The following is a 57,671-nucleotide window of genomic DNA, read 5'->3' as shown; positions in this document are numbered from 1 at the left end:
GTATTTGCTAAAAGCATCCATAGGATTAGGTTCAATAGGATCTGATCCAATATCGTTCGTATTGCTATCACTAATCTCAGTATCACTGTAGCTATCACTAGAATTTATCGATTTGCTACTGGTGGCTTTATTACTACTATCAGGCACAGTCACTTCATCTTCGTGAAGAATAGTATGATTAGTGAAGTTTTGTAAATCTTGCACATTCGCTAGTCCGTTATTAACATCTCCATGAATATCTCCATCTTTAGGATCGCCTTTAGAACGAGCTGCCTCACGATTCATATTATTCAAAGCATTAATTGTTTGATTTAGGATTTTACTCATAGCATCATCTTGAGCAGCAACCATTTCTTCTAAGCCTATTGAATCTAATCTTATAGATACATTCTGTACTTCTTCACTTGCTCCAAATGCAAGGGTTGCCATGATTATTCCAAGTCGAAGATTGTAATCAGTTGTCATACGAGACTTATCTGCATTAGTTAAAGTAATCCATTTTTGGTTAGCAGAATCAAATCTTCTAGTCGGCATCATCGAACTGCCAGTTGCCATAAATGCTAATGCAACATTACCGTCTTCTAGATTAGAGCGAAAATCAGTATCAAACCTAAATGGTAAATAAAGACTTCTAATTAATCCAGATAATCTTTGTCTATAAGACCATTCGCAATTAGAAGATCCATCTGACTTGTAAATATAAAGGTCGTTAGATTTTTTTGCAGTATTCCACAAGTGCATTAATGGGCGAATATTGTCGTCTTGTAAAGGATTACCAAAACTATTCATATCCAATTCGCCGTTAGCACAAAACGCTGGATCTTCTATAAACGATAAATCTATTTCAGATATTTGACCAAAGTTTACAGAATTTTCCGTTAAATTACCGCCATTAGCGCAATTTTCTTCTAAACAACTACTAATGGACTGGAAACGGTTAATAGCACCTTCTATTCGCAATACTTTCAACGCAGCTTTTGCTTCTAAAGAATCATCCCATACTAGGAAATTAGCGTCTGAAACTTGCGACTTTTGCAAATGTAAGCGTTCTGCTCCATGAACAGCTTCAAGCGGACCACTATGTTCTAAAGCGCCAGAATCTAACATAAGATAAGCAAAATATTTTTCCATTGACGAAACACGCAAACCTGCTTTTTCCGCCACTTTTGAATCCATAATGCTTCTTCTAATAGCTCCAAGAGGGGCTTCCTTTGTAAGACGCCTAAAAATATTGCCAGATCCGAAACCGCTAAACGCTCTAGTTATATCTGGAATAAAGAACGATGCAAAGAAAGATGTTGAAATAGCATCGCAGTATGAAAGATTGCAACGGAGTCTGTCAGGAAGCAAAACTCTAGTTTCTTCAAGAGTATATGCTTCTTTTTTGTCATTAACTTTACGAATCCAAGATGATACCCATTGCATGCCTTCATCTTGTGATAGCTGAACAACTACATCTCCTCTTATAACAACTAAATCAGATTCACGATTATTTTTATTGATTGAATTTACTTTTTTACGCGCATGACTCGCATGAGTAATTTTCCTATCATCAACACCATAGAAACGTAACGAATCTTTAAGAGTCATAGAATTTTGTTCTACAAAAGATAACTCTGGTATTCTTTCCATCGTATCTTCAATAGAAATGTCATGTCCTGTATAAACACGACCTTCAAAATCTGCAACAGCAAGCTGACGAAAACGTTTGCAATCATCATTGAATAATCCAATAGCTATACCATGTTTTTTCCCAGAAAGTTTAATCCAACCTAACTTTACGTTTTTTGGCATCATTGGAAAATCTTTAAAAATATGCTTTTTAGAAAATATCCTAACTGGAATAGATTCTCTATTTTCCCACAATGTTTTAATGGTTTCCTGCACAATCTGCATACTATCATCTGCAATATCTGAGCGATTTTTTTCACTACTTTCGGCAGAATCTATTTTCTTGCTAGATTGCACTTCGTCTTGCATATTCCTCGTTCTTTCGTTTTAAAGCCAACTACTATTTTCGTAAAACCCGTAAAACTAAATATTTAAGTGATTTCCATACGTGTTGCATTTATTCTTACTCAAACATTTTAAGTATAGCTGATTATCGGTTCGAAAAACACAATTAGAAGTAGAATATGTTTTAACTCTTTTAGAACAAAATCAAATTATATTTCATTTCAATCTTGTTTTAATCTAACATGTGAATGCTTTAATTGCTTTTAAAGTTTAAAAATATAAATTTTATTAACTTCACTTATGCAAATTCACGCATGCACCAGAAATAATCTTAGCTAAACCGTCCATAATTTGATCCACTGGAGAAGCTGCTCTCCAGTTTAAATACAGCGAACGATATGGTTTTGGATCTTTAAACTCGCGAATTGTTAATCCTGATGGCTGAACAATTGGAGGAAGAATAGAAAGACGCGGAAGCAAAGTCACATCTTTACTTCCAACAACCATGTATCGTAAGGTTTCCAAAGACGTAGCATAAAATTCAGACTGTTTTGCACCAACTTTTTGACATACATCTATCATGCTTCTACGCATGCAATGACCATCTTCTAAAAGTAGCACTTTTTGGCTAGACAATTGCGAAACATCAATCGGAGTTTTTTCATGACCAAACTGCGAATTTGTAGAAGCAGCCAATAAAAAGTCCTCGTCAAAAATATGTTTTACTTTCAAAGAAGATTCATTTAATTGCTCGCTTAATATTGCACCATCAATCTGACCACTATGCAACATTTCTACAAGGCTAGCAGACTTTTCTTCAACAAATCGAATATTAAAATTCGGCTTAACTTTATGCAAAACTGGCATTATTCTTGGCAAAAGATAAGGGCATAATGTTGGAAAAACGCCTAAAACTATAGTAGATGACCATGGGTCTTCTAATCGCCTTGCTGCTTGATAAATACTTGAAACGTCTGCATGAATACGCTTTGCATAATACACGACTTCTCTGCCTGCTGGAGTTAGAATTTGCTTTCCAGGAGTTCTTTCAATAAGACAAACGCCAAGCAAATCTTCTAACTTTTTAATTTGCGTAGACAACGTTGGTTGAGAAACGTGCATACGTTCAGCTGCTTTTGTAAAACTTTCCTCTTTTGCAAAAGCAATTAAGTATTCAAGTGATTTAATGTTCACGTAATCATCTTTCTTATTAAAAGTAGTAAGAATATAATATATATAAATTTTAAGTATTAAAAGCTTATGCGTTAAAAGTTAATCTAGTTTTACACATTTCTAATTAGATAGTCAAATGCACTAAGAGCCGCGTTTGCTCCAGATCCATATGCTGTAACAATTTGCTTATAAGGCTCATCTGTGCAATCGCCAGCAGCAAAAATGCCACGAACACTCGTGCATCCTTTTCTATCTGTTACGATTTCCGAACGATTATTTAAGCTTAGTTTGTCTGAAATCCACTTAGTATTTGGCATTAAACCAATTTGAACAAACACGCCGTCTGTGTGCAAAATTTTCTCACTGTTTTCACCATTAGCATTGCGATCTTTATAACGTACTGCAATAACCTTTGTTCCGTCTCCTTCTATAGAACTAAGAGCAGCACCTGTTATTACAGTAGTATTAGAAAGATTATTTAGAGCATTAACTAATATTTGATCTGCTTTAAGCGTGTTCATATACTCGATTAGCGTAACGTGATTTGCAACACCTGCTAAGTCTATTGCAGCTTCTACTCCAGAATTTCCTCCGCCAACAACTACAACATTCTTATTTTTAAACAATGGACCATCACAATGCGGGCAGAACGACACTCCCTTGTTTCTATATTCGTCTTCCCCAGGAATGCCAAGTGTTCTCCATGTAGCGCCTGTTGCAATAATTACTGCTTTGGCTTTTAAGCTTCCGCCAGATTTAGTGTTAATCGTGTGCAATCCGTATGATTCTTCAGCAATATCTAAAGATGTAGCCCAATCGGGAGTAAATACGTCAATGTCATATTGAGCAATGTGGTTTGTTAAATCGTTAGCAAGCTTTGCGCCTGTTGTGTGCGTTTGCGAAATATGATTTTCTATGCTTTCAGTTTCAACAACTTGACCGCCTCTGTGGTCCATAATCATTGCTGTTTTAAGGCCTTTTCTAGCTGTGTAAATCGCGGCTGCACTTGCAGCAGGACCCCCACCTACAAGAATAACGTCGTACGGATTTTTGGCGTTCATTTTTTGCGCTAATGAATAATCGCCAGAAACCTTAGAATTGCTTGAATCGCTATTTTCCTCTTGACTTAAAAGAATCGCAACTAATTCGTCTATAGATGATCTTCCAGAAGAAATCATCTTTCCGTTTTCAAAAACTGCAGGAACACTCATTACGCCAAGAGCATCTACCTCGTCTTTAAAAGCGCTTCCTTCTACAGCAATATGTTTTACTTTAGGATTAATAATCGAAATTGTATTAAGCGATTGAACAACCTCTGGGCAATTAATGCAAGTAACAGACATGTATGTTGTAACTTCATGACTTCCAATGCTCAAAATTGCTTTGCGCTGATCGTCGTTTATTTTTGGAGCGTAACCGCTTACTTGTAAAATAGCCAAAACTAGAGAGCTAAACTCGTGTCCAAGAGGTAAACCAGCAAAGCTTACAGACACATTAGTTTGTGGATTAAGTACTGCGAAACTTGGTTTGCGATTTACGCGACTTTTATCACCTTCTATAACAGTGATTTTGCTGCTTTGATCTGCTACTTCATTTAAAAGCTCAATAACTTTTTGAGAATTTTTACTACTATCAACATATGCAACAAGATTAATAGGATTAACCATTTTTGTTAGTAATCCAGCAAGTTGAGTAGTTAAGTTTGAATCCAATAAAGACATTATTTTCACTTTCTATTCTTAAGTAGCAGATCTTTAGCAGTAAATTAATTATTAGAAAATCAGACTTTTAAAAAATCAGATTTTCCCAACCAAGTCAATAGATGGAGCAAGTGTTTCTTCTCCCTGCTCCCACTTTGCTGGACATACTTCTCCTGGATGGGCTGCAATAAATTGAGCAGCTTTAACTTTGCGAAGCATCTCATCTGCATTTCTGCCGATTCCATCTGCTGTCATCTCGTAGAATTGAATATTTCCTTGAGGATCAACCAAGAATGTTGCACGGTGAGCTAAACCAGATTCCTCATTCAAAGCATTAAAGTTTTTAGAGAGCGCGCCGTTTGGATCTCCAAGCATTGTGTATTTTACTTTTGCAATAGCTTTAGAGTCATCGTGCCAAGCTTTGTGAACAAAATGAGTGTCTGTTGAAACAGAATAAACTTCTACGCCTAATTTTTGAAGATCTTCGTAGTGATTTGCAAGATCTTCAAGCTCTGTTGGGCACACAAACGAAAAGTCTGCTGGATAGAAGAAGAATATAGCCCACTTTCCAAGAACATCATTATCGCTTACTTCTACAAATTCCCCATTCTTATATCCGTTTACTTTAAACGGAAGAATATGCGTACCAATAAGGCTCATAACAACTCCAATCTTTAATTGTTTATTTAAAAAATTTTCATTTCTTGCAATTAGCAATATTTTGACCTATTTGCTAAATCTAATTATTTAGAATCAGAATTCAGCATTAAAATCATGATAGATTATTTATATCAAAAAGACTATATGTATAGACAACATCTATAGCGCTAGATGTCGTATATCAATAACTCTTTAATAAATTTATATTTTCATAAAACAAATATGACTAAAACAAACTAAAAAAAAATATAACAAAAGCAGAAGAAAAAAAAATGGAGCGGACAACGGGACTCGAACCCGCGGTCTCAACCTTGGCAAGGTTGCGCTTTACCAACTAAGCTATGTCCGCAAACAAAATGTCATAATAGCCTGATTTCTTTATAAATGCAAGTTATGAGTAAAAATAAAAATTTATAGTGATTTTTCTGCAATATACATGCAATTTTACGGAGTGTTGAATAAAAGAAAAATATTGATTACGATAATTATTATCATTAAGCCATAAATTTTTATAAAATTTTTCTTAAAATGTGATTTTTATCATGAAAAATCGTAAAAATAATGTAGAATAAAAGATAGCTTTTACCAAACAGGTAAAAGAAACCAAAAAGGTAATGTTTTTCAAAGATGAAGCATAGAACAAGGAGGTTTCTATGAAGGCTATTGTTGCAACCAAAGATAAGAAGGCTCAGGTTGTAGAGAAGGAACTCCGCCCATTGGAATTTGGTGAGGCCTTACTCGATATGGAGTGCTGCGGCGTATGCCACACCGATCTTCACGTTAAGAACCAAGATTTTGGCGATAAAACAGGCGTTGTTCTTGGACACGAAGGTATTGGCATTGTTAAGGAAGTTGGCCCTGGTGTTACAACATTAAAGCCAGGCGACCGTGCATCTGTAGCATGGTTCTTCAAGGGTTGCGGACATTGCGAATATTGCACCACGGGCAGAGAAACACTTTGCCGTAGCGTTTTGAACGCAGGATACACTGCAGATGGTGGCATGTCTCAAGAGTGCATCGTCGCAGCAGACTACGCAGTAAAGGTCCCAGAAGGCTTGGATCCAGCTCCTGCAAGCTCCATCACTTGCGCTGGCGTTACAACCTACAAGGCTATTAAGGAATCTGGCGTACATCCAGGCGAATGGCTTATTTTATTCGGTCTTGGCGGTCTTGGTAATCTTGCGTTGCAATATGCAAAGAACGTATTTGGTGCGCACGTAATCGCAGTAGATGTTAACGATGCTCAGCTTGAATTTGCTAAGGAATATGGCGCAGATTTGTGCGTGAACCCACTTAAGGAAAATGTTCCTGAATTTGCTATGAAGAAGGTAGGCGGCGCTCATGGCGCTGTCGTAACCGCTGTAAGCAAGGCTGCTTTTAACAGCGCAGTTGACTCTGTGCGAGCAGGCGGCACTGTTGCAGCCGTTGGTCTTCCACCAGAAGACATGGAACTTAGCATTCCTCGCCTTGTTCTTGACGGAATCCGTTTGGTTGGATCCCTTGTTGGAACTCGTAAGGATTTGGAAGAAGCGTTCCAGTTTGGTGCTGAAGGCAAAGTTGTTCCACAGTGCCATATGCGCAAGATGGAAGACATTAACGACATCTTCGACGAGATGCTCAGCGGTAAGATTCGTGGTCGAATGGTAATCGACCTCTCCCACTGAAAAAGAGATAAAATAAAAAAACTAAAAGCCACTTAGCAAATGCTAGGTGGCTTTTAGTTTATGTTTTAAGATGCTTTAAGATGTTTTAAGACTTAATTTTTGTACACTATTTCAACGGAGGCATTGGCTTCCAATTAGGATCATGCAAAATTTTTCTGCTTGCAATCCAACCAGTAAAAAGCTTTTTAACACCACTTAAAATATGCTCACGATCTACAGCAACAAGCCTAATAAACTCTTTTGCAGCAGTTAATGCTGTTCCAAGAGCAAACATAAATGGTCGATAATCGCCATGAATCATAAAGTATCGCGCCATAAAACCACGATTTCGCATAATATGGTAACGATTCATGTCAGAAGTAGAATTTAGTTGACGAACGCCAGCAATATCCCAATTAGGAATATTACGAGTTCTACGAAGAATAACATCTTTTACAACAATCGGATTCGTAACTTTGCTAGCAAGGTATCCGTAAGTTGTGTCATCCCAATAAATAAAATAATGCGGATCTGGCAAACCGATTTTCTCTACAATATTGCGCTTAAACAATCCGCCTTCAAAGCACATAGTGTTCATAACGCGATACCCAGATGGTCCAAATGCTGCTGGAGCAATTGGATTAGGGATTCCAAGAGAAACAATAAATTTATATTGCCAATAAAAATCGCCACCGTCGTAGTCTAAACGGCTGCCTTGAATCACATCGTGGCTTTTAGTCCACTTTGAAAGACGTTCAATAGATTCTGGAACAGTTTCAACATCATCGTCCATAACCCAGAACCACTGCGCGCCAAGTTCATACGCTTTTTTAACACCAGCACTAAAACCGCCAGCTCCCCCAAGATTGCTGCTTTGAGGCGCGTAAACAACGCGGTTTGAATCGCCAAAATTATCCACGCTAGCAGAACCCCAGCGACGTGTAAGAACATCATCTAAATCTTGCACCATATCACGAGTTTTTTCACTCTTCTCATTGTCTACAACAACAATCCTCCATGGGCATTGATTTAATCGTTCAAAAGATTTAAACAGATTTTCAAGCAACTCCTGACGCTTATAAGTAACTACAACAACAGCAAGCTTATCAATAGTATTATCATTTATAACTTCGCTCATATTTTTAATATTACACTAGCATTGCCATCAATATTATTAATAAAATTCAAATTTTTTAGTACAAACTTCATTTTCAGATAAATGTTCATAGCATAAGATAAAAATAAAGTGTAGTTTCAGGGAAGGTGAAAATCCTTACTGGCGGTAACGAGGTAATTCTTGTATTAGTGAATTTTCTCGAAGCCCGCGAGCGGCAACGCGCTGCTGATTCGGTTAAAATCCGAAGCCAACGGTTAAAGTCCGGATGAAAGAAACGGAGGCTCTAATGAGCATTTCACGCGAAAATAATCATAAAACAAGCAATCACACAGCAAATAATAAAGTAGCAAATAATCACGCAACTTACTCTGGCACAAACTATTGGTCAAGCGAAAAAATTGCTAAATACGCGCTATTTGTTGCGCTCTCTATTGCTGTAAGCTTTATAGAATTTCCACTTATTCCAGACCTAAGCTACCTTAAATACGATCCTTCGGGAATTGTGTGTTTAATTGCAGGATTTGCATACGGACCATTCGCCGCTGCAATCGTAAGCGTGCTAGGATTTGCTCCACACTTCTTTACTAACCCGTTTGGCGCAATAATGGCAATATTGGTTTCAATGGGTGCGTCTGTTAGCGCTGCAATCGTCTACAAAAAAATTAGAACCAAAGAAGGCGCTATTATTTCGCTTATAGTTGGCTCTGTAGTTGCGATTGCTCTTGCAATAGTTGGAAATCTTATTATTACGCCATTTTATGCGCATATGAGCGTTGAACAAGTTGCCGCTCTTATAGTTCCAGCTCTGCTACCGTTTAATGCTATTAAGCTTGCGATTCATTGCGTAATAACTATGCTTGTTTATAAGCCTGTTTCAAAGCTTCTTAACTACAACAAATAGCAAACAAATAGCATTAGCCAAAATAGCATTAGTCAATTAAGTAAAAAGCAAGCTGATTATGCAAAGCAATAAAGTTATTCAAGATAAAACATGTTGCAAAGTCGAAAAAAGCAATACGGATTATTTTGCTAAAAAAGATAATGCTGTTTCTTTGCAAAAAGTTCGCTTTAGCTACGATGGCGGAAAAACTTGGATTCTAGACGGAATAGATCTTGAAATTGCATATGGTCAAAGAATCGCAATCATTGGCAAAAATGGTAGTGGAAAGTCCACGCTAGCTAAAATTATTGCAGGACTTTCTTCCCCAGATTCTGGAATTGTTACGCTATGCGGAATAAAAGTTTTTGAAGCAAACAATGTTGATTCAAAAGCTTACCAAAAAGCACGAGAATCTATTGGAGCATTGTTTCAAAGCCCAGAAGACCAAATCGTTACAACAGTTGTAGAAGACGATGTTGCTTTTGGGCTTGAAAACTTGTGCGCTTCTAAAGAATTTATGAAGCAAAATATAAGCAATGCTTTACGCGCTGTAAACATGGAAAATCACAGTTTTAGCGACCCGAGCAATATGAGTGGAGGTCAGCAGCAGCGCGTTGCTATTGCATCGTCGATTGCTACAAAATCAAAACTTCTTGTATTAGATGAGCCTACAAGCATGCTTGATTCTTGCGCAAAAGAAGATGTAAATAAGCTTTTTAACAAATTGCAAACGAGCGGCACAACAATCGTACAAGTTACGCATAAGATTAGCGAATGCAAAAATGCGGATCGAATATTGATGCTAGAAAATGGAAAATTGCGTGATGTAAGTTTATTGGAATTAGATGAATTTTTCACGGAAAAATCGCCAGCTGTTATTGAATCAAAAAGCATGACGGAAAATGCAAAAAAATCAAATACAGCAATTGAAATATCGAATTTAAATGTGAGCTATACAAATAGTCAAACTCCAATAATAAGAGACTATTCTCTAAGCGTAAAATCAGGCGAAATCGTTGCAATAATGGGAAAAAACGGGTGCGGAAAATCAACGCTCGCAAAAGCAATATGCGCACTTATTAAATACGATTCTGGCTCCATTTGCGTAAACGGAATAAAAATTAGCGAAAAAACAAGCAAATCGCAAATGCGAGAAATTCGCAAAAACATTGGTTACGTTATGCAATTGCCAGAACAGCAACTTTTTGCACAAACTGTTTTTGAAGACGTAGCATACGGGCCAAAAAACTTTGGATTAGAAGGACGTGAATTACATTCCAGAGTATTGAACGCACTAAAATCATTGCATATTGAACACTTAGCACAAAAATCCCCATTCGAACTTTCTGGCGGACAGCAACGACTAGCAGCAATCGCAGGTGTTTTAGCTTGCAATCCAAAAATTTTGGTTTTAGACGAGCCTACAGCAGGATTAGATTTTGAGTATGCAAAAATCGTACTAAAAATTTTAAGCGATTTACACAATAAAGGCATAACAATTATTGTTATTACTCACGATCTAAACGAAGCAAAATCGCTTGGAGCGCGCATAGTTACGTTAGAATCGCGCAAAAAGAAGGAGATTCAAGAACACGCGCAAGACGAAAAGCTTGAAAATGCTAGCGAGAATGTTAACGAAAAGAAAAACGAAATCAAAAACAAGTCATTGCTAAGCTTATTCAATACGCGAATCATACTAATATCATGCTTAATTCTTATGTTTAGCGCGTTTAGTATTACAAACTTCTATCAACTAGGAATTCTTGCACTATCAACGCTTGCTCTAATATTTCTCGCTAGAATATCACCTATAAAATTATTGTTGTCATTGCATATGTTTATTGCAATATTCGTATTTTCTGGAATGTTTAATCTTCTAGTTGTGCATTCTGGAAGAGAAATTTTTAAAATTGGACCGCTATTAATAACAGATGATGGAATAAAGTTTGCAATACTTTTCGCTTCAAGATTTTCGCTTGTTATACTAATCGGATCAATAATTGTACTAACAATAAGCCAAACGCGGTTGACTGAAGCGTGCGCGTCTATTATTTCGCCTCTTAGAATCATAGGATTGCCAAGTCAAGAAATTGCTCTTATTATGAGCCTCGCTTTGCGATTTTTGCCGACTCTTGCAAAAGAAGCAGAATCTGTAGCTTTAGCTCAAATTGCAAGAGGCGGAAACATAAAAGACGGGTCTATAAAAAAGCGATTGCAAGCAATAACATCTCTTATAGTTCCAGGATTTGCAAGCGTGATTCGGCACGCAAACACACTGGGACTTGCGCTAGATTCTAGATGCTACGTTCCTGGAGCTAAGCGCACGCACTTACATACGGAGAAAATGCGCTTAAAAGACTTTGCACTTTTAATAATTACATTAGCTATTGTGTGCGGAATAATTTTTGCTGGAATATTTGTATAACTGATAACTGTAATATTTGCATATTGAGCGTATTAATCGTATTGAACGTATTGAACGCGGATTCTTAAGGTTAATGTATAATCCGATAAGCATTGAAAATTTAAGCGTTACAAGTAGATGATCAATAGTCGATAGTTGGTTGTCGATAATTGCGTTTAACAATATAGCGTTTTGACGTTTTAGTGTTTTAATGTTTTAATGTTTTAAAAATTGACGTTTTAGCGTTTTACGCATGTTGAACGCGATTTGGAAGGAAAATAATGGCATTAACTAAAAAGCAGATTAAGCAATTGCGCGCGCTCGCTAACACTTTAAGCCCATTGCTTTACGTTGGAAAAAACGATATTAGCGATGCTGCTGTTAAGCAAGCAGACGAAACAATGCAATCTCATGAGCTTATGAAGTGTGCTGTACAAGATGGCTCTGGATTAAGTGCTAAAGAAGCTGCTGAAGAACTCGCAGAACATCTTGGTGCAGAAGTCGTGCAAGTAATTGGCAACCGTTTTGTGTTATTCCGCGTTTCAAATCGCGAAGATATTGACCACATTATGCTTGTTCGTGAATAAAACTCTCTTAAAAAAAAAATAGTAATACTGTATTAAAAGGCTTCTTAGAATTGTAAGAAGCCTTTTAATTATTGACTTTAGTTATTGTCAGCAGATTTGTGGAGAATATTGCGGATTTGAGATAAACGTTGCGAAATCTCGTGCTCGTAGCCGCGATTATTTGGGTGATAATATTCGCGACCAACTAGCTCGTCTGGCATATATTGCTGAGATGCAACAGCACCCGGATAATCGTGAGCATACTTGTAACCGTCGTGATTGCCCCAACTTTTCATCAAAGCAGTTGGCGCGTTACGCAGATGAAGAGGCACTTGACCAATATTTACAGCATCAACATCTTGCAAAGCCTTATTAATAGCGTTGTAGCTTGCGTTTGATTTTGGAGCAGTTGCTACAGCAATCACAGCTTCCGAAAGAATAATCCGCGCTTCTGGCATGCCAATTAGAGCAACTGCTTGAGCTGCAGCAACAGTTACTTGTAAAATTTGTGGAGCCGCCATACCAACTTCTTCGGCAGCAGCAATCATAATTCGCCTTGCAATAAAACGCGGGTCTTCACCAGCTCTAAGCATTCGCGCTAAATAATGCAAAGAAGCGTCAACATCACTTCCGCGCATTGATTTAATAAAAGCAGAAATAACATCGTAATGGTCATCGCCATCTTTGTCATAGCGAACTGTAGTAGTATCCATTACGTTAGAAACTATATCAGCAGTAATTACAGGCTTATTTTTACCATGCTGCAACGCAACATCTCCTGTTACTGCTCCTGCTGCCGCTTCTAGAATAGTAAGAGTTTTGCGAGCATCTCCCCCGCTTAAACGAATAATTGAATCTATTGCGTCTTCGTCGATTTTAAGCTGATTATTAAGACCATTTTCGCTAGAAATTGCGCGTTCTATCAGAGTGTGCAAATCTTCTACACTAAGAGACTCAAGTTTAACAACTACTGATCTGCTAAGTAGTGGCTTAATGATTGAAAAACTTGGGTTTTCGGTAGTAGCTCCAATAAAAGTTACGTCGCGATTTTCTACGCTTGGAAGCAAAGCATCTTGCTGTGATTTAGAAAAACGATGAACTTCGTCAATAAACAGAACTGTTTCTTGACCTTTACTAACTAAACGCTCATGTGCTCGATCTAACACAGCTCGAACATCTTTAACTCCAGAAGTTACAGCAGAAAGCTCTTCAAACACGCGACCAGACTGTTTAGCCACAATATAAGCAAGCGTAGTTTTACCAACTCCTGGAGGTCCAAACAACACAACAGAACTTGGAGCAGTAAGAGAACCTTTAGATTGTGGATTTGCAAGCCTGCGCAAAGGCGAACCTTCTTTTAGCGCATGCGACTGCCCCAACACATCTTCAATACTGCTTGGGCGCATACGCACTGCCAACGGACGCGTAACATCGCTAGGTGCACTACTTGCGGAAAATAAATCTTTCTCCATGAATACCAGCTTACACTACATATAGAACAAACGTTCGATTGCATTCTGCATTCTGTGTTTTACCTTCTGTGCTCTGTTAGCACATTTTTAAGAATCACACGTGCGACACTCTGTAGTCAAAGAACACAACTTCGCCTGTATCTTGTGTGGAATCCAAATCAACAACACCAGTAATAGCCCAATTATGGTCTCCGTCCGAATCGTCAATAATTTGCCGAACTTTCCACGAATGTTCACTCTTCTCAAGCGAATCATCCAAAATAAACAAGTCGCCACTTCTAGCCTTGGCATCGATACCAACATACTCGTGCTCATCGTAATAGTCGTCAAGCACATCATTCCACTCGTGAACGCCGTAACCCCAAGCCTTGTCAAGCTCTCCTAAAGTATCCGCATCTTCCAAATCCATAAGCTGCACGCGACGGAACATTGCGTTTCTAATCAACACAATAAGTCCACGACGATCCTCAACAACAGACTCAGAAGTTCCAGGCGCAGCCATAGTTACAGCACTAGCTTCAGCGTCCGATCCTCCTGCACTCTCCCACTCGTCAACAAGACTTGAATCAATAGATCGCACAACAAGACGAAGCCACGAAATAATATCACACAATTCTTCGTTAAGCATGTCTTCTGGCACAGTGCGAGCAAGCGAACGATAAGCGTCCGAAAGGTAACGAAGAAGCGTTCCTTCACTTCTAGCAATGCCATAGCGCGAAATATAGCCAGTAAAATCGGACGCTGTTTCGACCATGTCTCGAAGCACAGATTTAGGCTTAATCCAGTAGTCGTTTGCCCACGGAACATCTTTGCGATATTGCGCAAAAGCAGGCTCAAGCAAATCTTCAAGAGGCTTAGGGTAGCTAACTTCCACTAAGCGTTCCATGCGCTCCTCGTAATCAATGCCATCATCCTTCATGCCAGCCATTGCAGCATCGCGAGCCTTACGCTCTTGTGCGCGAAGCACAGGCTTAGGGTCATCTAAAGTTGCTTCAACCATAGAAATTACGTCAAGCGCATAGCTTGGAGATTCTGGGTCTAGAAGTTCCAAAGCTGCGAGTAAGAATGGAGAAAGCGGCTGATCTAGCGCAAAACCCTCTGGCATAGCAACATCAAGATCATAATCACAAGAACCATCCGAAAGCTCTCTGCATTCAATCACTTGAGTATCGAGCAAAGTTTGGAAAATATCGTTGCAACGCTCGAGCAATTTCTCTTTATCTTGCGGCTTTTGCGCACTATCTTCAATAAGTTTTTCAACGCGTGCTCTAGCATCCCCACCTTGCGTAACTTCGTTCAAAATCATTGAGTGCGTTACAACCATGTGAGGATTCAAAGTTTCTGGAGCGCTTTCAATAAGCTTAGTAAACGTTGGCTCGCCCCAAACTACAAAGCCTTCTGGAGCTTTCTTACGCTTAACTTTTTTAAGCTTCTTAGGATCATTTCCAGCTTTTGCAACAGCGCGCGCATTCTCAATCTCGAACTCTGGAGCCTCTGCAACTACTAAGCCCTCAGTATCGAATCCCATTCTGCCTGCACGTCCTGCAATTTGATGAAACTCGCGAGCACGAAGCTTTCTACTACGATTCCCATCAAATTTTGTAAGAGCTGTAAGAACAACCGAGTGAATTGGCACGTTAATACCAACTCCGAGAGTGTCTGTGCCACAAATAACGGGCAGCAATCCTTGCTGAGCTAACTGTTCGACAAGCCTACGGTAGCGCGGAAGCATACCAGCATGGTGTACGCCTACACCCGTGCGCAGTAGCCTTTGCAAAATTTTGCCGAAACCTGTAGTAAATTTAGTGCCTTTAATAGCTTGAGCAATTTTGTCTCGCTGATCTTTGCTAGAAACCCCCGTGCTTGCAAGCGCTTGAGCTGTTTCTAGAGCTGCATCTTGCGAAAAATGAACTACATAGATTGGCGTTAAACCCTTGTTAAATAAGAGTTCTACAGTTGTTGCAAGCGGCTTATCTGTGTACTCGTATTCGAGTGGGATTGGTCTTGGCGCATTAGCAATAATATCAACACTACGTTTTGTTGATTTTTCTAAACGTTCCGCAATATCCGTTACGTCTCCAAGAGTTGCGCTCATAAGTAAGAATTGCGTATTTGGAAGTGTAAGTAACGGAACTTGCCAAGCCCATCCGCGCTCTGGATCACCATAGTAGTGGAATTCGTCCATTGCAACGCAATCGACTTCAGCGTTTGCGCCTTCGCGTAAGGCTTGATTTGCTAAGATTTCTGCAGTGCAGCAGATTATTGGAGCGTCCGCGTTAATATGCGAATCTCCTGTAATCATGCCAACGTTGTCGCGCCCAAAAATCGCAACTAAATCGAAGAATTTTTCGGAAACAAGAGCTTTAATTGGCGCAGTATAGTAGGAGCGTCTGCCGGTAGCGAGCGCTGCAAAATGCATGCCGAGCGCTACTAGAGATTTTCCAGAACCGGTTGGAGTATTTAAGATAACATGGTCTCCTGCAAGCAAATCCATAACAGATTCTTCTTGATGCGGCCACAAATCTACATGCTTGTTATCTTTAACCCAATCAACAAATGCTTGAAAAATCTCGTCTTCGCTAGCATGATGCAAATCAAAAGCTAACTCGCCCAGACCAGCCATATTCCGCTCCTACTTTACTTAAGCTTTACTCGTGACTTTAATCGCAAATTTATTTACTTGCGATTTTACTTGCGCTTCTTCTTATCTCGTACTTTTACAGAGATTTGAATAGGAGTTCCCTCAAATCCAAACTCTTCTCGAAGAGAACGCTCAATAAAGCGACGGTAACCGTGCTCTAAGAAGCCTGTTGCGAATATCACGAAACGCGGTGGGCGCGTAGAAGCCTGAGTAGCAAACAAGATTCTCGCTTGCTTTCCGCCTCGCAAAGGATGCGGATGAGCAGACTGAATACGACCTAAGAAAGCGTTGAGCTTGCCTGTAGGAATGCGCTTATCCCAGCTGTCTAAAGCTGTTCGCATAGCGCGCGCAAGACGATTCGTATGCCATCCTGTTTTTGCGGAGAGATTAACGCGCTCAGCCCAAGTTACGCGCTCAAACTCAGTTTTCCACAAGCGTTCCATGCGCTGTCTGGAAAATTCGTCCATCAAGTCCCACTTGTTAAACACAAGTACGATTGCTCGACCCGCGTCTACAGCCTGGCTCATAACTTTCAAATCCTGCTCTGCAATCGGCTGGGAAGAATCGAAAAGAATCAAAGCAAGTTCAGAACGCTCAATCGCAGCTTGCGTACGAAGTGAAGAATAGTATTCAGCACCAGTAAGCTTATGCTGCCTGCGCTTAATACCAGCAGTGTCAATAAACAGCCAGTCTTCTCCATCAACTCGCACAACCTCATCAACAGGATCTCGAGTAGTTCCAGCCAAATCGTTTACAACAGAACGTTCTTCATGAGCTAAATGGTTCAAAAGCGAAGACTTACCAACATTTGGACGCCCAACTAAAGCAACTCTGCGAAGTCCTTCTGGAGTCAAGAATCCTGAAGTTTTATTCGCTTTCTTCAAAGAGTTAAGAGCCGCGTCAAGCAAATCTCCAACGCCTCTGCCATGCATTGCAGAAATTCCGTAAGGCTCACCCATTCCGAGCTTCCAAAACTCTGCAGTTAAATACTCGCTTCTAGCGTCGTCAACCTTGTTAACTGCCAAAGTAATAGGCTTACCTGCAGCGCGAAGCATTGAAACAATACGCTCGTCTGTAGCAGTTAAACCAACTTGACCATCTACTAGGAAAATCACAGCATCGCTTAAACGCACTGCCACTTGCGCCTGTTGAGCAATAGAAGAATCAATGCCTTCAACATCTGCTTCCCAGCCGCCAGTGTCAACCAGCTTGAAGTTGGTTCCAGCCCACTCAGCGTCGTAACTTACGCGATCTCTAGTAACACCTGGAGTATCTTCTACAACAGCGACACGATGGCCCAAAATACGATTTACAAGCGTTGATTTTCCAACGTTTGGTCGACCTATAACGGCGATTACTCCAACAGCTTTTGTATCTTTCGATTCATCATCGCTTGCAAAATCACCGCTAAGAAGCGCACGATCTTCATCATCAAGATCGTAGCCTTCAAGATTTGCAGCATAACGGTCGTACTCATCTTGCTCAATTGCATCGTCAACAATCTCTACAAGCGCGTCAAGAGTCTGCTCAAAAGTTAAATCAGAATTATCTAGAGTTGTAACACCGTCTGCAGCTTTAAGAAAATTCGTAACTTTAGCATCTTTAGCATCACGAGCGCGAATATCGTCTTCTTCAGATTCATTATTCTTAGATTCATTATTTTGCAAATTTTCTTGCTCAATATCCTGCTTATTTCTGCGAGCTTGACGCACTTCCTCACGAGCAGTAAGAAGCACTCGAACTTGAGCATTTGGAGCCACAACAGTAGTAATATCGCGGCCTTCTGCAACTATTCCCTCTCCGCCTGAGAAAGAATCTTCACTAGACTCTGAAGCAATATACGCGCGCTGAGCAGCAATAAGCATGCGTCGAACTGCAGGAATCGAAGAAACCGTAGACACGTGCGAAGAAACTTCGCTGGAACGCAATTCTTCGCTAATATCTTCACTATCAATTACGACTACAGGATTTTTTGGATCAACACTAAATTCAGCATGATCTTCCGTAAACAATGCTCCAACAGCTTCAACAATTTGATTCAAGCGTTTTGCATCTGCAGAATTCGTTGAATTTCCTTCTTCATCCAACTCAAGCTGCTTGCTTAAATCAATACCTTGCTTCAAGCACCACCAAGCAGCAGCTCGATACATTGCCCCCGTATCTAAATACGCAAAACCATAGTATTGCGCTAAAGCACGAGAAGTAGAAGATTTACCTACTCCTGCTGGTCCATCAATTGCTACGCAAATCACAGGCCAACCTCCTTAGAAAGCGAGCGCACTTCTGTTTGAGAAAGCACTCGATACGATCCAGCTTTTAAGTCCCCTAACTTAATAGGCCCAATTTGAGTACGCACAAGACGCTTTACAGGATATCCTACGGCTCCAAAAATCCTGCGCACAATGCGATTTTTGCCAGAGTGTAAAACAACTTTTACGATTGTTGCATCGTGATTTTGGTCGATTATTGCACAGCGATCGAGCTTAATCCAGCCGTCTTCCAGATTTACGCCTTGCGAAACTAGCCTGCGGCAAACCATTCCGTTGATCTTGCCTTCAACAGTTGCAATATACGTTTTCTCAACTTCATACTTTGGATGCATAACATGCTGGCTTAACTCACCATCGTTGGTCATTAAAATAAGACCTTCAGAATCGTAGTCCAAGCGTCCCATGTGGAAAATTCGCTCGTACTTATCTCCAACAATGTCTCTTAAAGTGAAGCGACCTTTTGGATCATCCATTGCGCTCAAAACTCTTTTAGGCTTATTAAGCGCGAGCGTTACAAGCTTGTGATTAAATTTCACTCTCGATCCGTCTACGCGTATTTTTTGTTTACTTGGATCTACTCGAGTTCCGAGTGTTGTTACAAGCTCATCATCTACTTCAACACGCCCATCTAAGATTATTTCTTCACACTTTCGGCGTGAACCAAATCCCGCTTCAGCAAGTAGCTTTTGCAGTCGAACAGCGTTTTTGGATTCTTGTTGCGCCTGATTGGCGCGGGAATATGCGTTTGGCATCGTTCTCCCAACGTGACCTTATTCGTATTCTTTTAATAAATTAGTAGCAAATTTTCATATTCTGCAATAAATACAGGAAATTACCACGTTTTTCTATGTTAGCGTATGGCATAGCCGTGATACTATAGCAAACGTTTGGTTGTGCTGTAAATAATAAAAACCAGCATAGCGGTGTACACAATTAACGTAAGGAATTGTTATGAACTACACTTCAAATGCAGATTGCTCTGTTTCTAAACAATCTTCTGCACTTAGAACTCCGCTCATTTTTAGAGTAGGAGCAGAATTCATTGCAAGCGCTTTTGCAATGTTCACTATCTACATGTTCTCATCTATTGTTACTGCAATGTATGGCGTAAATGTTCTTATGATTGCAGTAGGAACTGGCATTGCTTATGCTGCTGCTATTGGTATTGCATCTAAGTTTTCTGGCGGACATGTAAATCCTGCTATAACTATCGCATCTATGCTTACTGGCAGAACTCCTTATATTTCTGGAATTTTATACATTATTGCTCAGGTTCTTGGAGCTATCGCTGCAGCTGGAGTAACTGTTTTTGTTCTGCCACAAACAAAGATGGTTCCAGCTCACACTTGGTTTGCTCCTGTTGTTAATGGTTTTGAAAATGCTTCCATTTCTGCAAACCAACTTAAGAGTGTTAATGCATCTTTTGGCGTTATTACTGCTCTTGTTGTTGAAATTATTGCAGTTCTTGTTATTGTTGCAACAGCCATGACGTACATGAATGACAACGGCAGCACAAAATGCGGATATTCTACTCACATGGGCATTGCTTATGCCGCTGGAGCTTTCATTACTTATCAAATTACTGGAGCTGGTTTAAACCCTGCCCGTTCTACTGGCATTGCTATTCTTGCTCAATCGCAAAAGTTATCTGTCTCACCATTGAGTCAACTTTGGGTATTTTGGATTGCACCTGTTTTTGCCGCTGCGCTCGTAGGATTTGTCATGCTTATTTGCAAGCTTGCAACTTCTTCTTCAAATAATCAGAATCCTGTTGCTGCTGATTGCTCAAATCAAACTTCTCCTGTTCTACAGAATACTGTTCCTGTAGTTCCAGAACCTCCTGTTAACACAGAGTCTTCAGTAACCCCTTCTACGACTTTGGATTCTACTGGAAACGATAATGTTCCATTTAATCCTTTTAACAGAGATGATAAATAGAATTTCGTGAATTAAATCTATCGGATTCTACATTAAGAAAAAAATTGAAAAATACGTTATCAATAGTCCAATTCCTAGCGAAATGCTTATGAAAGAATCGAAGGCTACAGATCTAACCTTCCATGGACTTTTTTGAGTAAATATTAAGCGTATGATTCCAAGAACAATGGCTGTTGCGGCAATTATTACCGTGGCAGCCATTGTTTTACCCATAAACGCCAATACTGCGCTTACGCATACTATTGCTGCCACAATCCATTGCGCATACGGTTTTCCTTCTTTGACTTCAGAAACGTATATATGGTTTGATTTTTTTGCTAATTCAGATTCATTTACATTTAAAATGTTCTTTTGAATTTTTGATACATCGTCTTGTTTTTCATACCGATCATTAATTGTCATACTTGTATAATACATAAAAGACCTTGGAAAGTATACGAAAATACAATCCAAGGTCCTTTTTATAGAATACTTGTATTAATTAAAAAATTAATAAATATTTTATTATTCAGTCAAATACTATTTAGTGGAAGAAGTGCCTTGTACCAGTAGTGTACATTGTTACTCCAGCCGCACGCGCAGCTTCAAACACTTCCTCATCTCTAATTGACCCTCCTGGCTGCACAATTGCTCGCACACCTGCGTCAATAAGGATTTGCGGACCATCAGCAAATGGGAAGAATGCATCCGAAGCCGCAACAGCTCCACGAGCACGCTCAACACCATCAGCAAGAGTATTAGCACGCTCAACAGCCAAGTGGCAAGAATCCACGCGATTAACCTGCCCCATGCCAATGCCAACAGTAGCATTATCGTGTGCAAGTAGAATTGCGTTAGACTTTACGCAACGAAGCGAGCGCCATGCAAACTCTAAGTCTTTCAAAGTATCAGTATCTGCAGCTTCTCCAGATACAAGAGTCCAATTTTGAGGATTATCGCCAAAATCATCAATCTTATCTGCGCTTTGTACCAATGCGCCACCATCAATAGGATGCACCTGCAAGCCCAAAACTGGAGGATTTGCAACCTTTAAGATTCGCAAATTCTTCTTCTTAGTGCGCAATAACTCCAAAGCCTCAGGCTCATAATCTGGAGCAACAATTACCTCTGTGAAAATTGGTCGAACACTTTCAGCCATTTCTAGTGTAACAGTTGAATTGCAAGCAATCACACCGCCGTAAGCACTTACAGGATCGCAAGCGTGAGCTTTCTTATGAGCAATAGCTGCAGTTGCACCTATTGCTAAGCCGCAAGGATTATTATGCTTGCATACTGCAACAGCGATTTGTGGGGCAAAATCCCATACTGCACGCCAAGCCGCATCCGCATCAACATAATTGTTGTAGCTCATCGGCTTTCCACCAAGAAGTTCAGCTTGAGCTAAACCTCCCTTATGCAATGGGTCAAGATAAAGCCCCGCCTGCTGATGTGGATTTTCACCATATCTAAGCTTGCGATTTAACTTCCACGTACGCGTATAATCAGTTGGAAGAATCAAATCCTCACTTGTTTTATCAACTGAATTTGCGTCTTCCTCAGACTTGGTCTTCATACTTTCTGGAATTGACCAAACTTCACTTGTCCACTGGCATATTGCAGCATCGTAAGAAGCCGTATGTTCAAATGCTTTATGCGCCAAGTATTCGCGTTCTTCTAGGCTAAAACCTTCTCCAGATAACACTCTTTGGGCAAGAATATTATAATCTGCAGGGTCTGTAATAACAGCCACAGATTTATGATTTTTCGCGGCAGCGCGAACCATAGATGGTCCACCAATATCGATTTTCTCAATAATCTGAGCTTCGCTTCCACCGCTCATAACAGTGTTTACAAACGGATACAAATTCACTACAACAGCATCAAATGGCTCAATATTTAACTCTTTAAGCTGCTTTACATGATCAGGATTGCTCATATCTGCTAAAATCCCAGCGTGAATATGTGGATCGAGCGTCTTAACCCTACCATCTAAGCTTTCTGGGAAACCTGTTATATCAGATACTTCCGTAACCTTTACACCTAATTCTTGGAGTTTTGCAGCTGTTGAACCTGTTGAAACAACCTGAGTTCCGCACTTTTTAAAAGCGTCTGCCAGAGTTTCTAGCCCTTCTTTGCAAAATACTGATACAAGTACTCGCTTGATTGACCTTTTACCTGTGGTTATCAGCACATCTGCACTTGATTCTTGCGCGTGTATCTGTTGCACGGTGGTCTTCCTCCTTGATGTTGGACGAGGATTATTTTTTATTGACTTTCGAACTAACTGTTCTAGGTTTTCTAGTATCAGTTTTGTTCTCAAGCAAAGGTTGTTTTTTAGTGGATTTAACGCTTCGCGGCTGACTTATATTATCTGTTTCATTTTGACTAATTGAACAAGATGAACGCGTTTTTTCTTTTTTTGAAGACATATAATCAGCAGACTTTTCAGACATATTGTTTTCTTTAGGAGTTATTACTGACGTTTCACATGACTGTTCAACTGGTTTTGATTGCGATTTTATGTTCTGATTTTCTTTTGACTTTTCACTAATATTTTCAGATAACTTTTTGGAAAATATATTAAAATTCGACGGCTTAATGGAATCATATTTCTCAAAAATTTTAGAACTTAACGCACGAATAGAAATTATTATTGCGCACACAAATATAACGAGAATCCAGGCCAACCCAAAACCAAATACTGTTAAATGACCTAAAGCACGAACACTTCTACTTACATTTACACCAACATTGGATAAACGATATTTACCTAAATCACCGTTTGCGAACAAGAATAGTATACTCATAACGAGTATTACTAATATGCAAGTTGATACCAAAACTACAGCTGATTCCACAAAAGCAATAACGGTAGACTTCCAATCAAGTTTATCTTTATCGAAATGCAAACGAATATTACAAGACTTAGAATATAAAATCACAAATAACGCAAATACGCCACATAAGGCAAAAACAATACCATTGACAAGAAGCCTATAAAGTGAATCACCTATAGAGTCTGGGAATATGGCAAAGAATGGAACAGGAGGCAAAGACTTACGATTAACTGCATAAATTGTGAAATTAGCAACTGATCCTATAGCAAATCCTGAACCTGAAATCCATGATAATGCCCATAATGCAACATTTGGAAGCCATACCAGACATGCAATTGTGGTTAAAATTCTTGAACCTAATTGCATTCCTAACTTTGAAAAAACTATCTCAACATTACTTGCTCCAACAATGGACCAAAAGATAATCGTTGATAATGCAATAATTGCATAAATTGACAACACGATTACGGTTGAATAAAGGCAAATTTTTATGCGTTTTAATATATGTTCAGGAACATTTTTTGTTATATTATTTTTGATTAATACAAACAATGAGCTGTATGGGAAAACAGCTATTAACTGTGCAAAAGCATATACACAAAAGCTTTTTAACAATATGACTGGTAACGAATCCAATAACTCAATATTAGTATTTTGAGATATAACTCCAGTGATGAAAACCCAAACAAATAAACCAATACAATTTACTAGCGATCCACCTTTTAGTTTTCTCATCAGAATCGCAAGCATTGTAATTATAAGCGAAGTCAAACCAAGTGGAATAACTGTAAGAATAAAATCATCAAAGCCTAGACCAACTCCTTGCGCAAAAAGAAGAGCAGCCCATGTCATCGACATTGATGAATCGGAAAGATTACCAGTTCCTTCTTCTATAGAAATAACAAGAAGGGTTAGTGACATGAATAATCCAACAACTATTGCAAAAATCAAAGTCGCAATAGCGGGTATAGATATCCCCTTCAAAATGCTAATAAGAGAAGACTTCAGTTTTTTCATAACATCATCCTCCCTTATTAGCCGCTTGAAGTTAGATCTAAGTTGTTCGATTTTTTATGATTACACCTAAAAACAATATATGAATAAATGTAGCTGCCCAAGTACAACACAAGCTACTACTCATACACCACTTTTATGCAGGCATCGTCATTAAACTAGAGCATTTATAAGATTGCAACTCATTCATTCCGCTAATTCCTGTTAACTCCATTACAAAGCAGAATCCAGCAACAGTGCCCTGCGACCTTTCAACAAGTCGCGCAGCAGCTTTTGCAGTTCCTCCTGTAGCAATTAAATCGTCAACAATAAGAACACGCTGACCAGGCTTTATAAGATCTTTCTCAATCTCTATCTTAGCTTCCCCATATTCGAGAGAATATGACTCGCTTATGACTTCGGGAGGCAATTTACCTGCTTTTCTTACGGCAACAAAACCTTTATTGAGTCGAGCAGCCAAAGCTGGACCAAACAAAAATCCACGAGCCTCAAGTCCAGCAACTAAATCAAACGAATCTTGAGAAACTGGCAACGAATCTACTAATGAATCAATAAGAATTCGCATACCACGATTATCAGCAAAAACAGGAAGAAAATCGCGGAAAACAATCTTTGGATTTGGAAACCCTGGAATTGTTCTAATAAGAGATGCTAAATATTTAACATCCTCATCACTAACATTCTTCAAAGATTTTACTGTAATATCAGTTGTTGTCATAATCTTATTGTTCTTATCTCAGTTTTCTTTGACTTCACCAGTTTCGCTGGATTCTTGAATCTGCTCAGTTTCGCTCGATTCTTGAGATTCATCTTTATCAGATGCATCAACATCTTCCGAGTTATCAGCTTCATCGTCTTTGTCATAGCTGTTGAAATCTACACGAACATAAACTCTATTCACAGCTCTGAAAGACACTCGAAGTAAACTACCTTCTGAATCTAGAACAATCTCTTCGTGATCAGAATCAACTACGACGACCTTACCGATAATTCCACCAATTGTTATAACTTCAACGCCTGGTTTCAAAGAATCATGGAAGGACTTCAACTCATTTTGACGCTTTTTCATATTACGAGATTGGAACCACATGATACCAACCATGGCAATCACGAGTACAATAAGCATGCCATACTGGCTAACAAATTGGGGCACAATAAACTCCTTATGTATCCAACCCTGAGACGGACAAAACACCGCCCAAAACACTTATTTTATGTTATCTATCTGACATTATCAGGCGCTTTAAGACCTAAGTGTTGCCAAGCTTTTTCAGTGGCAACACGACCTTTAGGAGTCCTAATAAGAAACCCTTCACGCACTAAATACGGCTCACAAACGGTTTCTACAGTTTCTGCCTCTTCTCCAACCATTGCAGCCAAATTATTAAGCCCAACTGGACCACCATTAAATTGATTCACAATAGCTTTCAAAACCGCAATATCTAGACGGTCAAGACCTTGAGTATCAATCTGATACAACGATAAGGCTTCTATTACAGACTCGCGATTTACATCTTTAAGATTATGCACAACTGCCCAATCACGTACGCGTCTTAACAGTCGATTTGCGATTCTAGGAGTTCCTCTGGAACGAATAGCAAGTTCTTTAGCTGCTTGATCAACAAGATGAACACCAAGAAGAACAGATGAACGTTCAATCAGTTTTTCCAACTCATCGTGAGGATAAAAATCCAAGTGAGCCGTAAAACCAAAACGTGCTCTAAGCGGAGAAGGAAGCATACCTTCGCGCGTAGTAGCACCAACCACAGTAAAATGCGGCAATGTAAGAGGTATAGAAGACGCCCCTGGTCCTTTGCCAACCATAACATCAACTCGGAAATCTTCCATAGCTATATAAAGCAACTCTTCTGCAGCTCGAGGCAAACGATGAATCTCATCAATAAACAGTACTTCACCAGTATCAAGAGAACTCAAAATTGATGCTAAATCACCAGCATGTTGAATAGCAGGACCAGACGTAACTCTAATAGATACGCCTAACTCATTAGCAACAATCATTGCTAATGTTGTTTTTCCAAGCCCAGGAGGACCTGCAAGCAACATGTGATCTGGAGGAACATCACGCAATCTTGCAGCATCCAAAAAAAGTTGTAACTGCGCCTTTAAAAGAGGCTGTCCAATAAATCCATCTAGAGCATGAGGTCTTAATTCTTCATCGCTAATCTGTTCATTTCCTATAGGAGATGATGAAACAATTCTTAATGAATCTTCGGATACGCCAGTATTTAAAGCTTGTACGTCGATTCCTTCATCCAAACTCATGAATCATCACCTGCCTCTATCTAACGCTGCCAATGCCATACGCAAAACATTAGGCATATCTGAATCACTGATTGGCAGAGCAATTTTTTCACTATTACACACGTTTTCAACCGCTCTTTGAGCATCTGACTGCTTCCACCCTAAAGACATAAGTCCATCGACAACCTTGCTGATGCCAGATTCATCAAATTCCTTTTTATAAGATTTTGAATCTTTAGAAGTATCATCTTCATTTAATTGAGATACGTCAATAGAACCTTTAAGTTCAAGAACAATTTTTTGAGCACCCTTTTTACCTAATCCTGGAGCAGAAGACAATGCGGTGATATCGCCATCTGCAATAGCCTGCAATAAACGATTCACATTTAAAGTGGAAAGTAAAGAAAGAGCAACTTTAGGACCAACACCACTAACTTTCTGCTGAATTTGAAGAAAAATACGCTTGGCAGGCATACTTGTAAAACCATACAAAGTAACAGCATCTTGACTTACTTGTAAAGACGTATAAACCTTAACATCTTGACCTTCATGCAGCGCAGCCAAATCAGACGATGGCATATAAACTTCATAGCCAACACCACTAACACAGATAAGCGCACATCGAGAATCAACTGATTCAATAACGCCGCTAAGCATACCAATCATCAGCGCTCACCTTTCTAGATAAATAGAACATCTGTTCTATAAAACATACTACATGTCACGTCCGACAGAAGAATGTCTGCTAGCAGAACGCAAAGAAGCAGCCCACTTTCGTTGAGCCTCAGTTAAATGTTGCTCTCGCTCTCCTCCTTGCAAAGCCCCTGCTGGGCGAAGCGCGTGACAAATCGCTTGAGCCAAGGCATCAGCTGCATCTGCAGGAGTCGGTAAAACATTAAGATTTAAAAGACGCGCAACCATGCGCTCTACCTGAGTTTTATCCGCCTTTCCATTTCCAGCAACAGCGAGTTTAACCTCTGTAGGAGTATGCAAAGCTACAGGAATACCTCTCTGAGCAGCAGCCAACATTGCAACACCTGCAACTTGAGCAGTACCAAGAACAGTGTTTCGATTTTCTTGAGCAAAAACACGCTCAATCGAAATAGTATCTGGCGAAAACCTTTCGATTTTCTCCACCAGTCCATTGTAAATTTCGAGCAATCTTAAATCTTGAGAAGTCTTAGGATCACTTCTTAATACATCGACGTGAATAAAAGAAAGCCGACGAGAAACGCCGGCTTCAATCACGCCGACCCCGCAGCGAGTAAGCCCGGGATCAACGCCCAAAATCATCATAGGAAACTATTCTGCTTCCTCAAGCTGAGCCATAACCTCATCTGAAGCAGTCCAGTTGCTGTAAATATTCTGAACATCGTCCAAATCGTCGAGATTGTCAATCAAACGAGACACTTTCTGAGCATCTTCAAAGCTCAATTCAACCTCATTGTTTGGATGCATAACGATTTCTGCGGAATCATAGTCGAAACCAGCATCTTGCAAAGCCTTACGAACAGTTACCAAATCGCTAGAATCAGTGTATACGGAATACACATCACCGTCGTCAGCAACATCTTCAGCGCCAGCTTCTGCAGCAATATCAAAAAGCTTGCTATAGTCAACGCCTTCGCTAGGAACCTCAATCAAGCCCTTACGCTCAAAGTTGAAGCTAACAGAACCGCTTGTAGCCAAAGAACCATTGCCCTTTGTAAGAGTGGAGCGAACGTCTGCTGCAGCGCGGTTGCGATTATCAGTAAGGCACTCAATAATCAATCCAACACCTGCTGGAGCATAGCCTTCGTAAACAATCTCTTCGTAGTTTGCGCCGCCTGCTTCTTCACCAGAACCACGCTTAACAGCGCGCTTAATATTATCTGCTGGCATAGAAGCTTTTTTAGCCTTAACGATTGCATCGTATAAAGTTGGGTTACCATCAGGGTCTCCACCACCAAGACGAGCAGCGATTTCAATATTCTTAATAAGCTTGGCGAAAAGCTTGCCGCGCTTAGCGTCAATAGCGGCTTTCTTATGCTTTGTGGTCGCCCACTTGGAATGACCTGACATGATACTCCTAAAAAGTGTACGGTTACGTAAACGTGATGATTTTAATGCTCTTTAGCGACAAATCGTCATGCGCTAGTATTTTTAAGCAAATTTTTAACTTCAAAAATCCTCTGTATAACGGTTATGATACCACCAATACAAAGGATAAACATGGCTAAACTAAGCCATAAAAGCCAGTCAGTTAATCCACTTAATCCCATTGAAATCAATATAATAGCCACTCTGTCTGCTCTAGTAATCAAACCTTTTTTAGCTTCCACCCCAACGGACTCACCTCTTGCTCTAGCATATGACGTTACAAAAGCAGCCATAATTGCTATTAGCGAACAAAGCAATCCGCAATATTTTATAAAACCATTAACATATTCTGGCAAATATAAACATATGTTGATATTTTTAGCACGATATAAGCAAATACAAACACACAAAAATAGAGACCAATCAGCGATTCTATCTAAAGTAGAATCCAAAAACGCACCAAATTTCGTTCCACCATTTTGATTAGTTAAAGCAGCGACTGAACCATCCAAAGCATCTGCAAGGACAAAAATCGTAAGCAAAATTGTACCGAATAAAAGCCAGCCAGTCATAGAAACAAAAATTGAGGTTACTACAACAGCCAAAGTACCGAAAACAGTAATGCCATTTGCTGTACAGCCAAATTTTACAAGCAGCTTAGCAATAGGCGCAATAACACGCTTGAATCCACCTCTTAAAGATTCCAACATATCTAATAAAACGCCTTCCTAGATTAAACAAGCTACTCATACACACACTATCAACAAACTATGTTAATAAAAAACGCCGCTTAAAATTAAGCGGCGCAATTTCTAGCTCCCTCACCTGGATTCGAACCAAGACAAAGGGTTCCAAAGACCCGTGTGCTGCCATTACACCATGAGGGAACGGCGGAAAAAACCGCCAAGTCACTATTATGCCATAACAATTGACATCGTCAAGTTTGGCGTGGCGAAATAGGATTTATGCAAAGAAGAACCCCTTGCCATGATGCTCTGGATAAGTGTCAAACAGCTTTGCAACAGACCCATCTTCAAACACAGCTTTAATAGCACTTGCCAAAAGTGGGGCAATTGAAAGAACAGTTAACCCATCCCAACGCTTTTCTTCTGGAATTGGAACAGTATCCGTTAACACCACTTCCCTAGCTCCGCAATTCTTTAAACGTTCAACTGCAGGACCAGAAAGCACTCCGTGAGTTGCAACAACCGTAACAGACTTTGCACCAGCGTCCTTAAGAACATTACAAGCGCCTGCAATTGTTCCAGCAGTGTCAATTAAATCATCAACCATAACACAATCACGCCCAGCAACATCACCAACAACACGATTTGCTACAGCCTGATTTGGACGAGTAATATCTCTAGTCTTATGAACAAAAGCCAATGGACCTCCGCCTAAACGTTGCGCCCACTGTTCTGCAACTCGGATTCGACCTGCGTCTGGCGAAACAACGGTAACGTTTCCTAAATCTTCGCTGAAACGATCTCGAACGTAATCAACCAGCACTGGCATAGCAATCAAATGGTCTACAGGACCATCGAAGAATCCTTGCGATTGTGCCGCATGCAAGTCAACGCTCATGATTCGATCTGCGCCTGCTGTTTTAAGCAAATCAAACATCAAGCGGCAAGAAATAGGCTCACGACCGCGATGCTTTTTATCTTGTCTAGAATATCCAAGCAACGGGCACACAGCGGTAATAGAACGAGCAGACGCGCGCTTTAATGCGTCGATCATAATTAACTGTTCCATAATGGACTTGTTAACAGGGTCACTATGACTTTGCAACACAAACACGTCTGTTCCTCGCACAGACTGAGTGTAACGAACATACATCTCGCCATTGGCAAAATCATATGCTGTTGTTTCCAATACTTCTATACCAAGCTGATTTGCAACATCTCGAGCAAGCTTCGGATGCGCGCGACCAGTTACGAGAACAAGGTTTTTATCTGGCTTTCCTTCAAGGACGATGCTCACCATATCTCCAAACGCTAGTTCACTAACAGCCCACAAAAAACGGACTGTGATTAATACTATCTATTTGCGCAGACTATAATCATTAAGCCGTTTCATACACAACAAATCATTGCAAAAGATTCCAAATAATCACAAATCGCGTCTGTATAAACCATGCTTAACAATGTATTGAACAACTCCATCTGGAACCAAATACCATACAGGCTCCCCGTGCTCAGCTCGCTTACGAACATCAGTAGAAGAAATTGCTAGTGCTGGGATTTCCAAAATGTCAACTGGGAAACGATGACTGTGACAATTAATCATATCGTCACAAGAATCCGCTGAATACACATGAGCCTCAATTTGAGTAAACTTTTCTGGACTAGAATACCCAGGACGAGTAACAGCCACAAATCTAGCCAAATTCCACAGTTCTCTAGCATCTTTCCATTGCATAATCTCCGCAATAGCATCCGCGCCTGTAATAAAGAAAAGTTCAGCATCTGGATGCTGAGATCGAATATCGCGAAGCGTATCAATTGTATAAGTAACACCTGGTCTATCAATATCCACTCTGGAAACTGTGAACTTGGGATTAGAAGCAGTTGCAATCACAGTCATCAAATATCGATCTTCTGCGTTAGTAACCTTCTTATCAAGTTTAAAAACAGGCTTTCCTGTAGGAACAAAAATAACTTCGTCTAGATCATAAACCCATGCAACTTCAGAAGCTGCTACCAAGTGGCCGTTGTGAATAGGGTCAAAAGTGCCGCCCATGATCCCTATTCGTTGGCGCTGATGAACATTACCTCTAGCAGATTGACGGTGTTTAACAACACCTGCCACAACAGGCGGCGCAGCCTCAGTGCCATTAAAAGACCCTTGGAACAAGTCAGACATTCTGCGCTCTTCAGAAAAATCTTTTACTTCTGACTTAATACTATTTTGGGAATCAACTTTAGAGTTGTTTAGATTATTTTGCATTAATTCATTTCCACATTTTGTTCAAAATACACAAAATCAAGCATCATGATTATTTTGCACCATCAAGCAAATCAGCAGCATCATCTGCCTTAGCTTCACCGATAACGCTAGAGGCAACGTTCGCCTTATCAGGATTAATATTGCCCATTTCCTCATTCCACTCATCTTGAACAACCCGTTTAATCTCCTCAAATGTTGGAAGAGGAAAATCAGGCTGGAAAATACTTCTAATCTTTGCAACAGATTCTGTAATCTTAATAAGAATATCTGCCATATTATCTACTTCACCGCAACGCTCAAGATTACTGAATTGAGATATATTATCTTCCATTTTTCTCAAATTCTTATTAATCTCATCTAAAGCAGCATTATCCTGAGGCTTGAAAACAGTACGATTATCCCTATCTGGCCAACCCATTAATATTGCATCAGCATATTCAAGAGAAGATCTTTGAGATGCAGACGCAATACCATCTTCAATTTGCACTAAAAACACATAGCGAACTATGGATAAACGCTCAGCGGAAATATCTAAAGCATCTAAAACATTGAAATCAGACACACCATATGATTCGCTTTTCGCGTATACAATATCTGATTTAGTTGATTCCTGTGTATTTGGCATACTCATAACCTTACTCTTAATACCTTATTATCTGTCACAATTTATAACATCAAGCTCTTATTTGACCATCTCCATAACCAATCCACTTTGTGGTTGTCATTTCTCTCAAACCCATCGGACCCCTGGCATGTAATTTTTGAGTGGAAATGCCAAGCTCAGCTCCAAAACCAAATTCGCCGCCATCCGTAAATCTTGTTGAAGCATTTACCATAACAACAGCTGAGTCTACAGATGACACAAAATTATTGATTGTTAAATAATCTTCAGCAATAATCGTCTCAGTATGCCCCGTTGAATACTTTGTAATATGATTCGCAGCATCCTCAACATCTTTTACAATCTTTACTCCTATTTGCAAAGACAAATATTCACGATTCCAATCATCATCATTTGCATGTTCTAACTGCAAACCATTGATATTTGAATCGAATAGAATATTGTAGGATTTTTCATCAGCATGAATCAAAACATTATGTTTAGCTAACTCGCCTGCAATTCTTGGCAGAAAATCTTTAGCAATATCTTGATTTACAAGCAATTTTTCTGCAGCATTACAAACTCCAACTCTTTGAGTTTTTGCATTTACAATAATTTGTATCGCTTTTTCAAAATCTGCTGTTTTATCCACGTAAATATGAACATTTCCAGCTCCAGTTTCTATAACTGGAACTGTTGACTCTTTAACAACTGCAGCGATTAGATTTGCACTTCCTCTAGGAACAAGAACATCAATATGACCATGAGCATGCATCATTGACGTTGCTCCACTTCTTCCAAGATCATCAACAGATTCTATAAGATTTCCACTTACACCAAAATCTTTTAATACTTGCTTGATTACAGAAATTGTCGCATAGTTCGTGCGCTCAGCTGCACTACCGCCTCTTAAAATTACAGCATTTGAAGATTTTATGCACAAAGATGCAACGTCAACAGTCACATTTGGTCTAGCTTCGTAAATAATTCCCATTACGCCTATTGGCACTCTTACTTGAGAAAGCCTAAGACCATTTTCTAGCGTGTATCCACGAACAACTTCTCCAACAGGATCTTGTAATTGCGCTATTTTTCTAATACTTTTTGCAGATTGGAATATTCTTTCTTCATCAAATTTAAGTCTGTCTAGTTTTCCAGCATCCATACCATTTTTTTGAGCTTTTTCTAAGTCTTGCTTATTTGCTTCTTCAATAAATTCTGCATTATTTTCAATAGAATCAGCAATAGCATTTAGAAGATTATTTTTAAAATTGGTATTAGCTTTAGCAAATTCACGCTGTACTATTCGCGAAGCATCCGCTCTAGAAAAAACAATAGAATCTATAGAGTCCCCATAATCTTTAGACATATTGTTTTGTGCATTACTATGCGTTTCATCTAACTTTGTATCAAGATTAATCATATTGAACATATTAGCAATAGCAGTACTTAGGCTCCACCTCTTCAGGTAACATGTATACCAATTAGCACGAATGGAGGAATCATGGCAGAAAACACTACGAATACAGTTATGTTTCACAGCACTAGGTCAAACTCTAAAACCTATACATCGAAGCAAGCTATTCGTAGAGGAATAGCAGATGATGGTGGCTTGTTTGTTACGGATTGCCTTGGTGAAACTCGTTATGATATTTCTAATCTTTCTGGGAAAACTTATAAACAGATTGCTAAAGACGTTCTTCAAATTCTCCTTCCAGATTTTACGTCTAGTGAGCTTGATGAGTGCGTTGAAAATGCTTATGGAAGTCAGTGGGAAGATAGTGAAATTACTCCTCTAAAGACTCTTGGAAATAATAATGATTTTGTTCTAGAGCTTTTCCACGGTCCTACATGTGCTTTTAAAGATGTTGCTTTGCAGATTTTGCCGCAATTCATTAGTCACACAAAAAATGTATCTGATTCTAATAAAAATGTTATGATTCTTACCGCCACTTCGGGAGATACAGGAAAAGCTGCGTTAGCTGGGTTTGCGGATATTGAAGGCACTTCTATGGTCACTTTTTACCCAGAAGGTAAAGTAAGTAAAATTCAAGAATTGCAAATGACAACTCAAAGTGGAAATAACGTAAAAGTATGCGCTGTTAGAGGAAATTTTGACGATGCGCAAAGCGGCGTTAAACAAATATTTACTAACAATTCAATTAATGAAACGGTTGAAAACAATAATCACGCACTGCTTTCTTCTGCTAATTCGATTAATATTGGAAGACTTATTCCTCAAGTTGTTTACTACTTCTACGCTTATTCTAAGCTTGTTGAACAAGGCGTTATTGAACTTGGTAATGAAGTGGAATTTTGTGTCCCTACTGGCAATTTTGGAAATATTCTTGCTGGATATTACGCGAAAATTCTTGGTCTTCCTGTAAAACACTTAATCGTAGCGAGCAACAGCAACAATGTTTTGTTTGACTTTTTGGTCAGTGGAACATATAACAAGATTCGACCATTTAACCAAACAATTGCACCGTCTATGGATATTCTTGTTTCTTCTAATTTAGAACGCATGCTTTACTACATGTGCGATAAAGATACACGACTGTTGCAAATGCTTATGAATGATTTACAACAATGGGGCGCCTTTGAAATACCAGATAATGTTCTTTCTAAAATTAGGAAACTTTTTGGTTGCGGCTGGGCAAACGAGGATCAAATTCGCGATTCCATACAAGAATGCTGGAATAAGCATAATTATGTTATTGATCCACATACTGCTTGCGGATACTTTGTTATGAATCATATTCCTCATGATTCTAATGTTCCGCGTGTTCTTTTGAGCACAGCAAGCCCGTATAAGTTCCCTAGGGTTGTTTGCGAATCTTTAGGCTTAAATGTTGAAGGATTAGATGATTTTGCTTGCATGGATTTGTTAGAAAGCAAAACTTCTACAAACGCTCCTAAAATGCTTAGCGAACTTAAAAATAAAACAGCTAGATTCAACGATGTTATTAACATCGAAGATATGCCAGATTATGTTCTTAAGTGCGCTAACGAAATTTGCTAAAGATTTTGGTTTAAGACTTAAACAAAGCATAATATACTTCGTTTAGTGTGTTTAAATCATGACCTTTTCTAGCTCCTGCAGAAAAGAATCTACGTCTTTTTACATTATCGTCTAGGCTTTTAAGTTTTAACGATAATTTTCTGCCTAATTCCCATGCAGCTTCTTCAAAAACACCGTCTTCTCTAGCTTCTTGCAATGTTGAACAGGCCACAGTGGAAGAAACGCCCTTTTTTTGTAGCTCAATGCGAGTCGCACGTTCTCCCAACAATCTAGATACACATGAGCGTATAACGGATCTAGCATATTGTTTATCGTCAACCAAATGTAATTCTTCCAAACGAATTATTACGGATTCAACAATATTCTCTTTGTAACCCTTATTTATGAGCCTATTCTTTAAATCATCGGAAGATCTAGCTGAATAATCTAGCATTCGTAAAGCAGATTCTCTACAATCGTCGAAATCAGAGGCTTTTTTGACATCTACTTTTTTAGCAGCTTTTCTACTATTAAATGAATTATACTTCTTAAAAGCGTAAGAAGAGTTTTCTTCACAATAATCTTCATGATTATTATCTAAGCTATCAAATGACTTATCATAAGCATCACTAACGCCAACTGTTGTTAAATCACAACCATTAACTTCAGATTCTTCTGCTTTTTCACACTCATTTTCTGCAGAATAATAAGAATCAACAGGTTTATGATTGCGAAGAAAACTCTCTACACTAATCATCTTCTATTCTTTTCACTGAATCTCAGCCAATATGATGTGAATCAGCTAAACTCAACTTTGTTTTAATAATTTTATTTAATATAGTTTTATTTGACATCACTGCCTTTTGAAGTGTTTGTTTTACTATCAGCACTTGAAGATGATACTGACTGAGAATTGTCATCTTCATCTTCTACCTCAACGAATTGATCTTCTGGCTTCATTAGCCCAAACGCTACTTTTACTTTATCGCTAATCTCTTCTGTAATAGCAGGATTATCTTTAAGGAATTGGCGAACGTTCTCCCTACCTTGCCCAAGTTGTTCACCTTCATAAGTGAACCAAGAACCAGATTTTTTAATAACATCGCACTGTACAGCCATATCGATTACAGAACCTTCAGTTGATATTCCTTCTCCGTAAAGAACATCAAACTCTGCTGTTTTAAAAGGCGGAGCCATTTTATTCTTTACAATCTTTACCTTAGTACGATTTCCAACAGCCTCTTCACCATTTTTGATAGTAGAAACTCGTCTAATATCCATTCGAACAGATGAATAGAATTTAAGAGCTTTACCACCAGTAGTTGTTTCTGGATTACCGAAGAATACACCAATTTTTTCACGAAGCTGATTAATAAATATTGCTGTCGTTCCAGCTTGAGACAATGCACCAGTCATTTTTCTTAAAGCTTGGCTCATTAAGCGCGCTTGTAAACCAACATGGCTATCTCCCATGTCTCCATCAATTTCCGCTTTTGGAACAAGAGCTGCTACAGAATCAACTACTATAACATCTAAAGCACCAGAACGAATTAGCATGTCGGCAATCTCTAATGCTTGTTCACCATTATCTGGCTGAGAAACAATAAGAGAATCTGTGTCAACACCCAATTTACGCGCATAAACTGGATCTAAAGCATGCTCAGCATCAATAAATGCAGCAATACCACCATTCTTTTGAGCATTAGCAACAATATGCAAAGCTAATGTTGTTTTACCAGAAGATTCAGGACCATAAACTTCCACAATACGCCCACGAGGAACGCCACCAATCCCTAGAGCCATATCTAGAGCTATTGAGCCAGTAGGGATAACCTCCACGTCTTGTAGTGGCTTATCACCCAATCGCATTGCGGAACCTTTACCATATTGTTTTTCAACATTGGCAAGAGCTGTTTCCAACGCTGCTTTTCTACGAGGATCTGCCTTGTCGGCATCAATAAGACGATCCACTGCACCTTTTTTTGCTTGTTGTGCCATATCTGCTACTCCTTTCGCATGCCGATGTATTGATTGACGTTAATGCAATACATAATGACTATGCAAGCGTTTTAGAGCAATGTGGTTAAAGGTTTTACTCAATAACACAATAGGCACTTATCACGCTGCAAGAAGCCCAACAATTGACATTATACACCATAAACGAACATTTGTTCGACAAGTGTGTTGACTTGAAATTCCAACGAAAATATCTATTTTGCAGGCATTGGTGGAGCATTATGATCTTTACCCCACCTCTTACTATCAGGAATATTCATGTGATCACATAAAACATTCCAGACAATTCTTGGCTCTACTCCAGCATCAATCGCCTCACGAGCACTCATACCATTAAGTTTTTGCAGCTCCTGATCTTTTGCGATACTCCTGCCAAACTCCCTGCCAAATACCTCTTCAAGAAGCTCCCAGAATTCACGCTCGCGCATCAAAAATCCAATCTTCAAAAATTATGGAATGCAGAATTTTGATTAACGCATAAACGACACCGTTTCGAACTTCTTCACGATTACCAGAAATATTTAATTGAGCAGAAATCAACAATCCTAAATCACAAGAATAAAAATCACATTTCTCCAAGGAGAAATTACTAATTTTTCCACACTTACAATCAAAAACGCAATTTTTTATTCTATTAAACTTGCAAGAAATCGCATCAGGGTCAAGCGAATAGCAAGATTTATCTGTAACAGTTGGAACAAAAACACCAATATACGCCAACCCAGCTGGCTTACCAGCATCAGAACCAGGTCCAGCAACACCAGTAGTTGACAATCCAATAATAGGAAAATCAGGATTGTCAACATCTTTTTGTTGCTCAAAACGCTTATAACACCAACCAGATCCACTGTATAATCTTGCTGCACCAAACGCCATTTGCTTTGCTACTCGCGCATCTACAGCACCACACGATTTTAATAAATCGCAATCCACACCAAGTATCTTAGATTTTTCACGAATATCGTAAGTAACAGCAGATCCAAGAAAAACTCTAGAAGCGCCAGGAATCTTTACAAACGAATCTGAAAGAAGACCCCCAGTCAGAGACTCAGCACATGCGATATGCAAAGAATGTGCATCGCAAAAATCAAGAATCTCACTAGCTAAAACACTAACAGAGTCACTACACATATCTATATCAATGCTTCAAAGCGTCGTTCACATAAAGAATACCAGAGTAAGTAGCAAAACCTATTGCAATTCCAATCAAACCGTAAGCAATGGAGTAATAGCAAATCACCCAAAGTGGAATATCATTTGCGCAGAAAATAGGAACAATAGGAACGAGAAGCATTGCAATACCAATTGACTGAGAAAGTGTCTTAAACTTTCCAGCAGAAGATGCTGCAATCACTTTACCGCCCTTATTTATAACATAGAATCGTAAAATAGTTATGCCAATTTCACGAATAACAAACAAAGCAGTAATCCACCAATATAGTTCTCCAAAAGCTGACGCAATAATAAGCGCGGAAAGCATAAGAAGCTTATCTGCTATAGGATCTAGTAATTTACCAAGCTCAGTTACCTGATTGTATTTTCTAGCCATCCAACCATCTAATTTATCTGTAGAAGCTGCAATTACAAACAAAACAAACACTGACCAACGTATCGCAGTAGAAGTATAACCCCAAGGACCTGCAACCAAATATAAGATTATAAATAGAATGGAAAGAATAATCCTTATGTATGTCACTACATTAGGAGCATAATCCCAACCTTCAAGTAATTTAGACTTACTGTTTTTCAACATCTATAAATACCTCCATAAAGCTACACAAATATGGTATAGCAAACGCAAAACTTAATTCAACTTTTACAAAGAATCACTTTCACCGCGAATAAATGCTAAAACTTTAGGCAAATCTTGAGGTTGCACAAGAACCTCACGTGCCTTAGATCCTTCGGATGGACCAACAACGCCACGCGACTCAAGCAAATCCATTAACCTACCAGCTTTAGAAAAGCCAACACGCAATTTTCTTTGAAGCATCGAAGTGGATCCAAACTGAGCGCCTACTACAAGCTCTGCAGCCTGAAGCAGCTTATCCATATCGTCGCCAATATCGCTAGTTTTAAGCTTGCTTTGAGCTTGAGCATCCGATTTTTGAGCCATTTGTTCAATATCTTCACGATACTTTGGCTTGCGCTGAGTGCGAACATACTCCACAGCCCTGCGGATTTCAGATTCACTCACCCACGAGCCCTGCACACGCTGAGGCTTAGCAGCACCCATTGGAAGGAACAAAGCGTCACCTTGACCAATCAAAGTTTCTGCACCAACAGTATCGAGAATAACCCTGGAATCAGTTGCAGATGAAGTAGCAAAAGCCAAGCGAGAAGGAATATTTGCTTTAATCAAGCCTGTTACAACGTCAACAGATGGGCGCTGAGTAGCAAGAACCAAATGCACTCCTGCAGCTCGAGCAAGCTGAGTAATACGCTGAATAGAACTTTCCACATCGTTCTTAGCAACCATCATCAAATCAGCCATCTCGTCTACAACCACAAGCAAATACGGGTATGGAGCAACTTTTCGATTAGAACCAGCCGGAGCATGAACTTTTCCTTCACGCACAGCCTTGTTGAAATCTTTAACATGGCGGAAGCCGAAGAATTGCAAGTCGTCGTAGCGCGCGTCCATCTCTTTAACAACCCACTCGAGAGCCTGCGCAGCCTTCTTAGGATCCGTAATAATCGGTGTGAGCAAATGCGGAATGCCAGCGTATGCAGAAAGCTCTACTCTCTTAGGATCTACCAAAATCATACGAACCTGTTCAGGTGTTGCTCGCATGATAATAGAAGTGAGCATCGAGTTAATAAAACTCGACTTACCAGATCCTGTAGCACCTGCAACAAGCAAATGCGGCATTTTATCGAGAGCTGCCGTTACGAAATGACCCTCAACATCCTTACCAACACCTGTAAGCATAGGGTTTGGATCTTGGCGCGCTTTATCAGACCTAAGAACATCTCCCAGATTTACAATCTCTCTATCTACATTCGGGATCTCAATACCAATTGCAGACTTGCCCGGAATTGGAGAGAGAATACGCACATCAGTACTTGCTACAGCATACGCAATATTCTTTTGAAGATTCGTTACCTTCTCTACTTTTACTCCAGATCCTAACTCAACTTCATATTGAGTTACAGAAGGACCTCTTAAGAAGCCAATAACCTTCGCATCTACCTCAAATTGTTCAAAGGTAGAAGTTAAAGCTCGAATCACACGATCATTCGCTGGTGTTCTTGTTGCATGAGGCTTTCCATGAACAAGTATGTTCAAATCTGGTAGAATATAAGGTTCATCTTCATAAACATTAGAATCACTATGATTTGAATCGTATATATCTTTGCCAGCAGCGCTATCACTATTATTTTCTTGCGATGACCTATATTTATCTAATTGCTGAGCAGGCATATTTCCCCAAGGATCAGAAGAATATTGCTCGCTGGTGCTTATAGGAGCCTTAGGGAATTCATCAATATATAATTCTGGAGATGTTTTCCAAGAATTAGAATTCGCAGAAGAACCACTTGAAGATACAGACCTAGGAGACTCACGATTATGTGATTTATCAACCGTATTCTCATAACCTTGCGATTGATTATTAAGATCACCATCATGAATATTCGTGCGATCAGCATTATTTGATTCGAAATTACTACCGCCATCTTTTGAAGATGCACAGAGAAAAGCATCATCTCCAGCATACTCATCTAAAAGCTCATTATTACTATCTTTTTTCTTAGTTCCAAATAGTGAATTCCATAATTTAGAAATTAACGAATTATGCAAAGATCTGCGAGACTTTTCAGATTTGTCAGAATCATCATGAGTTGGCACTCCATCAGCAAATTCAAGTGTTTTATCATCATCCTTAGAATCATTATCGTATGAATCTTCCTCAGAATTATCGTCTTTACTATCTTTACTATCTTTAGAAAAAGCAGAAAATATAAACTGCGTTATGTCTGTAACATGCAATTTTAAAATCATCAAAAACGAAAAAATTGCGATAATAACAAAAATCACTAGAGCAAAAGTCCTAGATAATCCCCAAGCTAAAGGAGAACCAAGAGAAAAACCTAATAATCCACCAGATTTTTGCAAATCTTCTATGTGAAAATGTTGATTTTTACTAGCAAATAAAATATCTAAAATAGAACATATAGACCACAAAATAAGAACAAAACCACCTATAACACGTGGGTTACCTGATTTTGATCCACTATTTCTCATTAGTCTAATTGCTACAGCAAATAACCAAACTGGTAAAACAATGCTCATAACTCCAAAAACTGCAGATGCTGCGAAGTGAAAAGCAACGCCTATAAAACCACTAACTCTAAACCATTCCGATGCGCAGAAAAGAATAGCAATAATAATCATTACAAAGCACAATCCATCTCTGCGGTATGCTTCGTCGTATTCTCCCACACCAAAAAGCGAACGTACTACTTTACCAACAAGTCGCGGAACAAAAAGCAGCGCGGATTCCCAAAAAGGTTCATCATAAGATACATTTGATGACGACTTTGATGACTTACCGCCCCTACCTGCCATATATAAGCTCCTTAAACATAAATTTATGAAACATAACAAATTATGCAATCCACATTATTCTACCCCAACGTGTACTAATATACGGGCATAAACGTGTACTGATAAATTAAAAAATCTAATTGCAAAAAGAATGATACTCAAAGTAAAAAAATAATCTAGCATAAAAAAAAATTCGGCTGAAACCAGCCGAAAAAATGGGGTGGCTAACGCGGCTTGAACGCGCGACCTTCTGAACCACAATCAGATGCTCTACCAACTGAGCTATAGCCACCATTATGGCGCGAAACCCTTCGGGAATCGCACAACAGAGGAATACTATACACGATTTTTTAAATTTATGCTAGTCAATCTTCATTCGGCGCGTCGCACGACAATTCGACATTGCGTAATGTAAGAATATAGTTATGAGTTTTTCGCAAAAATCAGATTCAAATAATGAATTAAATGAAAGCGTTACAAACGAGCGAATTTTTGGTATTTTTGATTCAAAGTTACATACAACAAAAGTTCTTCTTCTTGGCTCTGGAGAACTTGGCAAAGAGATTGCTATAGAACTTATCAGGCTTGGCATAAGAGTATGCGCGGCAGATAGCTATGCGGACGCTCCAGCAATGCAAGTAGCTCAAGAAAATCGCGTTATAGATATGAGCGACTCTCAAGAGTTGCAAGACTTAATAAACGATATAAACCCAGACATAATAATTCCTGAAATTGAAGCAATATCAACTCAAATACTAAAAAATGTTGTAAAGAGTAAGAAAATTCAAGTTGTTCCAAGCTCTGATATTACTGCAATTGCTATGGACCGCGAAGCTTTGCGAAAAATTTCACACGAAAAACTAGGATTGCCAACAACACCATATCGATTTGCTTCTAACTATGAAGAATTAGAAAAAGGAGCAAAAATCGTAGGATATCCATGCGTCGTAAAACCAATTATGAGCTCATCTGGTCACGGTCAATCAATAGTAAAAAATCTTGAAAATCTACAAAATGCTTGGGTAGAAGCACAAAATGGAAGAAGATCTAAGCATAAGAGTCAGAACACACAAAACGCTGATATATCTCGCGTAATTGTTGAAGCTTTAGCACCATTAGACTACGAGCTAACAGTACTAACTGTAAGCTCTAGCGCTGGAATAACAACATGCGAACCCATTGCACAATTTCAAAAAAATGGCGATTACAGGCAATCATGGCAACCAGCAAATATACCAGAAAACGTTCGAATCAACGCTAAAAATATTGCTAAACGAGCCGTTGAAGGTCTATCTCAAATAGCAAGAGAAAACGGAGAAACTGGTTGGGGCGTTTATGGAGTTGAACTCTTTGTTCTTAAAAACGGTGATTTACTTTTCAACGAACTATCCCCTCGTCCGCACGATACTGGTATGGTTACAATGATTTCACAGTATTACAGCGAGTTTGCTCTGCATGTTTTAGCGATTTTGGGTGTTCCTATTACTCAAAAGCACACTGCTCTTTGTTTAAAAAATAATGAAGTCGCTTTAAGCCATGCACTTGTTGTAGAAGGTAATGGAAAAATTGGATTTGCGAATGTAGCAAAATCATTAAACACTGAAGATTGCGCAAGATGTGATATACGCATCTTTGGAAAGCCAGAAGTTCACGGCTCAAGACGCTTAGGTGTTATTTTGACAGTATCAAACAGCGTGCGTGATGCAAAATCTTGCGCGACACGCATTGCTAGCGAATTACACACTGTAGAACTACCGTCTTAAAACATCGAAAAATCAAGGTTTTTACTGGTTTAAGACATTAAAAGAATAAAAAATAATCTAAAAAAATTGTAGGTAACAATTGTTAGTCTGAACGTGCTGACAAGGTTGGATAAACCTTCAAACAATGTTGGTTTTCGCCTACAGCCATAGATGCAACAAGAGAGGCACGTCAATGGAAAAACTTGACAAGTTGTATGAGGGCAAAGCAAAGAAATTGTATGCCACTGATAACAATAATGTGTTGTGGGTGGAATACATGAATCAGGCAACAGCTGGCAACGGTCTTAAAAAAGCTCAAATTGCTGGCAAAGGCAGCTTAAACAATCAAATAACTTCTTTACTATTCCATCTTCTTGAGGCGCGTGGCGTGAAAAGCCACTTCCTAGGGCGCATTTCTAGCACTGAGCAACTTGTAAAACGCATGAAAATGTTCCCATTAGAAATAATAATGCGAAATACTGCTGCTGGTTCTTTTGCAAAACGTTATGCTGTAAAAGAAGGCACTCCTTTAAAGAAACCATTATTGGAATTCTGCGTTAAATCCGACGAACTTGGCGATCCATTTATTAATCCTGAAGGCGTTGTAGCTCTTGGATTAGCAACCGATGAAGAGCTGGCAGAAATTACTCGCCAAGCTCATGCTGTTAATAATGCATTGCTTGATGTTTTCTCTAAGATTGACGTACAGCTTGTTGACTTCAAGATTGAAGAAGGCGTTGACTCTAAGGGAAACATTCTGCTTGCTGACGAAATAACGCCAGATACTTGCAGACTTTGGGATAAGCGCAATACAAATAATTCTGAAGTAAGCCACTTAGATAAAGATTTATTCAGACGAGATTTAGGAGATATAATTCCAGCCTACGAGGAGATATTCTCAAGGCTTAAATCTCTTGCTCAAAGCGAAGGCGTAAACTTCGACGAAATAAATCCAAATAATTATGTTGAAGAATGATTTTTAATGTGGCTCGCATCTTTCGAGGTGCGAGCCACGCGCGTTCTTAAAGCAAAACTAAACAAAATTGAAAAAGAAAACTGAAAAAACAAAACAACCAAAATAGCCAAAACGTACAATTACAAGGCAGGTTTACCGTGGTATTTCGCGTTTATGTTGAAAAGCAATCTGGTTTCGATGTTAAGGCACAGCATCTTAATCACGAGCTTAAAGAAATTCTAGGAATAGATTCTTTAAAATCAACGCGCATAATAAACAGGTATGATGTTGAAGGAATATCAGAAGATCTATTCAACACTGCTATCAAAACAGTTTTTAGCGAACCACCAGTCGATAACACCTATGATTATCTGCCCATAAGCACAAGCGAACATGTTTTTGCTATGGAATTTCTTCCAGGACAATTTGATCAGCGAGCAGAATCTGCAAGTGAATGCATACAGCTTATAAGCCAAGGAGAGCGACCAAGGGTAAGAACCGCGCAAATCTTGGCTTTTAAAGGTGATTTGTCTAAAAAAGATTTGGACGCAATTAAACACTACATAATTAATCCAGTTGAAGCGCGCGAAGCATCTTTAGATAAAGTCAATACTTTGCAAACAGAAACAGTTATTCCAGCAAATGTGGAAGTTATCAACGGATTCAACGATTTAGACGAACAAGGTTTAAAAAAGTTCATAGAAGATCGCGCGCTTGCAATGGACTTGGAAGACGCAAAATTCTGCCAGAACTATTTTAAAAACGAAAATCGCAATCCAACTATTACAGAAATCAAAGTAATAGACACATATTGGTCTGATCATTGCCGTCATACAACTTTTGGCACGCATCTTACAAACATAAAAATAGACGATGAGCAGGTACAAGCCGCATTTAATCGTTATCTTGAAATGCGAGAAGAACTTAATCGCACAAATAAGCCGATTTGCCTTATGGATATGGCAACTATTGGTGCAAAGTATTTGAAGCATAATGGGATTCTTAAGAATCTAGACGAATCCGAAGAAATCAACGCTTGTACAGTAAAAATCAAAGTTGACGTAAACGGGCACGATGAAGATTGGCTGTTTTTGTTTAAAAACGAAACACATAATCATCCTACAGAAATCGAGCCTTTTGGTGGTGCTGCAACATGCATTGGCGGATGCATTCGCGACCCTCTTTCGGGAAGATCTTACGTATATCAGGCAATGCGAGTAACTGGTGCTGCAGATCCTAGAACGCCAATAGCCCAAACTCTTGAAGGAAAATTGCCTCAAAGAAAAATCGTAACGTCGACAGCTGCAGGCTACTCTTCTTACGGAAATCAAATTGGACTTGCAACAGGCGAAGTACACGAGATTTACCACCCAGGATACGTTGCAAAACGAATGGAAGTGGGTGCGGTTGTAGCCGCTACCCCAGCAGACCATGTTCGAAGAGAAACACCTGAGCCAGGAGACGTGATTATTCTTCTAGGTGGACGAACTGGAAGAGACGGAATTGGTGGAGCAACTGGTGCTTCTAAAGCGCAAGACACTGATAGCATTGAGGAATGCGGAGCAGAAGTTCAAAAAGGAAATGCTCCTATTGAACGCAAGTTACAACGACTTTTCCGCCGCAAAGATGCATGCAGACTTATTAAGCGTTGCAACGACTTTGGCGCTGGCGGCGTAAGCGTTGCAACGGGTGAAATTGCAGATGGCTTGATTATTGATTTAGATAAAGTCTCTAAAAAATATGAAGGTCTTGATGGCACAGAGCTTGCGATTTCTGAATCTCAAGAGCGAATGGCTGTTGATGTTGCAGCAAGCGATGCCGACGAATTTTTGTCATACGCACGTCAGGAAAATTTGGAAGCACAAATTGTAGCCATAGTCACAGAAGAAGCACGAATGAAAATGACTTGGCGAGGAAAAACAATTGTGGATCTAAGCCGTGAATTCCTAGCTTCTAATGGAGCTCCAAAAGAGCAAAATATTCACGTTGAAAGTGGCGAAAACTATACTTCGAAATGGCAAGATATAAGTGGCGAATACGCTAATAAATCTTTTGGCGAGCGCATGAAAAATCTTGTTTCCAACATAAATATTTGCTCAAACAAAGGTCTTAGTGAAATGTTCGACTCCACTATTGGAGCTGCAACAGTTCTTATGCCTTTTGGAGGCAGACGTCAGCTTACTCCTGCACAAGCAATGGTTGCAAAATTGCCAGTTTTTGGAGAAACGAACACCGCTTCTGCAATGTCATGGGGCTTTAACCCATATATTATGGAAAAGAATCAATTTACTGGAGCTTATTTAGCTGTTGTTGAATCTTTGGCAAAGCTCACAGCCAGCGGTTTTACTATAGAAAATGCTTATTTAAGTTTGCAAGAATATTTTGGAAAGCCTCATAATGTTCCAGAACGTTGGGGAAAACCAATGGCAGCTATTCTTGGAGCTTTAAGCGCACAAATTGACTTTGGTGTAGGCGCTATTGGCGGCAAAGATTCTATGAGCGGAAGCTTTGAAAATCTTGATGTTCCACCAACACTTATTTCTTTTGCTGTTTCTACAGGAGACGCGAGAAACGTTGTTTCGCCAGAATTCAAAAAAGCCAATAGTAGAATTTTAAGAATATTGCCTAAATATAAGGAAGATGGAATCACGCCTAAATCTCAAAGCTTCTTAGAGGCGATTAGGATTGTGGAAAATCTTACCTCAAATAAGCATGCGCTTTCCGTTAGCACTCCTGGATTTGGTGCTAGTGCGGAAATCTTATTTAAGATGACTTTGGGAAATCATATTGGGTTAAAGCTTAATAATGCGATTAGCAAGAATGATTTGTTTAAGCCAGAATATGGGTCGTTCTATGTGGAGCTTAAAGATGATTCTGAACTTACGTATGCAGATTCAGATCTTGTAAGCGTAGATGTAGTAGGCGAAACTTGTAATGAGTTCGAGTTTTGCGTAGAAAACGAGAAACTTAATTTAGCTAGTTTGCAAGAAGATTGGGAAAATACTTTAGAAGATATATTCCCGTATCGAGAGAAGGGAGACTCAGTTCCTGCTATAAACTCTAGTGAACTGAAGTATTCTCATAACCACATGCGTTCTCATAGAAAAACTCCGATTAGTCACCCACGCGTAATCATTCCAGTTTTCCCTGGAAACAATTGCGAATACGACACTCAAGCAGCGTTTGAAAAAGCTGGAGCAGAATGCAAAACGCTTATAATCAATAATTTAAGCGCTGATGATATTGCTCAATCTGCAAAAGATCTTGTTGATGAGATTAATAAAAGCCAAATTGTTATGATTCCAGGCGGATTCTCTGGAGGTGATGAACCAGACGGTTCAGCCAAGTTCATAGCATCTTTCTTTAGGAATCCTGCTGTTAGTGACGCTGTTCGCGATTTGCTCAATAATCGCGATGGCTTAATGCTTGGTATTTGCAATGGTTTCCAAGCTCTTATTAAACTAGGTCTTGTCCCGTTTGGAGATATTGTTCCAATGGATTCAGAATGCCCGACTTTAACGTTTAACACTATTGGAAGGCATCAAAGCAAGATTGTTAGAACTCGCGTTGCTTCTAATCTTTCTCCATGGCTTTCAAATTGCAAAGTTGGCGATGTTCATAGTGTTGCAATATCTCATGGAGAAGGTCGATTCGTAGCATTGCCAGAAGTTATGGATACTCTTATACAAAACGGCCAAATCGCAACACAATACGTTGACAGCAATGGCGTTCCAAGCATGAATCTTAAAGTGAATCCGAACGGTTCACTTATGGCTGTAGAAGGAATCACTAGCCCAGATGGCAGAGTGTTTGGAAAAATGGGACATTGCGAACGCAGCGGAAACGGTTTGTACGTGAATATTCCAGATTTTAGAACACAAAACATTTTTAGCGCTGGAGTCGAATATTTCACTGCATAATGTGATTTTTGTAGCAAGTTTATAGGAAAATCTTGATTAAGAATCTAAAACAACAGGGGGTGTTTGATGTCTGCAGAGCTCGAAGACATTCATGAAGAGTGTGGCGTTTTTGGCGTTTGGGGTCATTCAGATGCTGCTAGATTAACATATTTTGGATTACATGCACTGCAACACCGAGGTCAAGAAGGCGCTGGAATCGTATCAAACGATAATGGTCATCTTAAAGGTTACAGAAACCTAGGTCTTTTAACTCAGGTTTTTGCAAACGAAGACATTATGAAGAAACTTACTGGAAACAGCGCAATTGGGCACGTTCGTTATGCTACTGCTGGTTCGGGAAGTGTTGAAAACATTCAGCCTTTTCTTTTTTGTTTCCATGATGGAGATGTTGCTTTAGGACATAATGGCAATCTTACTAATTGCACAACTCTTAGGAATAAACTTGAAGATGAGGGAGCAATCTTCCACTCGAATTCGGATACTGAAGTGTTAATGCATCTTATTAGAAGATCAAATAAAACTTCTTTTATGGATAAGCTTAAAGATGCTTTGCAAATAGTTCATGGTGGTTTTGCCTATTTGCTTCTAACTGAAAAGGAGCTTATTGGCGTAACAGACCCGAATGGTTTTAGACCTCTTTCTTTAGGAAGAATGAGCAATGGAGCTTATGTACTCGCATCCGAAACTTGCGCATTAGATATTGTTAGAGCAGAGTTTATTCGCGATATTGAGCCTGGCGAAATAATTGTTATTAATGACGATGGCTACACTATTGAGCAATATACAAAGCACGTACAACATGCAGTATGCTCAATGGAATTTATTTATTTCGCTCGCCCAGATTCTAATATTTACGGTATTAATGTTCATTCTGTGCGAAAGCGTATGGGTGCGCGTTTGGCTAAAGAATCTCCTGTTGACGCAGACATGGTTATTGGAGTACCTAATTCTTCACTTTCTGCTGCTGCAGGATACGCTGAAACAAGCGGAATTCCAAATGAAATGGGATTGATTAAAAACCAGTATGTTGCACGCACTTTTATTCAACCAACACAAGAATTACGCGAGCAAGGCGTTCGTATGAAACTTTCTGCTGTTCGTGGCGTAGTTGCAGGAAAACGCGTTATCGTTATTGACGATTCAATTGTTCGCGGAACTACCTCTAAGCGCATTGTGCAATTGCTACGAGAAGCTGGAGCTAAAGAGGTACATATGCGTATTTCTTCTCCTCCTCTTAAATATCCTTGCTTCTACGGTATTGATATTCAAACCACAAAGGAACTTATTGCAGCAAAACATTCAGTCGAAGAAATACGCGAGTATATTGATGCTGATTCCTTAGCATTTTTGTCTTTAGATGGATTAGTAGAGTCGATTGGATTAAAAAAGCCAGCGCCTTATGGCGGTTTGTGTGTTGCTTACTTTAATGGCGACTACCCTACTGCACTAGACGATTACGGCGAAGAATTCTTGGCTTCACTTACTCCTGAAGAACGCGAACATTTGCAAGAAGTGAGAAAGCACAGCAAATATTCACACGAAAATCTTATATAACTTAATATTTTAATTGTTTACCGCAATTTATAAATAAAATTTAAGAAAATACTTATAACATAGTTATGAAAGGAATCAATATGCCACACGCATATGAAGAGGCTGGCGTAAGCGTAGAAGCAGGATACGAAGTAGTACGTCGTATTAAATCGCATGTGAATCGCACGAAACGCCCAGGCGTTGTAGGTGGCATCGGCGGATTTGGCGGCTTATTTGATTTGGCATCTCTTGGTTACAAAGAGCCAGTGCTGATTTCTGGTACGGATGGCGTTGGAACCAAGCTTGTGATTGCAAAAATGATGAATAAGCATAACACTATTGGCATTGATTGCGTTGCAATGTGCGTAAACGATATTGCAGCTCAAGGTGCCGAGCCTCTTTTCTTCCTCGATTACATTGCGTGTGGGAAAAACAATCCTGAAATACTTGAGCAGGTAGTTTCAGGCGTTGCAGATGGTTGCGTGCAATCAGAAGCAGGTTTAATTGGCGGCGAAACTGCTGAAATGCCTGGAATGTATGACGAAGACGAGTACGATCTTGCAGGTTTTGCAGTAGGCGTTGCAGAACGTTCGAATATTGTTGACGGCTCTGCTATTTGCGAAGGCGACGTGCTTATAGGACTTCCTTCTTCAGGAGTTCATTCAAATGGATTCTCTCTTGTTCGCAAAGCTTTGTTTGAAGAAGCAGGTTTTAGCGTTGACACCAAGTTAGATGAGCTTGGCGGCAAAACGCTTGGCGAAGTTCTTCTTGAACCTACTCGAATCTACGTAAAAGCTTTGAAGCCACTTTTTGCTGAGCATCTTATTAAGGGAGTTGCTCATATTACAGGCGGCGGATTTATTGAAAATGTTCCTCGCATGTATGCGGATGATTTGGCTGCAAAAATTGATACCACTAGCTGGAGCGTTCCACCTATTTTTGGCGTTATTGAAAAAGCTGGAGAAGTTACTCACGCTGAAATGTTCAACGTTTTTAATATGGGAATTGGCATGGTTTTGTCAGTTGATGAAAGCAAAGCAAACGAGGCAATGCGTATACTAAACGAGCATGACGAAACCGCTTATATTATTGGCAAAATGGCTAAGCGCGAAAACGCTGCAGTTGAGTTGTTGTAAACCGCAAAAAACGCAAAACAGTAGACAGCAAAATCTTAAAGCAATAAAGGATTAAAAATGAAAGTTTTAGTAGTTGGTTCTGGCGCTCGCGAACACGCTATTGCACACGCGTTACTTAAAGGAGAAAGCGTTGAAGAAGTAACTGTTGCTCCTGGAAATCCTGGTATTGCAGCAGATGGAATTCAAACTGTAAACATAAGTCAATCAGATCATGACGCTCTTATTAAGTTCGTTAAAGACAATAACTACGATTTTGCGTTCATTGGTCCTGAAGTTCCGCTTATGAATGGCATTGTTGACGATTTTGAAGCGCATGGAATTGCCGCTTTTGGTCCAAACAAAGCCGCAGCTCAAATTGAAGGCTCTAAAGATTTCGCAAAAAAGCTTATGGCTCGTCACAACGTTCCAACTGCCTCCTACAAAACATTTGACGCTTTGGAGCCTGCACGCGCATACGTTCTTGAGCATGGTGCTCCAATTGTTATTAAAGCGGACGGTTTGGCTGCTGGAAAAGGCGTTACTGTTGCTATGGATGAGCAAACAGCAGTTGATGCTTTGGAAGATATTTTCGTCGATCATCGTTTTGGTCAAGCTGGAGCAAAAGTTGTTATTGAAGAATTTTTGCAAGGTCAAGAGTTTTCACTTATGAGTTTCGTAAGCGGAACTGATTTTTGGGTTATGCCAATTTCTCAAGACCACAAACGCGCTAACGACGGCGACACTGGTCCAAATACTGGCGGCATGGGAGCTTATAGTCCTGTTCCACAAATTAGCGACGAAACAGTTCAGCGTGCTATTGACGAGATTGTGCGCCCAACTGTTGAAGGACTAGCTAAAGAGGGCACGCCTTTTACCGGTGTACTTTATGCTGGATTAATTGATACAGCTTCAGGGCCTAAAGTTATTGAGTTTAATGCTCGTTTTGGAGACCCAGAAACCGAAGTTGTTCTTCCAAGACTTACTAGCGACTTTGGTGAAGCTATTTTTAACATTTTGCATGGCAAAGAACCAACATTTACTTGGATTAAAAATGGCGTAACTCTTGGAGTTGTATTAGCAAGCGAAGGCTACCCTGGCACTTTAGTTACTGGAACTCCTATTCCTCAAATTCCTGTTGACGAAAATCAAGGTCAGCACGTGTATTATGCAGGAGTAAAAAGCGATGAAGAAAGCGGCAAACTTCTTACTTCTTCAGGTAGAGTAGCTCTTGTGCAAGTACATGGAGACGACGTAAAAGACGCTCAAAACAACGTCTACAGCATATTAGATAAGCTTAATCTTCCTCACATGTTCTTTAGGCATGACATTGCGTCAAAAGCACTAGACTTGTAGAGGATTAGCCGACTATCTGATTATCTTAAAAACCAAGAAAGTTTGTATTTTTAAGATAATGTTTCCCAGCTGTAATGTCGTACTGAATCAAGCGGTAATCATGCAATAATTGCTTAGTTTCTTTATTCATATTATTAGCAATCATTGGCTTACCATGATTATCCAGATAGATGGATTGTCCTTCTGGAATCCTATCCCAACCTTGAATCTTATTGACTACAGGAGGCTCCATAGCACTAACCTTATCGTGTAATCTAGTAAGGAAAGCTATATAGGGCGAAACCTTTGAATTAGTATGAGATGCTACTTGAGATATGAAGAAGTTTGGAGACGAATAAGTATTTTTATGAATATTTTTAATCTTATTTGTCTCAATAGCTTTTCTATTTGACCAAATAAAGTAGTCAGTTAAATGCAGATCTAGAGAATTATTTTGATCTGCACTAGCCGTACTGTATACGCCAGGAAGATGATCGCCGTAAAACACAACAGTAACAGGCTTGTCAATTGAATCAAGATTCTCTAAGAACTTTTGCGTAGCATGATCCGTGTAATTAACACCCTTAGCATATGTTTCAATTGATGATGTTTCCGATTGTCCTAAATTAGGTGAACCATCTTTTGCTTTTGCAACAAAATCATTATTCTTATACCAATTTCTATAAGGCATATGATTTTGCATTGTGACTACTTGCACAAACTGCGGCTTTTTACTAGCAGAAATTGACTCAAATGCGCTATCGTAAGCTGAAGAATCTGAAACATAAGGAGATTTATCCAACATTTTTTTATGAGAAATAATATTAGGACCTTCAAGAGCATAAAACTTACTAAAACCGAACTTCTTGTAGTTTATTGATCTAGAATACATGCTTGGCTCATATGGATGAAAAGCTACAGAATTTCCTTCACTACCCCAATATCTGTTGATTGTAGGAGTCCAAGAAGAATTTGGAACAAGCTGCTGATACGGGCTTGTAAGAGATGAATTGAAGTTCACCATGCTCAATCCCGTAAGAGACATATATTCGAGATTCGCTGTTCCCCCACCATAACCAGAAGAAAGCATTAAACCACTATCTGTTTTCTCTTTCAAAGAGCTTATAAATGGCATTGGATTCTTATTCAGTTGCAATCCTGGAACCCTCATTGGGTTTGAGAAAGATTCCGAAAGTACATAAACCACAGTATTGTCTGAAATTTTGCTTTTGCGAGAAACATTGATTTTCTTAGCTTCAGTATCATATTTTTTTAGAAGAGCTTTCATAGTGGATTCATTGTAATCCGCTGGTTTATCCATAACTTTTGGATTCACTTGTCTTAAGAAAGCAACTAAAGCACCGTTTCTTTGCGAATCATAAACAGAATCCCACATCGCAGGAGCATCGCCCATAAACTTAGCAAAACCGTTAGCACTAGAACCAACTGTTCCAACCCCAGAAACATACCATCCAAGACCCAAAAAACACACTAAGCATGTAACAACTCTAATTACAATAGAAATGCGAAAATCCTTAGTAAACACGATTTTTCCGCGATTTACATCTACAAAATGCATAAAAATAGCAGCAATAACAGCTACAAGTACAGCAATTATGGAGCAGACAATCACGGCTATAGCATTATCCGGCAGAAAAGATGCGATATTCCCCGTATTACTCTTTAAAAAGTTCAAGTCCGCTGGAAGAATTGTCTCGTATCTAACATTAACCTTCATATACTCGATTACAGAAATTATTACAGATAATGTAATCAGAATAAGTGTAGTAATCCAAAAACGATTTATTACCATCAACAGAATTCCGTAAATTAGAGCAACTATAAGCAGATTCAAAACGAATACAAAATTTAAGCTAATCCACATTTTTGAAATTATGTTCCATGCGCTTGCCGAAAGCGAGGAAGTCATTTCCACTCGTCCAGACCTTTGAACAGAAAGCTGCACAATCATAACCATTATTGCATCAAATACAACGAACAGAACCGCATACAGCCATCGCGGAATCGCAAGCTTAAAACGTTTAAAAATAGTAAGAAAATTGCTTAATGGCAATTTCACACCCTTCTAATTACATGACTAATACATAACTCATTTACGCATCTATGTTACAAATACATTTTAATTATCGCCATCGTCATAAATAAACATAACTTGTAGTAAACAATTGTGTATATTCATACTTTTGACGTATTGTAATAAACTCTGTATCTTTTATCATTATAATTGATGACATAATATAGAAAATTTTAAGGATTACGAATTATATTATCAACGGCTATATTTTTTGACAGCTCTAATCTAGTGAGGTTTTAAGGAACAGTAAAAATGAAGTTTATTGCCACAATTAACCTAATGCACGGCATACTACCTATAAGTATATTCGCAATATCTGGATTATGCTTAGCTGTCCTTTTAATAACAAAATCTAAAAAAATAAAGTATTTTCCATCTCTTTTAACACAATTAGGTTCTGCATCATTATTCGCAATTATATTTGGATTTATAACTTGGCTTATTTCAGACGTTTTTCTTGTATTCGGAGTAAGCCTAGGATGGCTCGTGATTTTTTCTATTGCAGGAGGATTTGCAGCCGTAGGATTTGCTTTAAGCGCTGCGATAATATCTAAAGGATATAGAAGAGCTTTCGCAATATTTTCAATTATTCTGTTTATTTTAGCCACAATGATTCGCGTAAATATGATTTATGGCGAATACACAACTATTGGATCAGTATTTGGATTAGGTAATTATCCAAAGCTTGAAGAGCATAATAAACATAATGGGGTTATGGAAATCGCTGATTGGAATTCACTCGCAGCACAAAACAAGCTCCCAAAAATACCATCCAAAGGAATAAGTAGATCCGTTAAAATTCCCGCAACAACATCTAACTTCCGTGCCCGCACCGCAAACGTCTACTTACCACCAGCAGCTTTAACAAAATACGCTCCAAAACTGCCTGTAATGGTTCTTCTTTCTGGTCAACCAGGAAGCCCTAATAGGCTATTTGCTGCGAGCGAAATTGTAAACACCTTAGACGCTTATGCTAAGGATCATAATGGTTTAGCTCCGATTGTTGTGTCACCAGATCAAAACGGTACTGCAACACACAATTCTCTTTGCGCGGATACAAAGGTTTATGGAAAAGCACAAACTTATTTGACAAAAGATGTTGTTAATTGGATTCATAAAAATCTACCAGCCAGCAACAATCCAGCACTTTGGCTAATGGGAGGATTTTCTCAAGGAGGAACTTGCGCAACTCAGATTGTGCCAGCTTATCCTAAACTATTTGGAAACATGTATTCTGCAGGCGGAGAACTAGAGCCAACATACAAGAATCGCGATGAAACAATAAAACGTTATTTTGATGGAGATCGCAAAAAATACGAAAAGCATATTCCAGCAAACATAATGAGAAAAAATGCTCCTTTAAAACAAAATTATTACTCTATAGCTGGAGCTTGGGATCCTAAATCGCAAGTAAATCAGTCTAATATTGCTATAGCGGCTCATAAGTCTGGAATAAGCGTTATAACCATGATTTCTAAAGGATCTGGACACGATTGGCATACCGTTCAAAATGGGTTAAAAGTTGTAATCGACCATCTTTGTAAAGATTCTGGAATAACAAGCAATTATCCAGATTTAAACTCTTATAATAATATTCAAGTGGTTATCAATCAGAAGGTGAGGCGATAAATCATGCCAAACTTTTTATCAAAAAATCACGAGTCTACAGCAAAACATCATTTAAGCGTTCTTACCAACGATGTGCGCATGTGGCTATCGCAGCGCGTGCTAGCAGCGAAAATAACTCTAGTTTTCTTGGTTATTAACCTTATTCACTGGGTTTTCAGTACCGTAATGCACATCTATACTTATGGCACCAATGCAACTCTTTCACAATTCTTCTCGTATCATAAACCGAAAATAAGCTATACTTTTTTGTTTGGGCATAGAAATATTACACAGCTTCTGATTAAACTATTCCACTCGCTATTTTTTGTAAATAGTTTCTCATCTCTAATAGTAAATGCAATACTTTCACTTGTTTTAATAGGATTAGCCGAAACACGTATCGGTAAAATGCGTTTGCTTTTTGTTTCCGTAACAAGCACTCTTATTGGAACAATACTCGGGCTTACTTTAATCGGTAATCTTTCAATGATTATTAGAAACATGCGTTGGATTACTAGAATACCAATTAGACTTTCTCCTTTTACACTTTTTGTTGGAGCTTTTATGGCTGCAGCAACATGCGAATCAATATTGTGGCGTAGACGAATGTTTGTTTTGGGATATGCAATCACGTCTGCAATGCTTCTTTATAGTGGAAATCCTGGGGATTATTGCACAATTTTTGCAGCAATTTGTGGCCATATTATTGGCAATCTGATGAACAAAAATAGCAATGCTAATACAAATACTGTGAAAAGCGCGAACTGGTGGGAAGGAACAGACTACGAGATTAGACGTCTATTTGCCATAACTCAACTTGTTATGGCTTTAGGACCAGTTCTTGCACTATCTTCTAGATCTCATGCTGGAATACTAACTACATTAGGTTTATTCATGTCTCCGCAAATGGGTACGAAACCGTGGCTAGCAAGATGTATATCAAACTATAGTTCAAGCAGTTGCCTGCTTCATTCAGGATTACAACACGCAACAATAGGAGGTCTTTGGATTCGTATTCTTTTGCCTATTGTCACTTTAATGATTATATCTTGGGGACTTTTACGCGGAAGAAGACTTGCAGCTTATGCTGCTATAACAATCAACGGAATTACAGCAGTATATGCAACAATGTATTTTGCTATTTTGCCTTTGATTGCAACTAAACAAACTATGATTTTCCACAAGAATAATGCTACTTCTATAGCCTTTATGCTTACAGCTTTGCCTCCTTTATTAATAGCAATTCTACTGTTTATAAGCATAAAGCATTTTCCAAATCATAGTGATAAGCTTGAGCGCAGAGTTGGATTAGTTGCAATTGTTTTTGCACTATTTTCTACTGGAATAGGATATGTTTGCTTCGGGTTGATTGCACCAAATGAATTTAAGCCTGTAGCAGACTTGCATCATTTACTACGTGATCTTCCAGGGCGTTGGATGCCTATGGGCTTTGGATTAAGGTCCAATGCCATGCTTACACCTATAACTCCTTTGTCTTCAGCAATAACTCAAGGTGTTGGAGTTCTATTCTGGCTTGTTCTTTTTGCTGTTTGCATGGTGTGGTTTAGAAACAAAATAACAATTAATGAAGAAGACCGCAAAAAAGCAAGCGAGTTAGTTCAACTTGGTGGAGACACCATGAGTTTTATGACAACATGGCATGA

At 39.1% G+C, this 57,671-nt stretch carries 44 protein-coding genes, 3 tRNA genes and 1 riboswitch (2 of these 48 only partly in view); of the genes, 14 read left to right on the top strand and 33 right to left on the bottom strand.

What is annotated here, in order from left to right; genetic code table 11:
* From HXT55_RS03685 to HXT55_RS03665, 5 genes are all read right to left on the bottom strand, one after another.
* Positions 1 to 1,980: the 5' portion of a tetratricopeptide repeat protein gene (locus HXT55_RS03685; protein ID WP_410310705.1), read on the bottom strand. Its footprint begins 1,320 nt before the window's first position; 1,980 of the gene's 3,300 nt are visible here — the first part of the coding sequence; it begins with the start codon at positions 1,978 to 1,980; the stop codon falls past the left edge of the window.
* Between the two features lie 270 nt (positions 1,981 to 2,250).
* On the bottom strand, positions 2,251 to 3,150 hold the full coding sequence (locus HXT55_RS03680; RefSeq protein WP_421792498.1) for a LysR substrate-binding domain-containing protein: 900 nt from the start codon (positions 3,148 to 3,150) through the stop codon (positions 2,251 to 2,253).
* An 89-nt stretch (positions 3,151 to 3,239) separates the two neighbouring features.
* Positions 3,240 to 4,850, bottom strand: a complete 1,611-nt coding sequence (ahpF, locus tag HXT55_RS03675; RefSeq protein ID WP_421792496.1) for an alkyl hydroperoxide reductase subunit F — start codon at positions 4,848 to 4,850, stop codon at positions 3,240 to 3,242.
* A 75-nt stretch (positions 4,851 to 4,925) separates the two neighbouring features.
* Complete coding sequence (gene ahpC, locus HXT55_RS03670) at positions 4,926 to 5,489, bottom strand: alkyl hydroperoxide reductase subunit C (protein ID WP_004115062.1); 564 nt, start codon at positions 5,487 to 5,489, stop codon at positions 4,926 to 4,928.
* 273 nt (positions 5,490 to 5,762) lie between these two features.
* A tRNA-Gly gene (locus HXT55_RS03665) sits at positions 5,763 to 5,838 on the bottom strand.
* A gap of 304 nt (positions 5,839 to 6,142) precedes the next feature.
* On the opposite strand from HXT55_RS03665, the gene adhP reads away from it, so the two are divergent.
* On the top strand, positions 6,143 to 7,153 hold the full coding sequence (gene adhP / locus HXT55_RS03660) for an alcohol dehydrogenase AdhP (protein WP_009994725.1): 1,011 nt from the start codon (positions 6,143 to 6,145) through the stop codon (positions 7,151 to 7,153).
* A 106-nt stretch (positions 7,154 to 7,259) separates the two neighbouring features.
* Here adhP and HXT55_RS03655 read toward each other — a convergent pair whose 3' ends face one another.
* Entirely contained in the window at positions 7,260 to 8,270 is a 1,011-nt protein-coding gene (locus tag HXT55_RS03655) for a glycosyltransferase (RefSeq protein WP_004111565.1), read from the bottom strand.
* 108 nt (positions 8,271 to 8,378) lie between these two features.
* Positions 8,379 to 8,530: riboswitch (FMN riboswitch) on the top strand.
* A gap of 5 nt (positions 8,531 to 8,535) precedes the next feature.
* Here HXT55_RS03655 and HXT55_RS03650 point away from each other — a divergent pair.
* The 3 genes from HXT55_RS03650 to HXT55_RS03640 all read left to right on the top strand — a co-directional run bounded on the left by HXT55_RS03650 (position 8,536) and on the right by HXT55_RS03640 (position 12,120).
* On the top strand, positions 8,536 to 9,150 hold the full coding sequence (locus HXT55_RS03650; protein ID WP_009994724.1) for an ECF transporter S component: 615 nt from the start codon (positions 8,536 to 8,538) through the stop codon (positions 9,148 to 9,150).
* Positions 9,151 to 9,208: 58 nt separating this feature from the next.
* Complete coding sequence (locus HXT55_RS03645; RefSeq protein WP_064623070.1) at positions 9,209 to 11,554, top strand: energy-coupling factor transporter ATPase; 2,346 nt, start codon at positions 9,209 to 9,211, stop codon at positions 11,552 to 11,554.
* 260 nt (positions 11,555 to 11,814) lie between these two features.
* Positions 11,815 to 12,120, top strand: coding sequence for a YhbY family RNA-binding protein (locus HXT55_RS03640; protein WP_004111562.1), 306 nt, complete (start codon positions 11,815 to 11,817; stop codon positions 12,118 to 12,120).
* A 77-nt stretch (positions 12,121 to 12,197) separates the two neighbouring features.
* Here HXT55_RS03640 and HXT55_RS03635 read toward each other — a convergent pair whose 3' ends face one another.
* The 4 genes from HXT55_RS03635 to HXT55_RS03620 form a co-directional block, all read right to left on the bottom strand.
* Positions 12,198 to 13,571: a replication-associated recombination protein A gene (locus tag HXT55_RS03635; RefSeq protein WP_421792493.1), complete on the bottom strand. Its 1,374-nt coding sequence runs from the start codon at positions 13,569 to 13,571 to the stop codon at positions 12,198 to 12,200.
* A 94-nt stretch (positions 13,572 to 13,665) separates the two neighbouring features.
* The gene (locus HXT55_RS03630) at positions 13,666 to 16,194 is read right to left on the bottom strand and encodes a DEAD/DEAH box helicase (RefSeq protein ID WP_064623079.1); all 2,529 of its coding nucleotides are present in this window, start codon (positions 16,192 to 16,194) and stop codon (positions 13,666 to 13,668) included.
* A 65-nt stretch (positions 16,195 to 16,259) separates the two neighbouring features.
* Positions 16,260 to 18,464 carry a bifunctional cytidylate kinase/GTPase Der gene (gene der, locus HXT55_RS03625; RefSeq protein WP_009994715.1) on the bottom strand — a complete coding sequence of 735 codons (2,205 nt, stop codon included), beginning with the start codon at positions 18,462 to 18,464 and terminating at the stop codon, positions 16,260 to 16,262.
* On the bottom strand, positions 18,461 to 19,234 hold the full coding sequence (locus HXT55_RS03620; protein ID WP_004113665.1) for a pseudouridine synthase: 774 nt from the start codon (positions 19,232 to 19,234) through the stop codon (positions 18,461 to 18,463). Before HXT55_RS03620 ends, der begins: the two co-directional genes overlap by 4 nt.
* A gap of 199 nt (positions 19,235 to 19,433) precedes the next feature.
* On the opposite strand from HXT55_RS03620, the gene HXT55_RS03615 reads away from it, so the two are divergent.
* Positions 19,434 to 20,420: an MIP/aquaporin family protein gene (locus HXT55_RS03615; RefSeq protein ID WP_013399605.1), complete on the top strand. Its 987-nt coding sequence runs from the start codon at positions 19,434 to 19,436 to the stop codon at positions 20,418 to 20,420.
* Positions 20,421 to 20,447: 27 nt separating this feature from the next.
* On the opposite strand, the gene HXT55_RS03610 is transcribed toward HXT55_RS03615, so the two are convergent.
* The 15 genes from HXT55_RS03610 to HXT55_RS03540 form a co-directional block, all read right to left on the bottom strand.
* Positions 20,448 to 20,837 carry a DUF3017 domain-containing protein gene (locus HXT55_RS03610; RefSeq protein ID WP_004113661.1) on the bottom strand — a complete coding sequence of 130 codons (390 nt, stop codon included), beginning with the start codon at positions 20,835 to 20,837 and terminating at the stop codon, positions 20,448 to 20,450.
* A gap of 106 nt (positions 20,838 to 20,943) precedes the next feature.
* Entirely contained in the window at positions 20,944 to 22,584 is a 1,641-nt protein-coding gene (gene purH / locus HXT55_RS03605) for a bifunctional phosphoribosylaminoimidazolecarboxamide formyltransferase/IMP cyclohydrolase (protein WP_373271524.1), read from the bottom strand.
* A gap of 73 nt (positions 22,585 to 22,657) precedes the next feature.
* Positions 22,658 to 24,253, bottom strand: coding sequence for a DUF6350 family protein (locus HXT55_RS03600; protein WP_014554569.1), 1,596 nt, complete (start codon positions 24,251 to 24,253; stop codon positions 22,658 to 22,660).
* Positions 24,254 to 24,386: 133 nt separating this feature from the next.
* On the bottom strand, positions 24,387 to 24,968 hold the full coding sequence (locus HXT55_RS03595) for an adenine phosphoribosyltransferase (RefSeq protein ID WP_004113656.1): 582 nt from the start codon (positions 24,966 to 24,968) through the stop codon (positions 24,387 to 24,389).
* An 18-nt stretch (positions 24,969 to 24,986) separates the two neighbouring features.
* Positions 24,987 to 25,403, bottom strand: a complete 417-nt coding sequence (gene yajC / locus HXT55_RS03590; protein WP_004113655.1) for a preprotein translocase subunit YajC — start codon at positions 25,401 to 25,403, stop codon at positions 24,987 to 24,989.
* A gap of 68 nt (positions 25,404 to 25,471) precedes the next feature.
* Positions 25,472 to 26,533 (bottom strand): Holliday junction branch migration DNA helicase RuvB, encoded by a 1,062-nt coding sequence (gene ruvB, locus HXT55_RS03585; protein WP_004113654.1) that lies wholly within the window; start codon positions 26,531 to 26,533, stop codon positions 25,472 to 25,474.
* Between the two features lie 6 nt (positions 26,534 to 26,539).
* Positions 26,540 to 27,178 (bottom strand): Holliday junction branch migration protein RuvA, encoded by a 639-nt coding sequence (gene ruvA, locus HXT55_RS03580; RefSeq protein ID WP_004115031.1) that lies wholly within the window; start codon positions 27,176 to 27,178, stop codon positions 26,540 to 26,542.
* A 48-nt stretch (positions 27,179 to 27,226) separates the two neighbouring features.
* Positions 27,227 to 27,808 carry a crossover junction endodeoxyribonuclease RuvC gene (ruvC, locus tag HXT55_RS03575; RefSeq protein ID WP_004113652.1) on the bottom strand — a complete coding sequence of 194 codons (582 nt, stop codon included), beginning with the start codon at positions 27,806 to 27,808 and terminating at the stop codon, positions 27,227 to 27,229.
* Between the two features lie 6 nt (positions 27,809 to 27,814).
* The gene (locus tag HXT55_RS03570; RefSeq protein WP_004113651.1) at positions 27,815 to 28,573 is read right to left on the bottom strand and encodes a YebC/PmpR family DNA-binding transcriptional regulator; all 759 of its coding nucleotides are present in this window, start codon (positions 28,571 to 28,573) and stop codon (positions 27,815 to 27,817) included.
* Between the two features lie 65 nt (positions 28,574 to 28,638).
* Positions 28,639 to 29,301 carry a CDP-alcohol phosphatidyltransferase family protein gene (locus HXT55_RS03565; protein WP_004113650.1) on the bottom strand — a complete coding sequence of 221 codons (663 nt, stop codon included), beginning with the start codon at positions 29,299 to 29,301 and terminating at the stop codon, positions 28,639 to 28,641.
* Between the two features lie 106 nt (positions 29,302 to 29,407).
* Positions 29,408 to 29,478: transfer RNA gene (locus HXT55_RS03560), tRNA-Gln, on the bottom strand.
* 76 nt (positions 29,479 to 29,554) lie between these two features.
* Positions 29,555 to 30,577, bottom strand: coding sequence for a ribose-phosphate diphosphokinase (locus HXT55_RS03555; protein ID WP_032833905.1), 1,023 nt, complete (start codon positions 30,575 to 30,577; stop codon positions 29,555 to 29,557).
* A 126-nt stretch (positions 30,578 to 30,703) separates the two neighbouring features.
* Complete coding sequence (nadD, locus tag HXT55_RS03550) at positions 30,704 to 31,540, bottom strand: nicotinate-nucleotide adenylyltransferase (RefSeq protein WP_004113635.1); 837 nt, start codon at positions 31,538 to 31,540, stop codon at positions 30,704 to 30,706.
* A gap of 49 nt (positions 31,541 to 31,589) precedes the next feature.
* A complete protein-coding gene (locus HXT55_RS03545) occupies positions 31,590 to 32,165 on the bottom strand; it encodes a hypothetical protein (RefSeq protein ID WP_020760379.1) in 576 nt (191 codons plus the stop codon).
* 49 nt (positions 32,166 to 32,214) lie between these two features.
* Positions 32,215 to 33,573, bottom strand: a complete 1,359-nt coding sequence (locus HXT55_RS03540; RefSeq protein WP_020760378.1) for a glutamate-5-semialdehyde dehydrogenase — start codon at positions 33,571 to 33,573, stop codon at positions 32,215 to 32,217.
* Positions 33,574 to 33,645: 72 nt separating this feature from the next.
* On the opposite strand from HXT55_RS03540, the gene thrC reads away from it, so the two are divergent.
* Positions 33,646 to 35,163 (top strand): threonine synthase, encoded by a 1,518-nt coding sequence (gene thrC / locus HXT55_RS03535; protein ID WP_415682275.1) that lies wholly within the window; start codon positions 33,646 to 33,648, stop codon positions 35,161 to 35,163.
* A 10-nt stretch (positions 35,164 to 35,173) separates the two neighbouring features.
* Here the strand turns inward: thrC and HXT55_RS03530 are convergent, their stop codons facing one another.
* The 7 genes from HXT55_RS03530 to HXT55_RS03500 form a co-directional block, all read right to left on the bottom strand.
* Positions 35,174 to 35,899: a regulatory protein RecX gene (locus HXT55_RS03530; RefSeq protein ID WP_004117774.1), complete on the bottom strand. Its 726-nt coding sequence runs from the start codon at positions 35,897 to 35,899 to the stop codon at positions 35,174 to 35,176.
* An 86-nt stretch (positions 35,900 to 35,985) separates the two neighbouring features.
* The gene (recA, locus tag HXT55_RS03525) at positions 35,986 to 37,140 is read right to left on the bottom strand and encodes a recombinase RecA (protein ID WP_004113623.1); all 1,155 of its coding nucleotides are present in this window, start codon (positions 37,138 to 37,140) and stop codon (positions 35,986 to 35,988) included.
* 212 nt (positions 37,141 to 37,352) lie between these two features.
* Complete coding sequence (locus HXT55_RS03520) at positions 37,353 to 37,586, bottom strand: DUF3046 domain-containing protein (protein ID WP_004113620.1); 234 nt, start codon at positions 37,584 to 37,586, stop codon at positions 37,353 to 37,355.
* Positions 37,573 to 38,289 (bottom strand): CinA family protein, encoded by a 717-nt coding sequence (locus HXT55_RS03515; protein ID WP_004117772.1) that lies wholly within the window; start codon positions 38,287 to 38,289, stop codon positions 37,573 to 37,575. The genes HXT55_RS03520 and HXT55_RS03515 overlap by 14 nt, the downstream gene beginning before the upstream one ends.
* Positions 38,290 to 38,296: 7 nt before the next feature.
* Entirely contained in the window at positions 38,297 to 38,911 is a 615-nt protein-coding gene (gene pgsA / locus HXT55_RS03510) for a CDP-diacylglycerol--glycerol-3-phosphate 3-phosphatidyltransferase (RefSeq protein WP_004113615.1), read from the bottom strand.
* 63 nt (positions 38,912 to 38,974) lie between these two features.
* Positions 38,975 to 41,728, bottom strand: coding sequence for a DNA translocase FtsK 4TM domain-containing protein (locus tag HXT55_RS03505; RefSeq protein WP_421792490.1), 2,754 nt, complete (start codon positions 41,726 to 41,728; stop codon positions 38,975 to 38,977).
* A gap of 195 nt (positions 41,729 to 41,923) precedes the next feature.
* Positions 41,924 to 41,999 (bottom strand) — tRNA-His (locus tag HXT55_RS03500).
* A 133-nt stretch (positions 42,000 to 42,132) separates the two neighbouring features.
* Here HXT55_RS03500 and purT point away from each other — a divergent pair.
* From purT to purD, 6 genes are all read left to right on the top strand, one after another.
* Positions 42,133 to 43,470 carry a formate-dependent phosphoribosylglycinamide formyltransferase gene (purT, locus tag HXT55_RS03495; RefSeq protein ID WP_004117771.1) on the top strand — a complete coding sequence of 446 codons (1,338 nt, stop codon included), beginning with the start codon at positions 42,133 to 42,135 and terminating at the stop codon, positions 43,468 to 43,470.
* 172 nt (positions 43,471 to 43,642) lie between these two features.
* Positions 43,643 to 44,425 carry a phosphoribosylaminoimidazolesuccinocarboxamide synthase gene (purC, locus tag HXT55_RS03490; RefSeq protein WP_004138186.1) on the top strand — a complete coding sequence of 261 codons (783 nt, stop codon included), beginning with the start codon at positions 43,643 to 43,645 and terminating at the stop codon, positions 44,423 to 44,425.
* Between the two features lie 137 nt (positions 44,426 to 44,562).
* A complete protein-coding gene (locus tag HXT55_RS03485; protein WP_421779980.1) occupies positions 44,563 to 48,324 on the top strand; it encodes a phosphoribosylformylglycinamidine synthase in 3,762 nt (1,253 codons plus the stop codon).
* 66 nt (positions 48,325 to 48,390) lie between these two features.
* Entirely contained in the window at positions 48,391 to 49,878 is a 1,488-nt protein-coding gene (purF, locus tag HXT55_RS03480) for an amidophosphoribosyltransferase (RefSeq protein WP_004113604.1), read from the top strand.
* A gap of 80 nt (positions 49,879 to 49,958) precedes the next feature.
* Complete coding sequence (purM, locus tag HXT55_RS03475) at positions 49,959 to 50,993, top strand: phosphoribosylformylglycinamidine cyclo-ligase (protein ID WP_004113603.1); 1,035 nt, start codon at positions 49,959 to 49,961, stop codon at positions 50,991 to 50,993.
* A gap of 57 nt (positions 50,994 to 51,050) precedes the next feature.
* On the top strand, positions 51,051 to 52,325 hold the full coding sequence (gene purD / locus HXT55_RS03470; protein WP_009994285.1) for a phosphoribosylamine--glycine ligase: 1,275 nt from the start codon (positions 51,051 to 51,053) through the stop codon (positions 52,323 to 52,325).
* 25 nt (positions 52,326 to 52,350) lie between these two features.
* On the opposite strand, the gene HXT55_RS03465 is transcribed toward purD, so the two are convergent.
* Positions 52,351 to 54,384, bottom strand: coding sequence for an LTA synthase family protein (locus tag HXT55_RS03465; protein ID WP_009994286.1), 2,034 nt, complete (start codon positions 54,382 to 54,384; stop codon positions 52,351 to 52,353).
* Positions 54,385 to 54,651: 267 nt separating this feature from the next.
* On the opposite strand from HXT55_RS03465, the gene HXT55_RS03460 reads away from it, so the two are divergent.
* Positions 54,652 to 56,028 carry an alpha/beta hydrolase-fold protein gene (locus HXT55_RS03460; protein ID WP_013399614.1) on the top strand — a complete coding sequence of 459 codons (1,377 nt, stop codon included), beginning with the start codon at positions 54,652 to 54,654 and terminating at the stop codon, positions 56,026 to 56,028.
* A gap of 3 nt (positions 56,029 to 56,031) precedes the next feature.
* Positions 56,032 to 57,671, top strand: the 5' portion of a protein-coding gene (locus HXT55_RS03455; RefSeq protein WP_421792488.1) for a bifunctional lysylphosphatidylglycerol flippase/synthetase MprF. 1,069 nt of this gene lie beyond the right edge of the window; 1,640 of the gene's 2,709 nt are visible here — the first part of the coding sequence; it begins with the start codon at positions 56,032 to 56,034; its stop codon lies off the right edge, out of view.

Origin of the sequence: Gardnerella sp. KA00718 (genome assembly GCF_049244285.1) — a bacterium.
GTDB lineage: Bacteria > Actinomycetota > Actinomycetes > Actinomycetales > Bifidobacteriaceae > Bifidobacterium > Bifidobacterium vaginale.
The sequence above is the reverse complement of the archived record's forward strand: the minus strand, read 5'-3'. Positions and strand labels throughout refer to the sequence as shown.

Coding starts and splice junctions, on each gene's coding strand:
- ahpF (WP_421792496.1), bottom strand. CDS start 4,850: ATGTCTTTATTGGATTCAAACTTAACTACTCAACTTGCTGGATTACTA.
- ahpC (WP_004115062.1), bottom strand. CDS start 5,489: ATGAGCCTTATTGGTACGCATATTCTTCCGTTTAAAGTAAACGGATAT.
- adhP (WP_009994725.1), top strand. CDS start 6,143: ATGAAGGCTATTGTTGCAACCAAAGATAAGAAGGCTCAGGTTGTAGAG.
- HXT55_RS03655 (WP_004111565.1), bottom strand. CDS start 8,270: ATGAGCGAAGTTATAAATGATAATACTATTGATAAGCTTGCTGTTGTT.
- HXT55_RS03650 (WP_009994724.1), top strand. CDS start 8,536: ATGAGCATTTCACGCGAAAATAATCATAAAACAAGCAATCACACAGCA.
- HXT55_RS03645 (WP_064623070.1), top strand. CDS start 9,209: ATGCAAAGCAATAAAGTTATTCAAGATAAAACATGTTGCAAAGTCGAA.
- HXT55_RS03640 (WP_004111562.1), top strand. CDS start 11,815: ATGGCATTAACTAAAAAGCAGATTAAGCAATTGCGCGCGCTCGCTAAC.
- HXT55_RS03635 (WP_421792493.1), bottom strand. CDS start 13,571: ATGGAGAAAGATTTATTTTCCGCAAGTAGTGCACCTAGCGATGTTACG.
- HXT55_RS03630 (WP_064623079.1), bottom strand. CDS start 16,194: ATGGCTGGTCTGGGCGAGTTAGCTTTTGATTTGCATCATGCTAGCGAA.
- HXT55_RS03620 (WP_004113665.1), bottom strand. CDS start 19,234: ATGCCAAACGCATATTCCCGCGCCAATCAGGCGCAACAAGAATCCAAA.
- HXT55_RS03615 (WP_013399605.1), top strand. CDS start 19,434: ATGAACTACACTTCAAATGCAGATTGCTCTGTTTCTAAACAATCTTCT.
- HXT55_RS03610 (WP_004113661.1), bottom strand. CDS start 20,837: ATGTATTATACAAGTATGACAATTAATGATCGGTATGAAAAACAAGAC.
- HXT55_RS03600 (WP_014554569.1), bottom strand. CDS start 24,253: ATGAAAAAACTGAAGTCTTCTCTTATTAGCATTTTGAAGGGGATATCT.
- HXT55_RS03595 (WP_004113656.1), bottom strand. CDS start 24,968: ATGACAACAACTGATATTACAGTAAAATCTTTGAAGAATGTTAGTGAT.
- ruvB (WP_004113654.1), bottom strand. CDS start 26,533: ATGAGTTTGGATGAAGGAATCGACGTACAAGCTTTAAATACTGGCGTA.
- ruvA (WP_004115031.1), bottom strand. CDS start 27,178: ATGATTGGTATGCTTAGCGGCGTTATTGAATCAGTTGATTCTCGATGT.
- ruvC (WP_004113652.1), bottom strand. CDS start 27,808: ATGATGATTTTGGGCGTTGATCCCGGGCTTACTCGCTGCGGGGTCGGC.
- HXT55_RS03570 (WP_004113651.1), bottom strand. CDS start 28,573: ATGTCAGGTCATTCCAAGTGGGCGACCACAAAGCATAAGAAAGCCGCT.
- HXT55_RS03565 (WP_004113650.1), bottom strand. CDS start 29,301: ATGTTGGAATCTTTAAGAGGTGGATTCAAGCGTGTTATTGCGCCTATT.
- HXT55_RS03555 (WP_032833905.1), bottom strand. CDS start 30,577: ATGGTGAGCATCGTCCTTGAAGGAAAGCCAGATAAAAACCTTGTTCTC.
- nadD (WP_004113635.1), bottom strand. CDS start 31,540: ATGCAAAATAATCTAAACAACTCTAAAGTTGATTCCCAAAATAGTATT.
- HXT55_RS03545 (WP_020760379.1), bottom strand. CDS start 32,165: ATGCCAAATACACAGGAATCAACTAAATCAGATATTGTATACGCGAAA.
- HXT55_RS03540 (WP_020760378.1), bottom strand. CDS start 33,573: ATGTTCAATATGATTAATCTTGATACAAAGTTAGATGAAACGCATAGT.
- thrC (WP_415682275.1), top strand. CDS start 33,646: ATGGCAGAAAACACTACGAATACAGTTATGTTTCACAGCACTAGGTCA.
- HXT55_RS03530 (WP_004117774.1), bottom strand. CDS start 35,899: ATGATTAGTGTAGAGAGTTTTCTTCGCAATCATAAACCTGTTGATTCT.
- recA (WP_004113623.1), bottom strand. CDS start 37,140: ATGGCACAACAAGCAAAAAAAGGTGCAGTGGATCGTCTTATTGATGCC.
- HXT55_RS03520 (WP_004113620.1), bottom strand. CDS start 37,586: ATGCGCGAGCGTGAATTCTGGGAGCTTCTTGAAGAGGTATTTGGCAGG.
- HXT55_RS03515 (WP_004117772.1), bottom strand. CDS start 38,289: ATGTGTAGTGACTCTGTTAGTGTTTTAGCTAGTGAGATTCTTGATTTT.
- pgsA (WP_004113615.1), bottom strand. CDS start 38,911: ATGTTGAAAAACAGTAAGTCTAAATTACTTGAAGGTTGGGATTATGCT.
- HXT55_RS03505 (WP_421792490.1), bottom strand. CDS start 41,728: ATGGCAGGTAGGGGCGGTAAGTCATCAAAGTCGTCATCAAATGTATCT.
- purT (WP_004117771.1), top strand. CDS start 42,133: ATGAGTTTTTCGCAAAAATCAGATTCAAATAATGAATTAAATGAAAGC.
- purC (WP_004138186.1), top strand. CDS start 43,643: ATGGAAAAACTTGACAAGTTGTATGAGGGCAAAGCAAAGAAATTGTAT.
- purF (WP_004113604.1), top strand. CDS start 48,391: ATGTCTGCAGAGCTCGAAGACATTCATGAAGAGTGTGGCGTTTTTGGC.
- purM (WP_004113603.1), top strand. CDS start 49,959: ATGCCACACGCATATGAAGAGGCTGGCGTAAGCGTAGAAGCAGGATAC.
- purD (WP_009994285.1), top strand. CDS start 51,051: ATGAAAGTTTTAGTAGTTGGTTCTGGCGCTCGCGAACACGCTATTGCA.
- HXT55_RS03460 (WP_013399614.1), top strand. CDS start 54,652: ATGAAGTTTATTGCCACAATTAACCTAATGCACGGCATACTACCTATA.